General features: G+C 69.3%; 49 protein-coding genes (2 of these 49 only partly in view). 15 read left to right on the top strand and 34 right to left on the bottom strand.

All coding sequences use genetic code 11. The features are described from left to right. Positions 1 to 363, top strand: partial view of an adenosine deaminase gene (add, locus tag ACFYY2_RS03910; protein ID WP_388736616.1) — the final stretch only. Its footprint begins 630 nt before the window's first position; only the last 363 of its 993 coding nucleotides appear in the window; its start codon lies beyond the left edge, outside the window; it ends in the stop codon at positions 361 to 363. Positions 364 to 673: 310 nt separating this feature from the next. On the opposite strand, the gene ACFYY2_RS03905 is transcribed toward add, so the two are convergent. Further along, on the bottom strand, positions 674 to 1,972 hold the full coding sequence (locus ACFYY2_RS03905; protein WP_388736614.1) for a hypothetical protein: 1,299 nt from the start codon (positions 1,970 to 1,972) through the stop codon (positions 674 to 676). Between the two features lie 399 nt (positions 1,973 to 2,371). On the opposite strand from ACFYY2_RS03905, the gene ACFYY2_RS03900 reads away from it, so the two are divergent. Then, positions 2,372 to 3,310, top strand: coding sequence for a helix-turn-helix domain-containing protein (locus tag ACFYY2_RS03900; RefSeq protein WP_388736611.1), 939 nt, complete (start codon positions 2,372 to 2,374; stop codon positions 3,308 to 3,310). 319 nt (positions 3,311 to 3,629) lie between these two features. Here the strand turns inward: ACFYY2_RS03900 and ACFYY2_RS03895 are convergent, their stop codons facing one another. Then, entirely contained in the window at positions 3,630 to 4,007 is a 378-nt protein-coding gene (locus ACFYY2_RS03895) for a hypothetical protein (RefSeq protein ID WP_388736608.1), read from the bottom strand. 500 nt (positions 4,008 to 4,507) lie between these two features. Between ACFYY2_RS03895 and ACFYY2_RS03890 the strand changes: the two genes are divergently transcribed. Both ACFYY2_RS03890 and ACFYY2_RS03885 read left to right on the top strand, forming a co-directional pair. Beyond that, the gene (locus ACFYY2_RS03890; RefSeq protein WP_388736606.1) at positions 4,508 to 4,879 is read left to right on the top strand and encodes a hypothetical protein; all 372 of its coding nucleotides are present in this window, start codon (positions 4,508 to 4,510) and stop codon (positions 4,877 to 4,879) included. A 534-nt stretch (positions 4,880 to 5,413) separates the two neighbouring features. After that, positions 5,414 to 5,659, top strand: a complete 246-nt coding sequence (locus tag ACFYY2_RS03885) for a hypothetical protein (protein WP_388736604.1) — start codon at positions 5,414 to 5,416, stop codon at positions 5,657 to 5,659. Here the strand turns inward: ACFYY2_RS03885 and ACFYY2_RS03880 are convergent. Then, positions 5,645 to 6,229: a DinB family protein gene (locus ACFYY2_RS03880; protein ID WP_388736602.1), complete on the bottom strand. Its 585-nt coding sequence runs from the start codon at positions 6,227 to 6,229 to the stop codon at positions 5,645 to 5,647. The genes ACFYY2_RS03885 and ACFYY2_RS03880 overlap by 15 nt on opposite strands. Positions 6,230 to 6,695: 466 nt before the next feature. Between ACFYY2_RS03880 and ACFYY2_RS03875 the strand changes: the two genes are divergently transcribed. The 3 genes from ACFYY2_RS03875 to ACFYY2_RS03865 all read left to right on the top strand — a co-directional run bounded on the left by ACFYY2_RS03875 (position 6,696) and on the right by ACFYY2_RS03865 (position 8,484). Continuing rightward, positions 6,696 to 7,019, top strand: a complete 324-nt coding sequence (locus ACFYY2_RS03875; RefSeq protein WP_388736599.1) for a peptidase inhibitor family I36 protein — start codon at positions 6,696 to 6,698, stop codon at positions 7,017 to 7,019. After that, the gene (locus ACFYY2_RS03870) at positions 7,013 to 7,912 is read left to right on the top strand and encodes a hypothetical protein (RefSeq protein ID WP_388736596.1); all 900 of its coding nucleotides are present in this window, start codon (positions 7,013 to 7,015) and stop codon (positions 7,910 to 7,912) included. Before ACFYY2_RS03875 ends, ACFYY2_RS03870 begins: the two co-directional genes overlap by 7 nt. A 125-nt stretch (positions 7,913 to 8,037) precedes the next feature. After that, positions 8,038 to 8,484 carry a hypothetical protein gene (locus tag ACFYY2_RS03865; protein WP_388736593.1) on the top strand — a complete coding sequence of 149 codons (447 nt, stop codon included), beginning with the start codon at positions 8,038 to 8,040 and terminating at the stop codon, positions 8,482 to 8,484. A gap of 204 nt (positions 8,485 to 8,688) precedes the next feature. Here ACFYY2_RS03865 and ACFYY2_RS03860 read toward each other — a convergent pair whose 3' ends face one another. After that, the gene (locus ACFYY2_RS03860; protein ID WP_388736591.1) at positions 8,689 to 9,006 is read right to left on the bottom strand and encodes a hypothetical protein; all 318 of its coding nucleotides are present in this window, start codon (positions 9,004 to 9,006) and stop codon (positions 8,689 to 8,691) included. A 10-nt stretch (positions 9,007 to 9,016) separates the two neighbouring features. On the opposite strand from ACFYY2_RS03860, the gene ACFYY2_RS03855 reads away from it, so the two are divergent. Further along, positions 9,017 to 9,394, top strand: a complete 378-nt coding sequence (locus ACFYY2_RS03855; RefSeq protein WP_388736588.1) for a DUF4232 domain-containing protein — start codon at positions 9,017 to 9,019, stop codon at positions 9,392 to 9,394. A 323-nt stretch (positions 9,395 to 9,717) separates the two neighbouring features. Here the strand turns inward: ACFYY2_RS03855 and ACFYY2_RS03850 are convergent, their stop codons facing one another. The 4 genes from ACFYY2_RS03850 to ACFYY2_RS03835 form a co-directional block, all read right to left on the bottom strand. After that, entirely contained in the window at positions 9,718 to 11,670 is a 1,953-nt protein-coding gene (locus ACFYY2_RS03850) for an APC family permease (protein WP_388736585.1), read from the bottom strand. Positions 11,671 to 12,257: 587 nt separating this feature from the next. Next, positions 12,258 to 12,839, bottom strand: coding sequence for a TetR/AcrR family transcriptional regulator (locus tag ACFYY2_RS03845; RefSeq protein ID WP_388736829.1), 582 nt, complete (start codon positions 12,837 to 12,839; stop codon positions 12,258 to 12,260). 22 nt (positions 12,840 to 12,861) lie between these two features. Then, on the bottom strand, positions 12,862 to 13,695 hold the full coding sequence (locus ACFYY2_RS03840) for an alpha/beta fold hydrolase (RefSeq protein ID WP_388736582.1): 834 nt from the start codon (positions 13,693 to 13,695) through the stop codon (positions 12,862 to 12,864). A gap of 603 nt (positions 13,696 to 14,298) precedes the next feature. Continuing rightward, on the bottom strand, positions 14,299 to 15,288 hold the full coding sequence (locus tag ACFYY2_RS03835; RefSeq protein WP_388736580.1) for an LD-carboxypeptidase: 990 nt from the start codon (positions 15,286 to 15,288) through the stop codon (positions 14,299 to 14,301). A gap of 502 nt (positions 15,289 to 15,790) precedes the next feature. Between ACFYY2_RS03835 and ACFYY2_RS03830 the strand changes: the two genes are divergently transcribed. Next, positions 15,791 to 16,618 carry an SDR family oxidoreductase gene (locus ACFYY2_RS03830; protein ID WP_388736826.1) on the top strand — a complete coding sequence of 276 codons (828 nt, stop codon included), beginning with the start codon at positions 15,791 to 15,793 and terminating at the stop codon, positions 16,616 to 16,618. A gap of 258 nt (positions 16,619 to 16,876) precedes the next feature. Here the strand turns inward: ACFYY2_RS03830 and ACFYY2_RS03825 are convergent, their stop codons facing one another. The 3 genes from ACFYY2_RS03825 to ACFYY2_RS03815 form a co-directional block, all read right to left on the bottom strand. Continuing rightward, positions 16,877 to 18,157, bottom strand: a complete 1,281-nt coding sequence (locus tag ACFYY2_RS03825; protein WP_388736824.1) for an alkaline phosphatase — start codon at positions 18,155 to 18,157, stop codon at positions 16,877 to 16,879. Positions 18,158 to 18,476: 319 nt separating this feature from the next. After that, complete coding sequence (locus ACFYY2_RS03820; protein WP_388736578.1) at positions 18,477 to 19,781, bottom strand: YhgE/Pip domain-containing protein; 1,305 nt, start codon at positions 19,779 to 19,781, stop codon at positions 18,477 to 18,479. A 219-nt stretch (positions 19,782 to 20,000) separates the two neighbouring features. Beyond that, the gene (locus tag ACFYY2_RS03815) at positions 20,001 to 20,474 is read right to left on the bottom strand and encodes a MerR family transcriptional regulator (RefSeq protein ID WP_388736575.1); all 474 of its coding nucleotides are present in this window, start codon (positions 20,472 to 20,474) and stop codon (positions 20,001 to 20,003) included. Positions 20,475 to 21,123: 649 nt separating this feature from the next. Between ACFYY2_RS03815 and ACFYY2_RS03810 the strand changes: the two genes are divergently transcribed. Next, positions 21,124 to 21,879, top strand: a complete 756-nt coding sequence (locus ACFYY2_RS03810; protein ID WP_388736573.1) for an SDR family NAD(P)-dependent oxidoreductase — start codon at positions 21,124 to 21,126, stop codon at positions 21,877 to 21,879. A 110-nt stretch (positions 21,880 to 21,989) separates the two neighbouring features. Here the strand turns inward: ACFYY2_RS03810 and zwf are convergent, their stop codons facing one another. From zwf to ACFYY2_RS03780, 6 genes are all read right to left on the bottom strand, one after another. Next, complete coding sequence (gene zwf, locus ACFYY2_RS03805; protein ID WP_388736571.1) at positions 21,990 to 23,387, bottom strand: glucose-6-phosphate dehydrogenase; 1,398 nt, start codon at positions 23,385 to 23,387, stop codon at positions 21,990 to 21,992. A 369-nt stretch (positions 23,388 to 23,756) separates the two neighbouring features. After that, entirely contained in the window at positions 23,757 to 24,614 is an 858-nt protein-coding gene (locus tag ACFYY2_RS03800; RefSeq protein WP_388736568.1) for an MBL fold metallo-hydrolase, read from the bottom strand. Between the two features lie 438 nt (positions 24,615 to 25,052). Further along, entirely contained in the window at positions 25,053 to 25,694 is a 642-nt protein-coding gene (locus ACFYY2_RS03795) for a pyridoxamine 5'-phosphate oxidase family protein (protein ID WP_388736566.1), read from the bottom strand. Continuing rightward, complete coding sequence (locus ACFYY2_RS03790; protein ID WP_388736563.1) at positions 25,691 to 26,875, bottom strand: globin domain-containing protein; 1,185 nt, start codon at positions 26,873 to 26,875, stop codon at positions 25,691 to 25,693. The genes ACFYY2_RS03795 and ACFYY2_RS03790 overlap by 4 nt, the downstream gene beginning before the upstream one ends. Before the next feature lie 701 nt (positions 26,876 to 27,576). Further along, positions 27,577 to 28,701 (bottom strand): MFS transporter, encoded by a 1,125-nt coding sequence (locus tag ACFYY2_RS03785; protein ID WP_388736560.1) that lies wholly within the window; start codon positions 28,699 to 28,701, stop codon positions 27,577 to 27,579. 121 nt (positions 28,702 to 28,822) lie between these two features. Further along, entirely contained in the window at positions 28,823 to 30,094 is a 1,272-nt protein-coding gene (locus ACFYY2_RS03780) for an ATP-grasp domain-containing protein (protein WP_388736557.1), read from the bottom strand. 618 nt (positions 30,095 to 30,712) lie between these two features. On the opposite strand from ACFYY2_RS03780, the gene ACFYY2_RS03775 reads away from it, so the two are divergent. Then, complete coding sequence (locus ACFYY2_RS03775; protein WP_388736555.1) at positions 30,713 to 31,399, top strand: LuxR C-terminal-related transcriptional regulator; 687 nt, start codon at positions 30,713 to 30,715, stop codon at positions 31,397 to 31,399. Positions 31,400 to 31,485: 86 nt separating this feature from the next. Here the strand turns inward: ACFYY2_RS03775 and folE are convergent, their stop codons facing one another. The 10 genes from folE to ACFYY2_RS03725 form a co-directional block, all read right to left on the bottom strand. Beyond that, positions 31,486 to 32,070 (bottom strand): GTP cyclohydrolase I, encoded by a 585-nt coding sequence (gene folE, locus ACFYY2_RS03770; RefSeq protein ID WP_388736552.1) that lies wholly within the window; start codon positions 32,068 to 32,070, stop codon positions 31,486 to 31,488. Between the two features lies 1 nt (position 32,071). After that, positions 32,072 to 32,680 (bottom strand): radical SAM protein, encoded by a 609-nt coding sequence (locus ACFYY2_RS03765; RefSeq protein WP_388736822.1) that lies wholly within the window; start codon positions 32,678 to 32,680, stop codon positions 32,072 to 32,074. Between the two features lie 178 nt (positions 32,681 to 32,858). Beyond that, positions 32,859 to 33,221: a 6-carboxytetrahydropterin synthase QueD gene (gene queD, locus ACFYY2_RS03760; protein WP_388736550.1), complete on the bottom strand. Its 363-nt coding sequence runs from the start codon at positions 33,219 to 33,221 to the stop codon at positions 32,859 to 32,861. A 54-nt stretch (positions 33,222 to 33,275) separates the two neighbouring features. Further along, on the bottom strand, positions 33,276 to 34,277 hold the full coding sequence (locus ACFYY2_RS03755; RefSeq protein WP_388736547.1) for an isopenicillin N synthase family dioxygenase: 1,002 nt from the start codon (positions 34,275 to 34,277) through the stop codon (positions 33,276 to 33,278). A gap of 28 nt (positions 34,278 to 34,305) precedes the next feature. Continuing rightward, positions 34,306 to 35,568 (bottom strand): diaminobutyrate--2-oxoglutarate transaminase, encoded by a 1,263-nt coding sequence (gene ectB / locus ACFYY2_RS03750; RefSeq protein WP_388736543.1) that lies wholly within the window; start codon positions 35,566 to 35,568, stop codon positions 34,306 to 34,308. 1 nt (position 35,569) lies between these two features. Further along, entirely contained in the window at positions 35,570 to 36,289 is a 720-nt protein-coding gene (locus ACFYY2_RS03745; protein WP_388736540.1) for a 7-cyano-7-deazaguanine synthase, read from the bottom strand. A 640-nt stretch (positions 36,290 to 36,929) separates the two neighbouring features. Beyond that, positions 36,930 to 37,952, bottom strand: coding sequence for a LacI family DNA-binding transcriptional regulator (locus tag ACFYY2_RS03740; RefSeq protein ID WP_388736538.1), 1,023 nt, complete (start codon positions 37,950 to 37,952; stop codon positions 36,930 to 36,932). 46 nt (positions 37,953 to 37,998) lie between these two features. Beyond that, positions 37,999 to 38,898, bottom strand: coding sequence for an ATP-binding cassette domain-containing protein (locus tag ACFYY2_RS03735; RefSeq protein ID WP_388736536.1), 900 nt, complete (start codon positions 38,896 to 38,898; stop codon positions 37,999 to 38,001). Next, complete coding sequence (locus ACFYY2_RS03730; RefSeq protein WP_388736533.1) at positions 38,895 to 39,890, bottom strand: ABC transporter permease; 996 nt, start codon at positions 39,888 to 39,890, stop codon at positions 38,895 to 38,897. Before ACFYY2_RS03730 ends, ACFYY2_RS03735 begins: the two co-directional genes overlap by 4 nt. A gap of 6 nt (positions 39,891 to 39,896) precedes the next feature. Further along, entirely contained in the window at positions 39,897 to 40,898 is a 1,002-nt protein-coding gene (locus ACFYY2_RS03725) for a sugar ABC transporter substrate-binding protein (protein WP_388736530.1), read from the bottom strand. A 270-nt stretch (positions 40,899 to 41,168) separates the two neighbouring features. On the opposite strand from ACFYY2_RS03725, the gene ACFYY2_RS03720 reads away from it, so the two are divergent. From ACFYY2_RS03720 to ACFYY2_RS03710, 3 genes are all read left to right on the top strand, one after another. Continuing rightward, positions 41,169 to 42,179, top strand: a complete 1,011-nt coding sequence (locus ACFYY2_RS03720) for a carbohydrate kinase (protein ID WP_388736528.1) — start codon at positions 41,169 to 41,171, stop codon at positions 42,177 to 42,179. Positions 42,180 to 42,334: 155 nt separating this feature from the next. Continuing rightward, the gene (locus tag ACFYY2_RS03715; RefSeq protein WP_388736525.1) at positions 42,335 to 44,728 is read left to right on the top strand and encodes a glycoside hydrolase family 32 protein; all 2,394 of its coding nucleotides are present in this window, start codon (positions 42,335 to 42,337) and stop codon (positions 44,726 to 44,728) included. 153 nt (positions 44,729 to 44,881) lie between these two features. Beyond that, positions 44,882 to 45,406, top strand: a complete 525-nt coding sequence (locus ACFYY2_RS03710) for an O-acetyl-ADP-ribose deacetylase (protein WP_388736522.1) — start codon at positions 44,882 to 44,884, stop codon at positions 45,404 to 45,406. Between the two features lie 411 nt (positions 45,407 to 45,817). Here the strand turns inward: ACFYY2_RS03710 and ACFYY2_RS03705 are convergent, their stop codons facing one another. Next, on the bottom strand, positions 45,818 to 46,366 hold the full coding sequence (locus ACFYY2_RS03705; protein WP_388736519.1) for a hypothetical protein: 549 nt from the start codon (positions 46,364 to 46,366) through the stop codon (positions 45,818 to 45,820). A 453-nt stretch (positions 46,367 to 46,819) separates the two neighbouring features. Here ACFYY2_RS03705 and ACFYY2_RS03700 point away from each other — a divergent pair, with 453 nt between their 5' ends. Further along, a complete protein-coding gene (locus ACFYY2_RS03700; protein WP_388736516.1) occupies positions 46,820 to 47,542 on the top strand; it encodes a dienelactone hydrolase family protein in 723 nt (240 codons plus the stop codon). A gap of 214 nt (positions 47,543 to 47,756) precedes the next feature. Here ACFYY2_RS03700 and ACFYY2_RS03695 read toward each other — a convergent pair whose 3' ends face one another. The 6 genes from ACFYY2_RS03695 to ACFYY2_RS03670 form a co-directional block, all read right to left on the bottom strand. Further along, complete coding sequence (locus tag ACFYY2_RS03695; protein ID WP_388736514.1) at positions 47,757 to 48,857, bottom strand: mandelate racemase/muconate lactonizing enzyme family protein; 1,101 nt, start codon at positions 48,855 to 48,857, stop codon at positions 47,757 to 47,759. A gap of 54 nt (positions 48,858 to 48,911) precedes the next feature. Beyond that, entirely contained in the window at positions 48,912 to 49,331 is a 420-nt protein-coding gene (locus ACFYY2_RS03690; protein ID WP_388736512.1) for a cupin domain-containing protein, read from the bottom strand. Positions 49,332 to 49,703: 372 nt separating this feature from the next. Further along, entirely contained in the window at positions 49,704 to 53,108 is a 3,405-nt protein-coding gene (locus ACFYY2_RS03685) for a S8 family serine peptidase (protein WP_388736509.1), read from the bottom strand. Positions 53,109 to 54,125: 1,017 nt separating this feature from the next. After that, entirely contained in the window at positions 54,126 to 55,010 is an 885-nt protein-coding gene (locus tag ACFYY2_RS03680; RefSeq protein WP_388736506.1) for a hypothetical protein, read from the bottom strand. After that, the gene (locus ACFYY2_RS03675) at positions 55,007 to 57,118 is read right to left on the bottom strand and encodes a PEP/pyruvate-binding domain-containing protein (RefSeq protein ID WP_388736503.1); all 2,112 of its coding nucleotides are present in this window, start codon (positions 57,116 to 57,118) and stop codon (positions 55,007 to 55,009) included. Before ACFYY2_RS03675 ends, ACFYY2_RS03680 begins: the two co-directional genes overlap by 4 nt. A gap of 321 nt (positions 57,119 to 57,439) precedes the next feature. Beyond that, positions 57,440 to 57,671, bottom strand: partial view of a hypothetical protein gene (locus ACFYY2_RS03670; protein WP_388736500.1) — the 3' end only. Its footprint extends 530 nt past the window's final position; only the last 232 of its 762 coding nucleotides appear in the window; its start codon lies beyond the right edge, outside the window; its stop codon occupies positions 57,440 to 57,442.

Raw genomic sequence — 57,671 nt, 5'->3', positions numbered from 1 at the left:
GGCCACGGGGCACACATCGTGGACGACCCCGCCGTCACGCGGTGGGTCGCCGAGCAGGGCCTGGTCGTCGAGATCTGCCCCACGTCCAACTGGTACACAGGCGCGATCAGCGCTGTCGGCCGGCATCCGGCCCGGCGCTTCATCGACGCGGGCATTCCACTCGTGCTCGGGGACGACAACCCGGAACAGACCGGCTCTCCTCTCAGCGCCGAAGCCGAACTGCTCACGGGCCCCCTCCGCTTCACCACCCATGAACGCGCCGCCCTCGACGCCACCAGCCTCGCGGCCGCCTTCATGGACGACTCCGTACGTCGCGACCTGCTCGCCCGGCTGCGCGGCGGCGAGCCCCAGCCCAGCATCTGAATCCACCGACAGCCGCCCGCGTCACGCCCCTCGGCAACGCGAGCCCTGTCTCCCCCGCCGTCGGAATCTGAGTCCGACGGCGACACGAGGCCTGTCCCGCCTGCAGAGCGGACCACCAGGACCTTCGAACCGCAAGGCTCCGGTCGTGGCGGTGAGCCACGGTCGGTCGTGGCGGTGGAGCCGACCATGGTGCGGAGTGCCACTCAGACCGCAGCGGATCACCGCGGCATTCGGCGTTGGCCACTTCTGCCCGGCTCCCCGGGACGGGTTCGGAGCATCCGCTCGGGCGGGCGCCCCGAACCCGGTTTGGTCAGTTGACCGTCAGGGCGGCCTTGTTGTTCGTGAGGTCGGGGTCGAAGTCGAAGGGGAAAGCGCCGAATTCGCCGTACGCGGGGTGGATGCTCACGGCACCACTCGCCCCAGGCACCACAGTGTCGATGCGCACGGAAAAGGTGAACGTGCGCCGGGTGTCCTCCAGGACCCAGTACCGAAGTTCGCAGTCGTAGCGCGGGGCACCCGTCTGATTCGGATAGTAGCCACCGCCCAGGGTGCGCGGATAGCAACCGGAAGGCACTCCGGTGACCTTGCTGCCCTCGGGGACGATCAGCCGGACCTCGGCGACGGGATCGCCCGAACCGAGATTGCCGAGCCAGGCCGGCCCGTTGTTCTTGAACGTCAGCTCAGCCGTGGCCGTCTCCCCCGCTGCGCCTGAAATGGCGCCGCCGGTCACGGAGAAGTCCGCGGTGCTCTTCGCACGGACCTGGAGGACCGCGTAGTCGTTCTGGGAATCGATGTCCTGGGCACCGTCGCCCGGTTCGACGTCGATGTCGAGCCGCTCGCTCAGCGCGTGTGGGGCCAGACGTACCGTCAGTGGCTCGGGCAGCTCGAAGGAGTCGCCCGGGGCCAGCACCTCGTCGAACGTGCAGACTGCATGGTTCGACGGTGCGTACTCATCGCCGTCCGTCGTGGTGTAGGTGCAGTCTTCGTACCGGGTCAGATCTGTCAGGCCGTACGAGGCGATCAGCGTGACCGCGACTCCATGCGCGCTCTCGTTGCCGTTGTTGGTCACCGTGAAGGGGACTGTCCGCTCGTCGCCCGGCAGGCCGTCCTCGATGCCGGCGGCGGGGGCGATGGCCAGGTCGGGCCCTGTACCGACGGTGAGCGTGGTGTCGAAGCTCCTGTGCGGCGCGGTGAGAGTTCCGCCGGGGCCGCCGGTGGCCGTGGCCTCGTAGGTGATCCTGCCCTGGGCGCCCACTTCTGCGCCGTCGGCCGCGCGTACCGTCAAGAACACCTGGTCCTCGTAGTCGCGCCCGATCGTGGGCACCACGGGAATGTCGCACACGGCGACCGAACCGCTCGGCTTGCAGATGTCGGGCCAGGTGACTTCGGCGACTCCGACAAGGCCTGAGACGTCGACGACGAGCCTGCCGTCGGTCACGGTGAAGTTGTCATTGTCGTGGTAGATCCCGACGCCGAGCGTGCGCGACTGCGGCTGACCGCCGGAGGCGCCGATCGGCAGAGTCTGCTCGTACGGCTCGTTGATCCACAACTGGTCGGTCTGCGCTGGGTCGGCGGCGGCGAACGCGGGTGTGGCAAGGCTGGCGATCAACAGGCCGGCAACCGCTGCCACCGCAACGCGGGATCTGAAACGTAACGGGTGCCCAGCAGAGAACAGTGTCATTTCTACCCCCAAGTGTGTACCGCGGCTGACGCACCAACAGTCCTGGCGCGCCGGAAGGATGATCACATGGCATTGAGCCCGCCGCGCCCTGATTTTCGGCCCTGCTGCGCACCGTCGCTGGGTGTCTGGTCGTGGAGTACCCGCGCTTCGGCGGCGCATATCGCCAGCAGGCCGGCAGGTGTCTTCAACGGCGGTATGTGTCGAGGTGTCGGGTTGGTCTATGGCGGTGCGCTGAGTTTCTGGGGCTTGCCCCCTGGGACCTGGTGTTGCGTTTCATGTCGGGGGCGCCACAAGATGATGTCCATGGAGAATCGGGATGGGCCGGCCTTGAACGAGATCCTCGATCCTGCCGACTTCATCGAATCGATGCGACGCATGAAGCGGCAGTCCGGTTTGACCTACCGTGACTTGGAAGAGCGGGCTTCTCAACTGGGTGACGTGTTGCCCCGCAGCACCCTTGCCGACGTACTGCGGCGAACGACCCTTCCTCCCCCTGGTCTGCTGTCCGCTTTCGTCCGCGCCTGTGGACAGGGCCAGGACACGGCTGACTGGCTTACAGCCCGAAATCGAATAGCGGCGCGGCCTGATTCCGATCCGCAACCGGGACCCCGACCTGGACTGGTACAGACGACAGCGGTGATCCCTGAGCCGGGAACCGGAGTCGGCGGAGGAAGCGCGGGGGCGCGGGTACACCGCAACAGGCTCTCCACCCTTGTCTGCGGAGGGGTGGTGGGTGTCCTGCTCGTGGGTGGGCTGATCTGGTGGCTGCTGGACAGGTCCGGCACTCCCATTCCACCCTCCGCAGCTTCCGGATACGCGGCCGGAGGCTGGGTGACCATCAGCTCTGCCGCCATGCCTGATCTCTGCGTGACCGACGGGCGCGACCGCACCGGCGGTTACGCCAGCGCCGTCGCAGTCGCGCTGCCCTGCGCCGACGCCGGAGTACCACGCACCTACTTGGAGCCCGTAGGAGAAGGCTTGTTCCGCATCCAGTGGCATCACCCCGTTGAAGGCAAGGGATGCCTGACGGTCATGAGCAGCGGCACGGGGAAGGGCATGATCGAACCTCGTGAGGACTGTGCCCAGGGCACTCTGTTCCGCCTGCAGCCCACCAGTACCGCCGGGCGTGAAAGTGTCCGGCTCCGCTCCGCGACGAGCCCCCTCTGCGTCGGCTTTGCCGGCAACGGCACCACTGAGGGTGCGGAGGCCAGGGAAGAACACTGCACGAACTCCTCGGACCAACAGTTCCTCGTCCGGGCGAACTGAGCCGACGGGACAGCATCCTGACTGTCGCACCCCCCACGAGACAGGCCTACCCGGCCATGAAGGGGCTGGGCTCATCCTCGTGGACTCCGTACCCACTGCCACATCATCTGACCGGGAATACTCCTGCCTCGGTCCGATCCAGGAGTGGGACAACCAGAACATCATCGGGGCCGTCCACGGCAGCCTCCCCGGCCGGCGAGGTCGGGGTTCCGCCCGTGAGCGCGGTGCACGCCGGTGCCCCGGAGGGCACCGGCCCGGTCGTCACCGGCGTTGGGTCGACTGGCTTCGGATCAAGGGTCGCGGATCAGCAGGTCTCGGATCAGGGCCCGCCCCAGATCTTGTGCCAGCCGGCGCACGTCTCGGTCACGCCCCCCTCGGTCCTGCACTCCATCACCTCGACCCACGAGGTGGTGGAGTCGAAGTTCCAGGTCCGCTGGTCCTCCGCCATGTAGGTGGCGACGCTCAGGTTCTCGGTACGGCTTCCTCCCCAGCCCTCCTGATAGGTGGCGCGGACGAAAACTCGCGCACCCTTGCTGTCCTTCGCCGAGTCCCGGAGGTTGGTGGTGACGTAGATGCGGCTGCTGGCGGACGCCTGCGACACCGTGCCCCACGCGTGAGCACCGGCGATGTCGGCCTGTGTGTACTGAGCGTTCCAGCCTACCGAGGCGGCGTTGGCCGTTCCGGTGGTGAATCCCATGGCAAGCGCGGCTCCGGCGGTAATCGTGCCCGCGGAGCGTAGGAGGACGCGCAACCGGTTCATTTCTTCTCCCATGAAGCGACAGAGGCGATCCCCGTGCCGGTCGGACGGGGCGGGCGGACCCATACGAGCCGAAGATCCGCCGACCACAAGGTCCCCGAGCCGCCACCTGTCTGCCAAGGGGAAGCGGATGTCCCGGACAGTCGGGGCTTGTCCGACCTGGTCAATGCCCTGTCCGGGACAGGCTGCGCGGACACCGCCGGGATTCCGTGGACGTTCGGCAGAGACACCGGCGCATAGAGCTTCGACGGTCGGTTCGGCACCACGACCGGCGTCCTACCTCACGAACATCAAGTCACGTGAGACAGCCCCTAACGACGTCGTGCGCGATTGAGGTCCTGCGTTCGTGGCGGAGGATGGGCCCTATGCATCCTCTTTTCGATCACCCCGAAGTCCGTCGGGTATCGCTAGGCGAGTACCCCTTGTGGGACGAGGCTCTCGTGGTCCTCAACCAGGACTTGGCCGTGACACATCCTGAGCAGGGAGCTCTGCAACTGCTGGCCCAGCCTTCCTACGCGGCGGGCGAGCCGGAGTATGTCTACGTCGCCTTGGCCAACGGCGAGTGGCACGGTAGTCATCTGTACCCAAAGACGGCGGAAGACTCTGCTCATGCCTTGGCGATCGTCGCGGACGCCGCGCAGGAAACCGTCGCTGAGCGTCTGTGGCAGGCGTGGCCCCTGTGTGTCGAACACAACCTGGGCATGCATACGCGCGATGTGGAGGGGCTGCTCTCCTGGTGGTGCGCCGGGGGGCGGCCGGAGGGCGGGCCGGGCCACATCTGTACGGCCGTGGGGGCACTCGACGCCTTCTGAGCGCCATGACGTGAAGGGGGGCTGTCGGGTTGGATGTTGATGTGTCGCAATACTTTAGTCGCACGGCCTTGTCCCATCCCGTCTTCACCGGCCTTCACCTCCGTCGACTCGGCGCGATGGAAAGCGAGTTGGCTCATGCGTGGATGGCCTCTGAGGAGGGCCGACTTCACTACCGCAGGGGTCGCGGCCGTCTGCGGCAGCCGGGGCCGGCCGAACCATCAGTTGGTGTTCACCGACCGGATCATCGTCACCCTGGCCGTTCTGCGGTTACAGCTTCCTCATGCAGCTCTGGCTGCGCTCTACAGCGTGTACCGCTCCACGATCACCCGCGCCCGTCCATGAGATCCGTCCGCTGTTGGCCGCCCGGAGCTTCGCTGTGCCAGGACGCCTCGACCTGCGGCTTCGCACCTTGGAGGAGGTTTTCGCCTACGCGGCGGCCGAAGGCGTGGAACTGAGGTTGGACGGCATCGATGTGCGGGGGTGCGCCGCCCCGGGGCGAACAGGCCAGGGCGGCGCGCGTTCGCCCCGGGGAGGATGCGGCTGAACACCAGGAAGGCCACCGTCGTCACCAACGAGCAGGGCCGCACCCTTTGGGCGGGCGCGTTCCGGCCCGGCCGCATGCGCGACCAGACGGCTGTGAAGACCGCGGGCATCCGGGACTTGTTCGAGCGATACCCCGCGGTCAAGGCTGAAGTCGATGCCGGCTACCGGGGACTGGCCAAGCAGTTTTCCGACCGCGCCCCGGCCGCAATCGCGCACAACGTCCTAAGCCTTGATTGACGCCGCCGACCGGGCGGCCTGCTCGATCTGCGCGCAGTAGGCGGCACGGGCTTCCTCGTCTATCGGCTTCTCGTGTTCGGGGCGCAACCCGGTCCGGCCGTCGAGGCCCTCGCGCAGGATGTCCGCGTGCCCGGCATGCCGAATGGACTCGCCGAGGACATGGACCATGACGGCGAACAGGTTGGTGTCGGCATACGGCTCCGTCCACCACGGCACGTGGCCGGGGGCGTCGAGGGGAAGCTCGTTGATCGTCGCGTCCGAGTGTTCCCACGTGCGCCGGTAGAACCCGATGATCTGATCGCGGGTCTCGTCCGCGGTCGCCCACAGATCGCTGCCGCTGGAGTCCTGCCACCGGGGCAGCGGTTCCGGGGAAGGGCGGTCGAAGACCTCGCCGAAGTACCTGGCCTCGATGCCGGCCACATGTTTGACCAGGCCGAGGAGGCTGGTCCCGGTCGCTGTCAGGGGCCGGCGGGCGTCGTATTCGGACACCCCGTCGAGTTTCCAGAGCAGTGCCTCGCGGTCTCGCCTCAGTCGCCCGTGCAGGTTCTCTTTCGCGAATTCATCGATCATGCGGCATGAGCCTGCCATGGGCTGCGTATGACCTCAAGATCCCGCATGCGGTCCGCGACGACGGGGAGGCCGAGGGCCTGGCCGCGGTCGGCCTCCCGACCGTCCACGTGGACGACGACGGCGTCTCCCGGGCGCCCCGGACTCGGCCACACCGCTTGTCGAACAATGGCTCGTTTCTCGAAAAAATGATGACTGACTTTGTCGTACATGAGGCTCGATGTTTACTGACAACCTTGGCGGTCGGCCCTCCAGGTGCAACAGATCTCACACGGCCGCTGCGTCGGCCTGCGGGAACATGGTCAACTGCACACGCGTGGGGGGAAGACCTACTGAGGCACCGCGCAGAACAGTTCGCGACAACCTTGATCGCCGTTCCATTCCCTCAGTGGCCGATTCGTAGCGGCCACCAACCGGAGGACAGAGGATGAAACGAATACTTCCAAGAGCCGGTGTCGTCCTTGGCGCTGTGGCCTTGGCAGCCACCGCACTGGTGACGGCCACTCCTGCCAACGCGGCGTACTCCGACTGTCCGGCCGGGGCACTCTGCGCGTATCTGGGCACAGACGGCGCGGGTGATCCCGGGACAGTTTACGGCGACAACACCAACCTGCTGCAGTACAACAAGTTCAACAACGCCGAGTCCCTGTACAACAACGGCAACAACTGCGACGTACGCGTCTACTCCGGTCTGAACTACACGGGTTCGGTCGCCACGGCCTACCGGGGCTGGACCTACTCCCCGCTGTACAGCCCGTGGAAGGACAACGTCGCATCCAACCGCTGGTGCTGAGCCGATACCGCAGGCGGCTCCCCTACCTGGCGCTGATCACCGCGCTGACCGCGGCCGGTTGCTCCTCATCCGAGGAGCCCGGCCGCGAGACCGCGGCCCTCGACGTCCGTCCGCTTTCGGGAGCCACCGCGCTCAGCCACGCCGACTCCACACGCCTGCACGACCAGGAGGAGCGTGCCGTCACCGCCTGCATGTCTGCCCGCGGACAGGAATACGCAGCACAGCCCGCGATCGCCTCTGCCCGAGCGACGGAGACGAACCCGTACGGACTTCTCACCCCGCAGCGGGCGGCCGCAGACGGATACGGGATCGTCGGCGAACACCTCCACCTGCGGTCCACACCACGGCCTGCCGATGAGCCACGTTCGAAGGCCTGGCAGCACGCTCTGACCGGAACCGCGGAGCACCAGGTCACGGTGGAGCTTCCAGGTGGGACCAACCTCCAGTACTCCACGGACGGCTGCATCACCCAAGCTCACGCGAAGGTCTACGGGCCGCACTGGAATACCGTCGAGCCATTGACCATGAAACTGGCTCAAACGGTACTCGCCACCGTAGAGGAGTCGCCGGTCTACCGCGCAGCGATCCGTGACTGGGCCACCTGCATGAAGAAGTCGGGGAATTCCGCAGCGAACCTCCAAGCCGCCCGCGCGCCGCTCAACGCCCGACTCGAGGCCGCTGCGGAGGACGAAAAGCTCCTGCGGAAGCTGGGCCGTGAGGAGATCGCGACCGCGAAAGCCGACGCTCAGTGCCAGGAGGACACCGGGCTGGCCAAGACAATCGCGGACATCCAACGGAAGGTCGAGCGGAAGCTCCTGACCACGGAGGATCGGGAGGCGATCGCACAATATCGGCAGGCTCAGGAATCGGCGCTCAACGACGCGGCGGAGTAGCCGCCGCGGAAACCGATGGGTGGGCCGGCCGATGCTGGAACGCCACGTGCGGCAGGGACGGACCGGGCTGACGTCGTGCCGTCCACGGCTTGTGGCGCAGTGTCGCTCGTTGGGACCATCGCCACATGTTCGAGATACTCCCCGAGGCCGGTCTCCGGCTCCCCGGCCGGGCCGGCACCCTCCGCTTCGGCATGGACGAGCGCACCGCTCAGTGGGCCGTCGCGACCGTCGCGGACGTTCGCGAGGGTTGGGTCTGCGGCGCTCGCTGGGCATTCAGCGCGCAGTACCGGGGGCTCACGCTCGACGTGTACGGCGACGCCACGGACCGCTCCGGCCGGCACGAGGAAAGCCCTGGCCTGGCCGGCATCGGTCTCACCCGCGCCCCCTTCACACTCACGGGGCCGTCCGCATGCCCAGTCGTCCTGCGCGGCATCAACCTCTTCGGCTACCCGACCGCCGAGGTTTCGGATGCCCTCGGTGGCGGCCTGCCCGCGACTCTCCGGCTCAGCGGCGACGGTCTCTACCTCACCGCCGTGTCGGTCCACGCGGAACCCGTACCTGTCGAGAGTTGATCACGACGGCAAGCGTGACGGACGGGCCCGGGCACACCGTCGACGTCCTCGCGCGCCGCCTGTTCACAGGCGAAAGGCCGGGTGCGTGCCGCAGGTCCCGCGCACGTGCCTCGTACAACGCACACGACACACACGACACACGGGTGTGGGCACTGGATGAGTGATTCAAGCGGTGCCGAATGGGAAGCTGCGCCTTATGCCAGATCACGCACGCCGCTCCGCGCCCTCGTCCCTCCGCAGCCCGCGCTCCCTCTCCCTCTCCGCGAAGAAGCACAGAGCCGCGCGGACCATGGTCGCTTGCGCCGCGGTCGCCTTGTTGACCACTGCCGTAGCAGGCTGCTCGGACGACGGCGACGGCGGGGCTTCCCCCGCCTCCAGTGCCCCCGCTTCGCCCTCGGTGACCGAGAGCCCCGTCTCTTCGCCACCCGCCACGCCGACCGCCACCACGGCGTCTCCCGCCGAGTCGAGCCCGGCGTCCACGCGGTCACCGAGCGGCGGGGTGGCGGCAGCCGGCCGTTGCACCGCCGACGACTTGAAGCCGCGGCTGGGCCCCGCCGACGCGGGGGCGGGCAACATCCGCTTCGACCTCCAGCTCATCAACGAGGGCAAGGCCTCCTGCACGCTGCAGGGCTTCCCGGGCGTCTCACTCCTCCGGGGCGACGGCAGCACGATCGGCGTGCCCGCCACTCGCGAGGGAGGCCAGGGCACTGCGGTGAAACTGGCACCCGGCGAAAGCGCGCACGCCACACTGCGCACCGTCAACAAGGACGTCGAGGGCCCGGACTGCTGGTCGGCTCCCACGTTGCTGAAGGTGTACCCGCCGGGACTCAAGGACGCCCTCACCCTTCGTTCGTCCACACCGGTCGTCTGCGGTGACACGTTCACCGTCACGGCGCTCCGCTCCCAGTAGTCCGTCCGTGTGACACCCGTCGGCCCGGACCGACGGGTGTCACGCACCTCTCCGGCCATCGGGGTTCTGTCGGGCCAGGGTCTGTCCTCGAAGTGATCTGGTGTTGTGGATCACGGTGGGGTTTGCGCGGCCACGAACTGTCCGATGCTGAACGGGACCTGATACACCCGTTGCTACCGCGGCCCGCGATGGGGCGGCCACGCCTGGAAAACGGCATGGCTTCGAACGGGATCGTGGCCAACCGGCACATCTCGCAGTGCCGAGCCGGCCGACGAGCGCGGATGCGGGTGAACAGCTCTCGGGAGGACCCGCGCGGCCCCGCCTCAGTCCATGTCGGGCCAGCGATCCGCCTCCAGGGCTCGCATGGCGTGCGATGCGTTGAACGGCAGGATCGTGACCGCAACATGCGGCAGTTGCTCGAGCGTCTTCGCCATCTGCTCGCCGGTGCCCCGGTGGAGCAGTTTGCCGAGGGCGCTGGCGTACATCCGACGGGGCACGAGCACCGTCAGGGAGGTGTTCCCGTCCTGTGTCGTCCGGACCGCCAGTTCCCGCATCGCGTGACGCAGTCGGCGGTCGGGGCAGGCCACCAGGTCCAGGTCGACCGATGTCGCGGACGTCGACGCCCAGAGGGCGCACAGTCGGCGTGCGTGTGCCTCGTCGATGGCGAAGTGCACTGCCCGGACGGTGTCGGGCCGCAGCTCGTGGGCGTACCGCAAGGCTTTCAGCGTGGCCAGGTCCAGCGTCTCGACAAGGACGAACACCTGGTGGCGACGCGTACGCGGTCGGTCCGCGCCCGTGGGCAGCCGTTCCAGGGCTGCGGCCTCTCTCCGGTACTCGCGGTTGATCCGGATCAGCACCCAGACCCCGAGCGGGAAGATCACGACGACCAGCCAGGCGCCTTCGGTGAACTTCGTGACCGCGAAAATCAGCACGACGGCGGCGGAGACGATCGCCGCGAGCGCGTTGACCGCGATCTTCACCCGGCGCAGGGGCTCACGCCTGCGCAGGTGGTATGCGGTGAGGCCGGCGCCTGCCATGGTGAAGGCGGTGAACACGCCGATCGCGTAGAGGGCCACGAGTTTGTCCACGTTGGCTTCCGTGGCGAGCAGGATGGCGAGTGAGAGAACGCAGAGGGCGACGATGCCGTTGGAGAAGGCCAGCCGGTGCCCGCGCCGGGTGAGCACCCGGGGCAGGAACCGGTCCTGTGCGACGAAGCTGGCCAGGAACGGAAACCCGGTGAAGGGTGTGTTGGCACCGGTGTAGAGGACAAGTGCGGTGGCCAGCTGGACGAAGACCAGCCCGATCGTCCCCGCGGTTCCGTCACCGAACGCGAGCTTCGCTTCCTGCGCGATGACGGTCGGGGTCCCGTCCGTGTACGGGACGGCGTGGGTGAAGTGGGCGAGGGTGGACACGCCCAGGACCAGGACGGCGAGCACGCAGCTCATGGTGATGAGGGTGTGCCGGGCGTTTCGGCCCTGCGGTTCGCGGAAGGCGGAGATGCCGTTGGAGATCGCTTCGAGCCCGGTGAGCGACGAGCCGCCGTTCGCGAAGGAACGCAGCACGATGAACAGCGACGCACCGTAGAGCCAGCCGTCGCTGGGAGCCCCGAGCGGGACGACACCAGGAGCGTCCAGATCGGCGCGCGGCAGCTCGCTCGTCAGCCCGCGCACCGCCGCGACGAGGAAGACCAGGCCCATCGCGGTGATGAAAAGGTAGGCGGGAAGCGCGAACATCCGGCCGGCCTCGCGGACACCACGGAGATTCCCGTACCCCAGCAGTACGATCACCAGTACGGAGACCGGCAGCTGAAGATGGTCCAGCCCCGTCCAGTCGTCGCCGACCAGGTGGGCCAGCGAGATCAGCGCGTTCGTGCCGGCGGATACCTGGACGGCGACGGTGACGACGTAGTCGACCAACAGCGCCACCGCGGCCACCTGCGCGACGCGGGGCCCGAAGTTCTCCCGGGCCACCACGTAGGAACCGCCGGCCCGGGTGTAGATGGTGACGACGTCGCTGTAGCAGAGTGTCAGGAGCAGCAACACCAGCAGGATCGCACCCGTCACCGGCACGACCAGTGTGAAGGCGGCCGCTCCGACCACCGGCACGAGGACCCGGAGCATCTCCTCGGAGCCGTAGGCCGAAGAACTGATGCAGTCGGAGGCGAGCACACCGAGCGCCGTCCGGTTGCTCAGTTTCTCCTCACTGACACGTTCCGTGGTGAGCGGCTTGCCGAGGAGCCGCCGCTTGACGCGGTACATCGGCCGATCAAGGGTCATGCGACCATCAGAACGGGCGGCTGGTCAACGACTGTGCAGGCACCACCGGCAGACACCCACAGATACTCGACAGGCCCCTGTCTTCTTACAGTGCCACTCGGCACCACGTCGGCGCAGTACTCCGGGGCAACTACGTCGGGGCAACTTCTCCAGGCGATCCTGTGAGCGACAACGCAGCGCAAGGGTCCGGTTTCGTGGCACTGGTCGAGCACGGGTCCGAGGGGATGCGTCCACGTCGGTGGCGAAGTCCGTGGCGGCGCTCCTCTGCGTGTTGCGCTGCTCACGGAGGCGGGATGCGCCGGACACCTTCAACCGGATGATTGCCACGAAGGGGATCCTGGGCTTTACGTGGGCTGACCTGCGTGATCAGCTTCGCATGAGTCAGATGGAAGTGGCCTCCGGGGAGGGGCGTTCTCTGGCCGGGCAGGCCCAGACGTACTGTTCAAGCCTGCCGGGGTGACTTGAACAGTACGTCTGGGCCTGCCCGGCGGGCCGCCGTAGCCGGGCACGGCGGCCGGTGACCAGCCGCGTGCGCGACCGATTGATACGACGCCAAACGGCACGTCAGCGAAGCGACCGATACGTGTCTACCTGCGGTGATCGCCGGCGTCCACGACGGCGGTGGAATCCTTGGCCGCGGTGGCGCGGAGGCCGGAGTCGACCAGGTCGATGAGGTACTCGAAGCTTTCGCCTACGTCGGTGGACAACTGGAATCCGCCGGAGGCCTGCAGGTGGGCGAAGCCGTGGAAGACACTGCGCACCGCCCTCAGGGCATGGGTCATGTGCTGTGGGCCGATGTCGTAGCCCCGCAGTACCGCTTCGAAGGGCCCGATTCCCCGCAGGGAGGCCAGCATGATCGGGTCGTCGGGGCCGGTCGGTGTGAGGCCGAGAGTGGCGGCGTAGCGGCCGGGATGGGTGAGTACGAGGTCGCGGAGTGCGCCGGCTGCGGCAGCCAGCGCGTCACGGCCGGCACGGCCCTGAATGGCCGTGCCGATCGCCTCGGCAGCCTGGTCGAAGGCGAGCGCCGCGATTCGCCGATGGAGGTCGTCCTGGCTGGTGATGTGCTTGTAGAGCGACGGTGCTCGCACCCCGAGCCGCTCGGCCAGCCGGCCCATGGTCAGTTCGCTGAAGCCGATCTCGTCGGCGAGTTCGGCGGCGGCGGCGACGATCGTGGCCGCGTCCAGACCTGCCCTAGGCACGGACGCCGGCCAGGAAGGTCAGGATCGCGGCAAGGGTCTGCTGAGGGAACTGGACGTGCGGGTAGTGACCGGCCCCTTCGATCATCTCCAGGCTGCCCAGACCGGTCGGCAGGTCGGCGACGATCGCCTCGCCCTCGGCCTGCGGCGAGGCCCAGTCGGGGTCGAGCGTGCCCTGCACGATCAGGACCGGGCAGCTGACGTTGCCCAGTTGCTCGCCGGCGTCAGCGGGGGAGGTCTTGCCCATCGCCTGCACGGCCTTCATGCGGCCGGACTCCTCCAGCATGGCGGTGATCTCCCCCATGCGCGTGTTCCAGTCCGTGGGCTTGGGGCCGGGGTAGGCGATGTCCAGGTACTTGGCCCACTGCCGGGTGCTGCCGAGGACTGTGGTGCCCATGAGATGCGTCATGCCACGGCGATAACCGGCTATCCGCATGTCACCGAGCCGGACCTGCTGCTTGCGAGTGAAGGGCGCGAGCTCGACCAGCGCGGTGACGAGCTTCGGGGCCTTGGCCGCAGCGATCGTGACCGCACCGCCGGCGATCGAGTGGCCGACGAGCACAGCCGGCCCGCCGAGGTGCTCGACCAGGGCGATCAGGTCCCCCGCGAGGTCGGTGCGGGTGTAGGAAGCCCATCCGACGCTGGACTCACCGTGGCCGCGCAGGTCCACGGTGACGACACGATATCCGGCCTCCACCAGGGCCGGGGTGAAGAACCGGTAGGCCTCACGACTGTCACCCATCCCGTGGGCGAGCACCACCAGCGGGCCTGCGACGCCGCTCACCTCGTACGCGATGGTCCCACCGTTGACGTTCAAGAACTCGGTCACGACTACCTCCATGCGGCCCACCGGCCCCGACAGCTAACGCCATTTCCTTAAAGCTATCAGCATTAGCCAAAGAGTCAATCCCCTTAGCCAAGCAGCGCCGAGGCAGCACGATCGGCCGCGGCAGCAGCCGAAGTTGCAGGGGTGGCAGGTGGCTTCAGGACATCCGCATGGGGGCTCCACCGGAGTCGCGCGATCGTCCACCGACCTCACCAGGGCAATGCCGTCGTGTTCAGGCTCACGACCGTGGACACGCTCGGCCGCCGCAGCAACGGTGAGGGTTGGGCGCATTGCAGGGACGGCTCGGAAGGGGCAGGGCCAGGCGCGTACGACACCTCAGACACCGAAGGCTCGTCAGGCACGTCAGACAGGCGCGGACGACGCTGCCGTTCTCGCGACGGTGGACGACCGGGCAGCGTCAGATCCTCAGCGGCCGCGACGCGGGCAGCCCGGCTTCCGTCCCGGCGGTGGCGTTGCAGGTGTTCGAGCAGTCATAGTCCGCGCCGCATCCGGTGAGAGGAGGAAGCGGTGAGCCACACGGGAACCAGTGGCCCGGAAGGAGAAGCAAATTGGGCAAGGGCGGCGAGATCGCGGGATCCGCCAGGATCAGCCCTCCGCGACCGCCGGCTCGAGCAGGGACAGTGTGCGGCTGTCGGCGTCCAGGTCTGCACGGATGCCGAGGGGCAGCGGCAGGTTCGGCGCGGTATGGCCGAAGTCGACCTGGGCCAGCACAGGAATCTCACGCCGAGGCAGGACGTCGAGCACCACATCGCGGATACCTGCGCGGTCTCGGCCGTCATCGTACGGCGCGACTTCTGTCGGGATGCCGACCACCATGCCCGCGATCCGGTCGAGCACGCCGCACAGACGCAACGTATGCAGGTCGCCCCAGATCCGCTTGACCGACCGGTGATCTTCCTCCCAGAACAGTACGGCACCGTCGAATCGTTCCATCGGCAGCGCGAACGGTGTCGCCTGCAGTTGGACCAGCCGGTTCAGCAGGCCGCCCACCAGCGGTCCTTGCACGCGGCCCGGCCGCCAGGATTCCCAAGTACCCATCGCTGGCAGCGAGCCCAGGGCCTCGGCCTCGGTGAGAACACGGGTGTAGAGGTCGACGAGCTGGGAGCGACGGGCCGCGTCACCGACCGTGTACCAGCCACCGCCGAAACCATGGGTGGCAATGTCGGAGTGAAGGCCGACGAGGCCGGTTCTTGAGTGCAGCGCCATGTGCAGCAGCGAGATGTCGCTGTAGCCGAGGATGGGCTTCGGGTCGGCCCGGATCGCGTCCAGATCGATCAAGTCGAGATAGCCGATGGTCGACTGTCCACCGGTGTGCGCGACGATGGCCCGCACCTCCGGGTCCCTGAGCAGACCGTTGAGTTCGGAAGCTTGCTCCTCGGGAGTGCCCGACGCCCACCACCGACTCCGGGCCGGGTTGACCATCGGGCTGACCCGGACGCGGAAACCCATCCGCTCCAACATCGCCACACCGCGAGCGAGCAGTGGCTCCTCACCCGGCTGAAGGCGGCCCGAGGGTGCGGAGACCACCACGAGATCGCCCGAACGCAGCGCGCGGGGCCGAAGGATCACAGACATGGGACCTCCTTGTTGATCAACAACGGAGAGCAGCAGGGCCGGCGGCTGCCGTATTGCCCCACCACCAACGACTGGCCCCCTTACCCCACCACAGCTCCGTGGCTCGCCGTCGAACGTTCAGGTGATCGCCAGTGGCACGGCATCCAGTCCCAGCCTGCGGAACGGCGAAGCGCTCGGTCGCGGTGGCCTGTCTGTGATCGGTCGGGCAAAGGCAACGACTCCTGCTCCGGCAGCGCCGCATCACACCCCGGACTGCCCGACACGGTTTTCGCCCATGGCTCGTGAAGGGGCAGGCTGCGACGGGTGGTCGACCAGCGATTCGCCCGGCTGGACGGTTCAGGGGACTCGCACCCGCTACGAACGACGCATCGACCTGCCTCAGAATCTGCTCGAACTGGTCGGCGACCTCATATGTCTTGGTCACCCCGCGAACCTCAGCCTGAGCGTCCTGGGGATCGCCACCCGGGTCGAGATTCCGAAACCGTCAGTAGGGTGTGGCGTTATGACCGTTCTGATCGTTGGTGGGTCCGGGTTCCTCGGTGCCGAGCTGGGCCGGCAAGCGGCACTGGCCACCCATCCCACGGCCATGACGTATGCGACAAGACCCGGGAGCACCGCAGGAGTCGTGTGGCACTCCCTGGACCTGCGGGATCAAGGGAATGTGGACGCGATCCTGGCCGAGCTTCGGCCGAGTGCCGTGGTCAACGCGTCGAGTGGCGGACCGGATTGGGCGGTCACGGCCGAGGGTGCCGTCCGGTTGGCCATGGCTGCGGCGAAGTCCGGAAGCCGTCTTGTCCACGTATCGTCCGACGCAGTGTTCTCCGGGTTGCGGGTCCACTACGACGAGACCTGCCTGCCTGATCCGGTCACGCCGTACGGAGCGGCCAAGGCCGCGGCGGAAACCGGGGTTCTTCTCGTGCATCCGTCCGCCGTGGTCGCCCGGACCTCGCTGATCATCGGGGACGGGCAGTCCGCTCACGAGCGTGCTGTACACGAGCTGGCCAACGGCGTTCGAGACGGGGTGCTGTTCACCGACGACATCCGTTGCCCGGTGCATGTGGCCGATCTGGCAGCTGCTCTGCTGGAACTGGCGCACGGCGATGAGCACGGCATCCGTCATCTCGGTGGAAGCGAGGCACTGAGCCGTCACGAACTCGGCATCCTCATCGCCAGACGTGACGGACTCGACGAAAGGAGTCTGCCCACGGGCCTGCGGGCGCGCAGCGCTCACCCGGGGGCTCTCGACGTACGCCTCGACAGCCGTGCGACCCAGCGCGGACTGCGCACCACGCTGCGGGGGGCCAGCCGGTTCCTGGCCCCGACGTTTTGAATGGCCGGGCGGCAAGGCCACTTGTAATCCCTGGCGCAGCCGGAGGCCGCCGTGTTCGGTTCGCACCCAGCTCGTGCATGCCCGCACACGAACCCCGTGCTCGCGCGACACCGTTCACGAACCCCGGGACGTCCAGCCGTGCGAGGCGATCCTCCCGCCCGGCGCCAACGGCCCTCGCACCCCCCACACATCGCGGGGGCTGCGAGGGCCGGTGGAGCCCGGGGTTCTCCCGGGTTCCCGTCGCCTGTCGGCGCGCGGTCAGCGGCGCGGTGCCAGCACCTGCTTGAGCACGTCGTAGACGTAGGTGTTCTCGTGCTTGCCGGTGAACTGGTCGGAGAGCGGACCGCTCGCCGTCACCGGGACGTCGACGCTGGTGTGCCCCGAAGTCGTCCAGTCGATGGCGAACTTGCGGTCGGTGCCCCGGACGGAGAACGGACCGTCCTCCGCCGAGATGCCGTCACCGGACTCGTCGGCGGCGTCGACCTCCTCGACCGCGAGACCTCCGGTCTCGTGGTCACCGGTGACGACCAGCAGGGTGTCGGGGTGCGTCGCGATGTACGCGCGGGCGACCGCGACGGCCTTTTCCAGCTGCTGCATCGACTGGAGGACGCGCGTGCCGTTGTTGGAGTGCGCGAACTCGTCGGTCCCTTCTTCCTCGACCATGAGGAAGAAGCCCTTCTTGTTCTTGTCCAGGCTGGTCAGGGCCTTGGAGGTCATGGTTCCGAGGTCCACCACCGGGCTGTAGACGTCGCCCTGGCCCTCGGGACGCTGCTGGAACATCTCCTCGTTGCTGAACAGACCGAGGATCTTGCCGTTCTTGGCCTTGCTCAGCCCGCTCGCACTGTTGACGTACGAGTAACCGGCCTTCTTGGCCTTCTTGATCAGATCGCCCTTGGTGCCCTTGCTCGCCTCGGACGGGTCCTCGGCCGGGTTGTCCTTGAAGGCGCCCGGCGTACCGGCGGGCAGCCACCAGTCCTCGCCGCCGCCCAGGATGACGTCGGGCTTGCTGACATCCAGGTACTGGCGGGCGATCTCGTCCTGCTTCCCGCGGTCCGCGGTGTTGGCGAAGAACGCCGCCGGAGACGCGTCGGTGACCTGGGCGGTGGTGACCAGCCCGGTCGCCTTGCCGGCGGCCTTGGCCTGCTGGCCCAGGGTCGACAGCGGGTTGCCGTCGACGTCGACGCTGATCGCACCGTTGTAGGTCTTCTCGCCCGTGGCCCACGTGGTGGCCGCGGCGGCGGAGTCCGTCACGACCGACTTCGGGTCCCGGGGCGACGTGGTCAGCTGACCGGACGCCGTGAGGCGGTCCATCCCCAGCCGGCCGTCCAGACCCGCCAGGTTGAGGCGGGCGGCCTCGCGCATCGCGGCACCCATACCGTCACCATTGATGAAGATGACGTTCTTCGCGGTCGGGGCCTTGCCCTTCGCCGCGGACTGCGGAGCAGCAGCCGACGCGCCCAGCGTCGGGTTGAGCACCGTCGTCGCCACAGCGGCCACCACGGCCGCGGCAACGGGCGCACCCCATCGCGCACTACGCATGCGTCTGTTCACAACAGCTCCTCACGAATAAAAAAGCTTGCACAGACAAACGTAGGCGGGGGTGCGGTACCCGCCGTGAACGAAAGATGACCGGCACGGAAAAATGCGGCGGCAGTCTGACAGAACGGACTCGTGTCGGCACTCCCGCACCACAGGTTCAGGGTGAGCGTCCCGGACCCGTACGAGGAGAAAGCACAGCGTAGGGCGCGCGGCACGCCGCTTGCGTCCGGATCACGCTCCCTGCGTCCGGATCCGGGCCGGGCACGGTTTGACCCGCTGAAGATCCGGCGGGCAGGGCTCGTCACCCCAGCCCGTATGGCTACGGTGACTGACGCGGTGTCGAGGTGGGCTGGGGCGCGGCGCGCTCAAGGCCTTTGCGGTCGTAGTAGAAGGTCATGGCGAATCCGAACAGCAGGGCGAGCGCGATGCCGATCGCGATCATGCCCCAGCCGCGGTTGAGTCCGGCGTCGCTCCGGGCGTCGAAGTAGAGGATGGCCCGCACGCCGTCGCTCAGTTGCCGCATCGGTTCGAACAGAGCCAGGAACCGATAGAAATCGGGCACGGCTTCGAGCGGGATCGTCGCCCCCGAGGACGGCAGGGCCAGGGCGACGAAGACGAACATGGACACCACTTGCCCGATCCCGCCGAAGGCCGCGTTGATGGCCTGGACGCCCAGGCCGACGGCAAGGCTCGCGCAGAACGAGAAGATCCACAGCAAGGGCAGATGTGTGGCGTCCATGCCCAGGATCGCAATCGACGCGATCATCAGCAGGCTCGTGGTGAGCACCGTGATTCCGGCGGTCATGAACATTTTCAGCAGCAGTGTCTGCCTGCGGCTGATCGGCACCGTGGGATTCCGGGTGTACCAGGGACCGATTTCGCTGTCGGTGTAGCCCAGGCCCGCGTCGACTCCGCTGTTGATGATGTTTCCGCCGACGAATGCGGTGAGCACCAGGAGCAGGGTGTAGTAGAAGGCGGTCAGGCCGAGGCCGCTGTGCTCGCCGATGGGGTGGCCGACGCGCGTGGTCACGGTGATCGGGTCGCCCAGGAGCGCACGCGCTGTGGGGGCGGCCCCGTTGGCGGCCGCCTGGGTCGTGAGCCGGCGGCCGATTGCCAGGGAGGCCTGGCGAGCGGCGCCTTGGGAGATCTGGCCGGCCAGGGAGGAGCCGAAGCTCCCCAGCCCGGGGTTGGTCAGGATGGTGAGGACGGGCCGAGCCGTGGCCCTGGGGGTCGTCAGCGCCCCGACCGAGACCGTGAAATCAGGTGGGATGACCAGGGCGCCGTAGATCTTGCCGGACGCCAGTTGGTCCTCCATCTGTGCCTGGTTGAGGTGACGCCATCTGACGGTGTCAGCCGGGGTCGCCGCGACGATCGACCGGCTCAACTGTTCGCCCAGGGGCTGCCGCTGCCCCTTCAAGGGCGGGCCCTGGTCCGTGTTGACCAGGGCGACCGGCAAATGGTGCAGGTTTCCGTTCGGATTGAGGATGCCGCCCACGTAGAGGAGGGTCAGGAACAGGGCCACCAGCGCGGACGTGATCGTCGGCACCAGCCAGATCTTTCCGTGACGCACCACGACGGAGGCGCGGGCGAGTGGCGGCTTCCCGCCGGGCTCGGCTGCGTTCATGGCACTCCATCAGAGACATGGCTCCGCACTGTCCGGACCCGGTCGTGGCGGTCGTGGCCGCCCCCCTCACTCTCAGGTGACGATAGATCCTCTCGCCGGGGCCCCCTTGCACGACACGTCCGCGATTCCTGGGGCTGTCCGAAGCCATGACGGCAGGCTGCCCCGGTGCCGAACGTGTGCCGACGCGGGCACTGTGCGGATGGAGACGGAGTGTGCGCCCTACGACCACTTCGATTCCGCCTGTCGGCCGCTCGACATGCTCTCGCTGTCGCGCCGCAACCTGCCCAGCGCGCCGACGACGGCACCCGGCGTGGCGGCGGCCCTGTCCTCACAGGCACGCAGATAGGCCGCTATCGCCTGCCGGTTTCGCTGGAGGACATCGATGCGCCGCTCGATGCTGATGAGCTGGCGGCGCAGCCCTTCCAGGTCCTTTGCCTCCCGGCACGTCCGTTCTCCGGGCGCTCCCTCCTCCTCGTCCGCCGCGTCGAGGCAGGGCAGGACCTCACGGATCATTTCCGTGGTGAGGCCGGCCTGGAGGAGTTCACGGATCTGCAGTACACGGTCGACGGCAGGCTCGCCGTAGGATCGGTATCCGTTGGGGCTCCGAAACGGGTGCAGAATGCCGACCTCTTCGTAGTATCGAAGCAGCCGGGTCGATACGCCGGTCCTCGCAGCCAGGTCTCCAATCTTCATTCCGCTCTCCTCTGTACGGTACTCAGGTGCGCAATGACCTCAAGGATCGATTTCTCTGAAAAGCGCCCCAGCGGTCTGACCGGCAGGCGGTTTCCTGCGACCATGCTCCCGGATGTCGGATGTATTGTGCCGACGGTCGCCTGCGGCCGGCCGTCGTGAGAGTTTCCACGGGTAACACGTGCTCCCTTTTCCACCGCCGCCTCCCATTGTCGTCACTGTCCCCCGCGACCTGTTGCCGCAGCAGGTTCGGAACGATGAAAAGGATAAACCTTCTCACTAATGTGAAGGTCAAGCGTCGGTCACGCGCCTGCATCGGCCGACGTGCCCCGGTAGCTCGGCCCGGGCGCCCAGACCACGGGCCGCTCGGCACCCTTCGTTTCCGTCGGTCCTCAGACACTCGCGCGGCAGGCGGCGGTGAGGCCGAGCACGGGAAGGCTTCCGACCCTGGGTTCCCTGCCCTGGGCAGGGGCGCGGAGCCTCTGTGGGCAGATACCCGCCCTCGTGGAGCACACCCTCCTCAACGAGTGATTAACGGTTGGGTCTCACGACGCGGCCGTCTGTCCACCGCGACGGGTGTTTGACATTGACACTAATGTCAGTGTCTAGCCTCGGCCGAGGTGGAAGTCACCAATAGCCGAGGAGTATCACCATGACGAAGTCCCTTGAAGGAAAGACCGCGCTTGTCACCGGAGGATCACGGGGTATCGGCGCAGAGATCGCCCGCGAATTGGCAGGCGAGGGTGCGAACGTTGTCATCACCTATCGGAATTCGCGCGACCAGGCGGACGGCGTGGTCGCCGAACTGGCCGCACTCGGAGTGAAGGCTCTCGCCGTCCAGGCCGACCAGTCGGTGCCTCATGAGGCGTCGACCGCCGTGGAGCAGGCAGCCGAGTTCCTGGGCGGTTCGATCGACGTGCTGGTGAACTCCGCCGGCGTGGCCGTCATGGGTACGGTCGACCAGGTTGACCTCGAACTCCTCGCAGGCGTCCAGCAGATGATGGCAACCAACGTGATGGGGACCATCGTCACGACGCACGCCGCGACCCGGTACTTGCCCGATGGAGGGCGCGTCATCCTGGTGGGAAGCATCGTCGCCGAGCGCATCGCCGCCCCCGGCGTCGCCGAGTACGCGGCGAGCAAGGCGGCCATCGATCAACTCGCCCGTGGCTGGGCACGTGACCTCGGCCCGCGCGGCATCACCGTCAACGTCGTCAGGCCCGGCGCCGTCGACACGGACATGAACCCCGCGGAGGGTCCCTTCGCAGCCGCCCAGGTCGCTGGGACGCCCCTTGGACGCTTCGGGAGGACTGATGACATCGCCAAGGCGGTGATCTTCCTCGCGGGCGAGAACGCCTCGTTCATCACGGGCGCCTTGCTGACGGTCGACGGCGGCTTCAGCGTCTGAGCGAGCTTCCGTGCCCCCGCCCTCGCGTCCGTTGCGGCGAGGGCGGGCAGGGCCTTCCGGCCGCTCCGTGACGAGGTCGCGACCTCGAGCGTTTCGGCGGACCGGGTGCGTCACGGGCCCTGCCACGGCGTCTGCCACGGCAGGACTCCCTCGACCAACCGGTCGGCCGAGGGCGGCCCCCACGACCCCTGCTCGTATTGCTCGCATGCGGGCGGCCGGTCGAGAAGCGGCTGCAGGATGCGCCAGGTTTCCTCGACGGCGTCCTCACGGGTGAACAGCGAACGGTCGCCCCTCAAGGCGTCATGCAGAAGCCTTTCGTACGGAGTGGGTGGCCGGCCCAGTTCCGCTGCGAACGGCAGGTCGAGGTGGACCTCGCGCGTGCCGGTCCCCTCCGCGCTTTTGGACAGCACGCTGATGCGCAGACCGGGGTCCGGATCGACCCGCAGCACTACCTGATTGGGCGCTGCACGAGACGCGCCGGCGAAGACGGGCACGTCGACGTGATGCTTGAAGATCACCCGTATCTCGGTGGCCAGGCACGCCAACTTCTTGCCCGCTCGGATCACGAACGGCACGCCTGCCCATCGACTGCTCTGCGACTCGAGACGCAGGGCGACGAAGGTCTCGGTGGTCGACCCGCTGCGCACACCTGCGACCCGACCGTATCCGCGGTACTGGCCTCGGACGCACCGGGACGGGTCGACGTCGGCCAGGGAACGGAAGAACGCCGCTCGCTGGTCCCACACCGCATCCGGGCCGACATGCCCGGGGGGCTCCATGGCGACGAGGCCGATCACCTGCATCAAGTGGTTCTGCACGACATCGCGGAGCGCGCCCACCGCGTCGTAGAAACCCCCGCGGTCCTCCACCCCGAAATCCTCGGCCATCGTGACTTCGACTGCTTCGATGTGGTCGCGGTTCCAGACGGGCTCGAAGAATGTGTTGGCGAAACGCAGACAGGCGATGTCGAGCACAGGTTGCTTGCCAAGGAAGTGATCGATGCGGAGAATTTGCTCCTCCTGCAGGATCTGATGGAGTTCGACGTTCAGATCCCGGGCGGAGGCAAGGTCATGACCGAAGGGTTTTTCGATCAGAACCCTGCATTGTCCGGTAAGGCCTTCGTCACCGAGGCCCGCGACCACACCGGCGAAGAGATCCGGCGGGATTTCGAGGTAGAACAACGGCCGATCCGTACCCTCCAACCGTTCGGCGAGCCTGCGGTAGGTGTCGGGGTCCTCGAAGTCACCCTGCAGATAGGAGATGCGCTCTGTGAGCCGCCTCAGCGCACCCTCGTCGACATCGTCCCCCTTGGTTCTCACCGCTTGCTCGATCATGTTCGTGATCTGCTCGTCGGAGTAGTCCTCGTGGGCGACTCCGACGACCGGACATTCGAGGTATCCCTCGGCTTCCAGAAGGTACAACGAGCGAAGCGTCATTTTGCGCGCGAGGTCCCCGGTTATCCCGAAGATCACCAGGACATCTGCCTCTTGGGCTGAAGGGCCGCTCATTCCGTAGCCTTTCTGCCGTGCCGCACCTGAGGGCGGGAATCGATGTGCCGGCAGCTTTGCTCCCACTGGCTCGGCAATTGTGGCGCAGCGGTTTCCCTCCGTATGTCCACCGATGGCTACCGTCGAGTAGCGAACGATGTCATATGCAGCGACGCAGAGGGCGGGATCACTTGCACACTCTCTTCGCACATGTGCCACGTGTGCATGCGCTTCTCTCCCCCTCCGACAAACACTACGAGTCTTCCGGGAAGCACACCACCGGGCGAATGCCTCGGCCGGACCCGAACCTCCGACGTGGTTCCCGCACGCTCGCATTGACCCTTTGCCCGGACTCCGGCCGTGAGGAGGGAGCCGGCAGGGCGACGCCGGTCATCTGACGCCCTTGGCTCTCTTCGCACCGGCCCACAGTGAACCGGGGTTGGCCCAGTCAGGGTAAAGAGAGAGCATCGCCGCGTACAGCTCGGTGGGGGTGTCCGTCTCGATGGCGAGTCGGTCGAAGTCGGCCAGGTACTGCTTGGTCTCGGCGAGAATGCCGGAGTCGTCGGCCAGCTCGGGGTTCTTGTGCCCCGCGACGACGTGAGCCGGGGCGAGTGCGGCGAGCCTGTCGGTGGCGCGCATCCATTCCTCTCGTGAGGAGGTGGTGGTCTCGCCCGTGAACGGGTGGATGCCGTTGTACGCGACGTCCCCGGCCGCGACGAGCCGAAGATCCGGCACCCACAGCGCCGTGCTTCCCTCCGTGTCGGTGAAGCCGGTCTCGATCACCTGGAACGTGTGTCCCTCGACGGTGAAAGTGGCGTCATCGAGCGAATCGGGGAAGACCTGCTTCTGCGGCACCTGGCCGGGGAAGCGCGCGCTCCAGAAGGTGTCGATGCGGGGCGGCGTACCTTCGGACCTCGCCTTGGCCACGGTCGCCGACCCGGCCACCGCTCTCGCTTCGGGGAACGCGCCGAGGAGCTGCTTGACGCCGAACGTGTGGTCGCCGTGGCCGTGAGTGATGAAGACATGGGCCAGGTTCCGGTCGTGGCGCTGCACCCACTCCGCAAGCCGCTGGTTCTGCTCGATCGTGAGGAAGGTATCGATCAGAACCGCGTCACGCTCGCCGAGGACCAGCGTTGCCGTGTTGGACACCCACTGCAGCTCGCCACCGTCGAGGGGCAGATCGCGGACCAGCCCAGGGCGGCGCAGACACAGGGTCTCGTACCGCAGCGATGGCACGACGACAGCCATGGCATGCTCCCTTCCCGGGGCCGCGCCGGTGGGCTCCAGGCGCGACGGTGCCACGGCGGCACCACCCGCCCACTGACCGGCCGCGATGCTCCCGGACCCGGTCCGATCCTGCGCACCTGTCCACGATATGGGTGGATTCCGGATCGTGCACTGGGTGGGCGCGTGTGCAACTCCCCTACTCACAGCACCGGGTGCCGCAGTTCCTGGACCTCATTGTCGGCTGACCGGTCGCAGGTCCACCGGCCTGTCACGTGGCTGATCACCGAACCCCGGGGCAGCCGAGGGAGATGTGGAGATGTTCCAGCCCGTCGAGATATGTGTTTCGCGGAGGGCGCGACCTGTGCATCGGCCGAAGGGAAGCGGCACGGGCCGGTGTGGAACGAGTACGGACGGACACCCCCCCGGCCATCCGACGACCGGCGCACCAGGCCGCGGGCGTCAGCGGCTTGCGGGGCCCGGACCCGTCATCGGGCCGGATGACACGGACGCCTGAGCCGGTTCGGGGAAGTAGTCGGCATCTCGCGGGCGGGTACGCGCGAGTCCCAGGGGCCGGGGGGCGGGCTCGAGGTGGGGTATGTGCTTGGAGCAGTGCACGTACGCCTCGTGGAGGCCGATGCGCGTCCACAGCACGGGGTGTCGTCCCGGGGCGGGGTCGACGGGCGTCCAGGGGTGCGCGGCGCGCAGTTCCTGGTCGGTGAGGAGCTGAGCGGAGCCGTTCACGTGCAGTCCGATGTGGTCCCGGGTGAAGTCCATGAAGAGCAGACCGATGTGCGGGTTCTCGGTGATGTTGCCCGCGCTGGCCAGAACGCCGTTCCCGCGGTACTCGGGGTAGGCCAGGGTCCGGTCGTCCAGCACGGTGACGAATCCGGGAGGCCCCGCACGGAAGGTGGCGTCGCAGTGCCCGCGGGAGTCGGCGGTGGAGAGGAAGACCATCGACTGCCGCTGTATGAACTCACGCATGGCAGTGGTGAGGTGCGGATGGACCTGCCGGTCGTAGAAGGCGTCGGCGCGCTCGCCGGTGCCCAGATGGCTCTGCAGCAGGCGCTCTCCCCGCGAGGGGGTCATGTCGGGGCGGGTCACAGCTGGTCTGTCTCCTGTCCGCGTCGGTGCTCTGAGAGGGGGGTGGTGAGGACGGGCGTGTCGAGCGGGTCGTGGTGGATGTGGCGACGCCGGATTCCCTGGTGCAGGAGGGTGTTCACGCCCGTGGTCACCATGTCGGGCGGACCGCACAGGAAGGCTTCGTGCCGGTCCCAGGGGCCGAATTCGCGCAGCACCTGCGGAAGGGTGCCTCTCTGCCCGGGAATGTGCTCGTGGGAGACAGCCGCTCGGACGGAGAGCCAGTGGTGGCGTTGGGACATGCGCAGCATGTCGTCGAGGCCGTAGAGCTCATCGGCGGTGCGCGCCCCGACGAACAGGTCGACGTAGCGGTCCATTCCCGATGCGCTCGCCTGCTCGAGCAGTGCGCGGATCGGTGCGAGGCCGGTTCCGCCGGCCACCAGCAGCAGGTCGCGGTCGCCCGCCGCCGCGAGGGTCATCTCGCCCAGGGGCGGTCCGAGCCGTACCCGGTGTCCGGGGACGGCGTGGTGAACCAGCGCGTTGCTGACCTGGCCGTGGTGCACGGCCCGGACGTGGAAGGTGAGCGTGTGGTCGGGGCGAGGCGGGTGTGCCGGGGAATAGTGCCGCCAGGTGCGGGGGTACCACGGGGTCTCCATGCTCACGTACTGCCCGGCGACGTAGTGGTAGGGCAGGTCGGGCTGCACGGTGATCTCGGCGATGCCGTGGCCGCGGTAGTCGTTGCGGATGATCTGCGCGTCCCAGGAAGCCGGGCGCAGGCGGGTGTCGTCGGCGGCGGCCGCGATCATCACTTCGGCGGCGATGGTGTAGGCGCGGGTCCACGCGGCGGCGACTTCCGAGTTCCACGCTGTTCCCGCGTAACGGGTCAGGGCGGCCACCAGGCACTCACCGACTGCCGGGTAGTGGGCTTCCAGGGCTCCGAACTTGCGGTGGTCGCGGCCCAGTCGGGAACAGAACCGCACGAGGTTGTCGATGTCGTCGACGAGATCGATGATGCGCAGCAGTCCGCGCAGCAGCCGGTCGCGCTGTACGTCCATGTTCTGCGGGAACAGCCCGCGCACGTCGGGGTACCGGGCGAAGAGAATGGCGTAGAAGTAGACGGTCATCTCTGCGGCCTGCGGTGCCACCACCGCCAGACTCGTACGAACCAGGGAGATCTCCCGGTCTGTCAGCGGGCCGGACGTCACGGACGCCCCCCGAAGGCTGCCGGGCGGAGGTGTGTCCTCGCTCGTCGAGCGCGAAGAACGTGGGGGGAGGCGGGTCTCGCGCCGGGCGAGGGGGTCACCGGGCGTACCGCATGTGCTGACACGTAGAGGTTCGCAATCTTGGAAGGACGTTCTATGTCGCTCGGGTTCGGAACAGCAGGGGTGTGATCGACGGAGGAGTCATTGTGCACGTGAAGCGGCACGAGTGAACTCGCTCGGAAGTCACCATGCGCGTTCCCGAATCGACATGAAAAGCCTCATAACGCCGACGTGCCTCGACCACGACACACGCGGGAAGTCTCGCGAAAAGGCCCACCACCAGGCTTTTTGCCGGTGCGACACGTCTCGGGGCGAGGCAGAGCTGTGCGGAGGCAAGCACAATGGGGAGGTTCGGTATGCAAATCCCGGTGCTTGCGTGAACGGACTTCGGAGACTGCGCTGCCGGCCGCTGCTTCGCCGCGCGGGTCCTGGTTTCCCACGGGGCAACGGATTCAGCGGCACCTCGCCGCGGGCTCACCTGCCCCGAGCGGGCCGGCGAGCGTCACGTGCGGGCCCATGAGATCGCGGCGAGACCTCGGACACGGTGTTCCGGTCGACCGAGGGGAGAGCACCGGCCCTGTCGGAACCGGAGGGTTCGACAGGGCCGGCGCTCTCCCCTCGGTCTCAGCGTCCGCTGCTCAGGATCACTCGCCGATGCGCGGCCTGGTCCTCATCGACCGGGCCGCGAGGCCCGCCGCCGCCACGGCTGCCGCCGGGGCGGAGAGCAGGAGCGCGGAGGCCCCGAACGCGTCGCCGAGCGCGGCACCTCCGAAGGAGCCGGCGGCGAAGCCGACCGTGGTCATGCTGTTGGCCCAGCCCTGGACCTCATGGTCGGTGCCGGGGGGCGTCGCCGATCCGAGCACGGTGAAGAAGCTCGCGAAGACGGACCCGGTCGCGAGGCCCGCCGGGACACAGACGAGGGCCACCGTGAGCGGCCCGAGATGCATGGCTGCACCGATTCCGCCCGTCCCGGCGGCGAGCAGGACGAGCAGGACGGGCAGGCGGGTCGCACCGGTCCCCCGGAGTCTGCCGAGTGCCAGCGTGCCGATGATGCTGCCCACCGAGAGCTCGGCCAGGAACCAGCCGCTGGCGAAGGCCGTGTGCTGCTGCTGCGCGTAGACGGGCAGCGACACCTCGGTGGTGGCCAGCGCCGCACAGAAGAGGAACTGTGCGGCGAACAACGGGATCAACGGACCGCGCAGGGTCCCCCGGGAACGCTCCGGAAGCGTTGCGGTCGAAGCGGACGTCCGGTCGGGCAGCTCGGCCAGCAGGACGACCGCGAGCGTCATCAGTACGGCGTTCAGGGCCAGCGGCAGCACGGGCGCGAAGGAGGTGCTGAGCCAGCCGGCCAGGACGGGACCGGTGATCAGCGACAGGTCCATCAGCGCCGATTCCAGGGCGTTGGCGGAGGCCCGCCCCAGGTCGCGGTCCACCGCGGTCCAGTGGGACCGCAGGAGAATGCTGGCCGGAGGGAAGAACGAGCCCATCAGCAGCGCCGCGGCCAGCAGCAGCGGGAGCGGGGCGGTGATGGCGGCGAAGGCGCTGATCCCGGCGATTCCGGTCACGTAGCCGGCCAGACAGATCCGCAGTACCGCACGCGCTCCGCGCCGTGCCACCAGCCGGCCCCGGACCGGACTGCTCACCGCGTTGGCGAGGAGCATGGCGGCGACCACGGCACCGGCCTGGCCGTAGGAGTAGCGGGGCGAGACGAGCAGCAGCACGCTGACCGGGAACATGCTGATGGGCCACTTGGACACGAGGCTGGCCACGGCCAGCCTCCTGGCACCGGGTGCGGCCAGTACGTCCGTGTAGGCCGTGAGGGGGCCGTCGCGCCGTCGCGGAGGGGAATCCCCGGTCGCCGCCTGCCCGGGAGACTGTGGCTCCGGCATGTCAGAGGGCTGCCGTGGTGGGTTCGGACCCGCTCGGGGGAAGGTCCGGCCGGGTCTCCACCCGCACCAGGGACCTGATGGCGGCCAGGGTGGCGAGGACGGCCTCGGAGTCGGGTCCATGGACCGCGGCGCTGAAGGGAATGCTGACGTTGTCGAGGGTGGCCGGGACGTGCTCGCCGGGCGCATAGCCGATCTCGGCGCTGTCGACACCGGGGAGGGCAGCCGCCTCCTGGGCCCCGTGCACGGCGACGAGGGTGCCCGGGCCCTGCTCGTTGTGCACCACGGCCGAGCCGAAGCGCACCGGGAAGTCGACCGGCCGGTCGATCAGTTCCGGGCGCCGCCCCAGATAGCAGGCGATGGTGTCGTGGAAGGGGCGCAGCCCCGCGTGCGCCGCCCACAGGTCGACGGCAGGGCCGCCGGAGAGCCGGGCGCCCACCTCGATCAGATAGACGCCGTCGGCGGTGCACTTGACCTCGGTGTGGCTGGGGCCCCGCTGGATGCCGAACGCGGTCAGCACGCTGCGCGTGTATGCCTCCACCCGGGCGCGGTCGGCGTGGTCGGGGCCGGCCTGGACTATGTCCCAGAGGGGGAAGTCGTAGTCGGAGTCGTCCGGGCGGAGGTACTCCCACATGTCGACGAACCGGTGTTCACCGTCCGCGCTGAAGAAGTTGACCGCGAACTCGCGTCCTCGCACGTAGCGTTCGACGAGCCATTCGCGCACGGGCTCGCGGTAGACGTCGTGGGTGACCGGCGGCCCCTGTCCCTCCAGGTCGGCCGCGGTGGAGTAGACGCGTACCCCCTGGGACCCGGCGCCCAACGTGGGTTTGACGATGACCGGGAATCCCACCTCGTGGGCCGCCCCTGCTATGTCGTCGGCCGAGTGGACGAGTCGGAACTCCGGGATCCGGACGCCCGCCTCGGCGGCATGCGCCCGCATCACCGCCTTGTCACGCCGCGCCCGGGCGAGGGTGTGATCGTTGCCCGGCAGACCGAGCCGGTGCGCCAGTACGTCGGTGAGGTGCACCCCGGCCTCCAGGCAGGGAACCACCGCCCGCGCGTCGATGCCCGCCGCGGTGACGAGGCGCTCGGCCTCCTGCGGGTCGGACGTGTAGAAGGACAGGTCGTCGTCGTCGGCGTGCCCGTCCAGGGAGGCGAGGTAGTCGTGGGTGTACACGGACACGACGGAGTAGCCGAGTTCGCGGGCAGCGGCCTTGAAAGGCCTCCCCTGCCGCACCGGATCCACGAGGATGACCGCGGGTGGGCTGGTGGTCATGGGCCGTCTCTCCTTGGTGTTGGCCTGCTGTCGTGCCGCAGGCCGGCTCGCACTGTCCTCATTGTTCAGGCTGGCCGGGCGGCGGGGACATGTACCGCAAGACCGTCCCGACGGACGGCGGGGCGGCCGAGGGGGCAGATGGTCCGACCGGCCGTCGCTGTCTCGTCCAGCGATCACGGGCGGGCGGACACATGGTCGTGAGGTGTCTCGATTCCGACGGTAAGCTGCGCGGAGAGCGGTGATGACAACGGTGTCCACCCAGCGGCCGGTTGATGCCGAGAGCAGGGGACCGTGACACCCGTGCGCGGGTCGACCACGGATTGATGGCTGGTCAGCCTCGAATTCACGAGATGTAAGGTTTCTCCGCACCTGCTGCCTTCGCATGCCGCTCTGATCACAGGCTCGATCGGAGCGCCGCGCTCCCTCCGTACACGATCAAGATCAAACATTCTCGGCCAAGTCCATATGTTTCGCGTCAACATGACGGGGTGCCGCGAGCGCCCTTGACGGCGGCGTGACCACCGGGACTTACGATCTCCGGTCAGTACGGGGGCTTCACTGCATACTTGCCAGCAAAGGACGAATATGTCTCGGCCTCACCCCATCCTGTGCACCGATGTGTCCGTCCGTGCTGAGCACCAGGAGCCGGTCGACCTCGCGGCACACCTGCCGACACCTCCCATCTCCGTCGTGCTGTACGGCGGAGACCTCCTCACCCGCGCAGGTGTGGTGGCACACATAGGGCATCAACGCGGCATCGCCCTGCTGCTGGACAGGGATCGTGCGGCCGACGGCCCCAGGAACGGCGTCGCCCTGGTACTGGACGACCAACTGGACGCCCAGTCGGTCACCAGACTGCGCAAGGTGGCTTCGGACCACGCCAAGCGTGTGGTGCTGGTGGTCAGCGAGCTCGATGAGGATCGCTTGAACATAGTTGTCGAGGCAGGTATCTCCTCGGTCGTCTGGCGTCACCAGGCCACGCCCGCCGGGCTGGTGAAAGCCATTCAGGCCACGGCCCGGAACGAGGGGAACATGCCGGGGGATCTGCTGCGCAGGCTTCTCACCCATCTCGAACGCCAGGCGCAGGGAACGGCCTTGAGCACCGTGGCGACAGGCCGGCCCACCGTGCGCGAACTGAACGTACTGGAACTGGTCGCGCACGGACTGGCCACCAAGGAGATCGCGGAACAGCTCGGCTACTCCGAGCGCACCATCAAGGGCATCCTGCACGACACGATGACGCGCCTGCACCTGCGCAATCGCGCGCACGCCGTGGCGTACGTCATCCGGGAGGGCTACATGTGACGGCGGAAGGCGACATGGGACGGCCGGAAACCGCGGCCTGCGACTCACCCGGGGGTTCGTCACAGGCCGCTGCGGCGGCTACCGCCTCACGAGCGCAGCAAGGCGAACAGCTCGCCGCGCAAGGTGCTGTCCTCGCCGAACGCTCCGAGGTACGCGGTCGAGGTCATCTCCGCGCTGGCCTTGATGCCTCGCATCGTCATGCAGAGGTGCTCCCCCTTGGCGATCACCGCGACGTCCTGGGCCCCGGTGATGTCCGCCACCTCCTGGGCTATGTCGGCGACCAGCCGCTCCTGCACCTGGAGACGGTGGGCGTGACGGTGAGCCACCCGGGCGAACTTCGACAGGCCCAGAAGCCGGCCGGAGGGCCGGTAGGCGATGTCGATGGAGCAGTTGAACGGCAGAAGGTGGTGTTCGCACAGCGACCACACCCGGATGTCCGAGACCACCACCATCTGACTGGTGGTCGTGGTCTCGAAGAGGGTGTCGATGGTGCCGGGGTCATAGTCGATGAACTCGCGCCACCAGCGCGCGAAGCGCTCGGGCGTCTGCCGCAGTCCGTCCCGGCTGGGGTCCTCGCCGATCTCCTTGAGCAGGCGCTGCGCCAGGTCCACGAGCGGGTCGGCCCCGCTCTCCTCGGCTCCGGCCCGCGGTGCGACGGTGTTCATGGTCATTTCAGACACCTCTCTCGTGTCCCCAGACCAGCGTGTGCAGGCGGGTGGTCACGTTCCATCCCCGGTCGATGACCGAGGAGACGATTTGCTGCATGTGTGTGTGGAGTTCGTCGGGGCTCTGGCCCTCGGGCATGATCCACACGGATTCGATGCCGAAGTCCGCCACGAGCGCGGCCACCTCGTCCAGGTCCGCGGTGGTGCGGCACACGAACTTGAAGGCGGCGCCGGGCGTGACGGCGAATCGTCTCAGGGCTTGCGGGACGATGCGCCGCTCGGCGGGGTCGCCGGAGTGCGACAGCTTCGGCGAGACGTTGAAGCGGACGCCGGGCCGGACCAGCCGGCCGTCGGGGACGCGTGTCCCGTTGGTCTCGAACTCCACCTCGATACCGGCGTCCAGCAGGATGTCGACCAGAGGCAGCAGGCGCACCTGCTGGCTCAGCGGTTCCCCTCCGGAGATCACGATGAGGTCGACACCGAGCGCCATCAGCTCCTCGGCCACCGAGGCGACCGACCGCCGGTGCAGTTCGGTCTTGGGGTCGTAGCGAACCCCGCTGTCGCTGATGCCTTCCCAGTCCCAGGTGTAGGGAGTGTCACACCAGCGGCAGGACAGGTTGCAACCGCCGAGGCGCAGGAATCCGCACCTCCGGCCGAGCGACCGTCCTTCTCCTTGGACGGCCTAAAGTGGGGCCGAAGATCTCATTGACGACGAGTTCCGGTTCCACAGGGCACCACCTCCTCTTCATGTCGGGCGTGACCCGGTTGTGATCGGTGCTGGGGACGGTCCGGAATCAGGGCCGGTACTCCGCCCACGTCTTGGGCGTCTCCGAGACGCGGACCGAGGTGAGCTCGGGAAAGTCCTTCTCCCACTGCCCGAACATCCAGACGGCGAGGTTCTCCGCGGTCGGGTTCTCGTCGAACACGTCATTGAGGTGACGGTGGTCGAGGGTCTCGTCGAGCCACTTCTTGAACACCGAGAGTTCGCCGTAGTCACGGACGAAGCCGGTGCTCGTCAGCTCGGTGCGCTCGGCACTCAGCTCGAGTTCCACCGCGTAGTTGTGTCCGTGCAGACGTGCGCACTGGTGGCTCTCCGGCAGGCCCTCGAGCCGGTGGCTGGCGGAGAAGTCGAATCGCTTGGTGATGTGCAAGGTCATGACGCGGCTGAAGCCTCTCTTCGACGGGAATGCGTGTGTGTTGGCCTGAGGGGGTCAGGCCGGGAACTGCGTGGCGTCCAGGTGCACGCCCAGCTTCTCCAGCACCGACCGTCGTGCGAGGACGGGTTCCATCCCGGCTCCCCCGCCGACGGGCGGGGCCAGGGGTTCGACGAGCGTGTCGGGGTCGGACTCGAAGAAGAACACGAGGGACAGCAGTTCCTCGTCGGGTGCACTGGGGCTGGGAGCCAGGACCCGGTGGCGCAGCGCGCGCCAGCGCCCGTCCGTCCACCGTTCCATGAGGTCTCCGAGGTTCACCACCAGCGCGTCGGGGCGGTAGGGCGGTGCGAACCAGCCCTCGGCCTCGTTCCACGCCTGCAGTCCGCCCACGCCCTGCTGCCGGCTGAGAATGGTGAAGGTGCCGAGATCGGTGTGCGGGCCGTTGCGCATCTGCCCGTTCGCCACCGTGCCCACTTCGTTGAGCGACGGGTACCAGCTCACGTTCTGGGTCCAGGTCGCCCGGGCGGCCCGCCGGGTGAAGAAGTCCTCGGGCAGGCCGAGCACCTGGGCGAACAGCTCGTTGAGGGAGTGGGCCACGCGGCACATGTGATCGGTGTACGTCTCGACGGCCCGGCGCAGCCCGGGAAGCACCGGGTCGGGCCAGCGGTTGGGCGGGTAGCAGTAGCGGTCGGTCACCTCGTCACCCGTCCGATGGGCGGGTCCGGCGTAGAAGGACTCGTGAAGGTCGGGTGCCGTCGCGGGTTCCGCGCCGTCCTCGCGGGGAACCCCCACACCTCCGCCGGGATGCCTCTCCAGCCAACCGCTCTCGTACGACGCGCCGATGGCGTACGGGCTCTTGGCGTCGTGGGGGAGGGCGAAGAACTCCCTCCCCCGGGCGCGCAGATCATCCATCGCGGCACCCGGGACTCCGTGTCCCTCCAGGAGGAACATGCCGGTCTCGCGCAACGCCCGGTCCAGCGCCACCGCGGTGTGCTGCCGCTGCTCGGGGGAGGCGGCCTGCCAGGCCCCGAGGTCGACGGTGGGGATGGCGTCATCCATGGATGGTTCCTTTCGTGTGGTGCGTGGTTCAGGAGTTCAGGACCGCGTCGACCGCCGAGGCGAGGATGTCGAGGCCCAGGTCCAGCTCGCTCTCGGTGACGGTGAGCGGGGGCAGGAGTTTGACGACGGAGCCGTCCGCACCGGACGTCTCGACCAGGAGTCCCCGGCGGAAGGCGGCTGCGGACACCTGGGAGGCCAGGTCGCCGCCCGCGGCCCCGGGGACTTCCCGGAACCCGATCCCCATCGCGAGACCCCGCCCGGCGACGGTGAGCCCGGCGGCGCTGTGGCTGTCGGCGATCTGCCCCAGGGCGGAGGCGACCCGTTCGCCGGACCGGCGCACGGCCTTCTCCAGGTCGTCGTCGGACCAGTAGGCCCGCAGGGCAGCGGCGCCGGTCACGAACGCCGGGCCCACGCCGCGGAACGTGCCGTTGTGCTCGCCCGGCTGCCAGACGTCGAGTTCGGGGCGGATCAGCGTCAGCGCCAGCGGAAGGCCGTAGCCGCCGATGGACTTCGACAGGCACACCAGGTCCGGGACGATCCCGGCGTCCTCGAAGCTGAAGAAGGGCCCGGTGCGGCCGCAGCCCATCTGCACGTCGTCCACGATGAGCAGCACCCCGTGCCGTCGGCAGAGCTCGGCGAGGGCGCGCAGCCACTCGTCCGAGGCCGCGCGCACCCCGCCCTCCCCCTGGACCGTCTCGACGATCACGGCGGCGGGCTTGTCCAGTCCGCTTCCGGGGTCGTCGATCATGCGGCCGAGCAACTGCAGTGAGTCGACCCCGTAGCCGTCGTACGGCAGGGGAACGGTGTGCGTGAGCGGGATTCCGGCTGCGGCGCGCTTGGCCGCGTTGCCGCTGACGGCCAGGGCGCCCAGCGTCATGCCGTGGAACGAGTTCGTGAAGCTGACCACGGTGGTGCGGCCGGTGACGCGGCGGGCGAGTTTCAGCGCGGCCTCGACGGCGTTCGCCCCTCCCGGGCCGGGGAAGACGACCCGGTAGTCGAGGTCACGGGGAGCGAGGACCGTCTCCCGCAGCGCCTCCAGGAACTGCCGCCGGGCCACGGTGAACATGTCCAGGGAGTGCGCGACCCCGTCGCGGCGCAGGTAGTCCATCAGCGCACGCTTCAGGACGGGCGGGTTGTGGCCGTAGTTCAGCGCCCCGGCACCGGCGAAGAAGTCCAGGTAACGGCGGCCGTCCTCGTCGTGGAGCCAGCTTCCCCGGGCCTGGTCGAAGACCACGGGCCAGGCCCGGCTGTAGCTGCGGACCTCGGACTCCAGCTCCTCGAACACGTCCACTTCAGGCCCCTTCGGTGGCGACCGCCGGGGCGGCGTAGACGGTGGGATCGTCGACGCCGGCGGCGACGAACGCCCCGCGGCGCTCGGTGCAGGAGGCACAGCGCCCGCAGTGGAACTCCTCACCGCGGAAGCACGTCCAGGTGTCCTCGAACGGCACCGAGAGCCGGTCTCCGAGGGCGATGACCTCGCGCTTGCGCAGCTGGGCGAGGGGGGCGAGGAGGTCGAGGTCCGGGTGGGCGTGGCCGCGTGTCGCGATGCGTTCCATCGCGAGGAAGGCGTCCAGGAACTCCATCGACGTGTCCGACGGGCCGATGTCCTCCGCCATGATCCCGAAGGCCACGGCCTCGGCACGTTCCACGACGGCCAGGGCGAACGCCGTCGAGAGCAGCAGGGCGTTGCGGTTGGGGACGATGTTCGGGCGGCCGGGCACCGCGACGCCGTCGTCGGCCGTCCCGGTGCTCGCGATGCCCTCGGTCGGGACCTCGACGGACGTGTCGGTGAGGGAGGACCCGCGCAGTACCCCTCGCGCCCCGGCGAGGTCGGCTTCCTCGTACGGGACGTCGAGGCGCTTGGCCGCCAGGCGGGCGCAGTCCAGTTCACGGCGGTGGCGCTGGCCGTAGTCGATGCCCAGCAGGTGCAGATCGTGGCCCTGGGCCTGAAGGTGATACGCCATGGTGACGGAGTCGATTCCGCCGGACACCACCGCAATGATCTTCGACACTCGCCGTCCTCGCTTAGTCGGTGCACTCGGAGGGCCGACGACTCGGTCTCGTCGGCGCCGTGGTCCATCCTGGGGTGGGACGGGGGCGGCGACCATGTCCGGCGGTACAGGCACTCGACGCCCTCGTTCCGTCCGGGCGTGCAGCGCGGCCTGCCGGTCGGACGGTGTCGTCGGCCCGGCGGACACGGCCTCAGGACCGGGAGTGCGAAATGGGCGGCGGCTGGGGCCGGGGGGACAGGCGGACTCCCCGTCGAGCGTCTGTGCATGCCCGGTGAGCGAGTGGAGTTGTCGGGCCATGGGCCCAGGGCCGTAGGCGGCTTCGGCATCCCGCCCCGCACGGCGAGGCCCTCGACTTGTGCCGGATCCCGCTTTGCAGCGCTCTCCGGCACGAGTCGAGGGCCTCGTACGCGTGTCCCGGCGGACGGGTCCGAGGACCCGTGGGAGCCGGTCTCCTCACGCGGCGTGCGGCGTCCGGGCCCCGAGGAGCACGTTCCGCGCTCGCGGGATGTCCTCCCCGTCGGTCTGCCCCGACTGACTCACCCGAGTTCTCACCCGGTGCGTTCCGCGAGACGGACGGTGTTCCAAGGCGGAGCGGCGCGGCGGCGCCCGCCTGCGGCCGAGCGCGTCCCTGTTGTCCGCGTTATCCGCGCGAGGGCGGAAGCTCGCCGGAACCGCGGTGCACCAGACGGGTGTCGACCATGATCGTGCGGGCCCTGGAGCGGTCGCCGTCGAGGCGCTCGATCGCGACGGCACCCGCCACCTCCCCCATCTCCGCGGGGTTCTGCGCCACGACCGTGAGCCCGGGTTCGAGGATGGACGCCATGGGGACGTCGTCGAAGGCGACGACGGCGACGTCCCTCCGGCGAGCGCGGGCGAGCTCCGTCAAAACTCCGATCGACATGACGTTGTTGCCCGACAGCAGGGCCGTCGGTGGGTCGGGCAGCGCGAGCAGCCGTGCTGTCGCCCGGGCGGCACCCTCCGGGTCGTGGGCGTCGGCGACCAGGGCACGGTCGTAGGGCAGGCCCGCGTCGGCGAGCGCCGCACGGTATCCGGCGACGCGCTCGCGACGCGTGTACAGCCGGGCCGGCAGGTCGCCGATGAACCCGATCCGCCGGTGCCCGCCGGCGATCAGGTGGGCGGCCCCTTCCCGCGTGCCGGAACGGTTGGAGCTGACCACCGTGTCGGCCGTCAGGCCGCTGCCCGGCCGGTCGAGGAAGATGACCGGCATGCCCGCCGACCGCTGCGCCTTGAGGTGGGCGTGGTCGGCGCCCACCGCGGGCGCCACCATGAGGACGCTGACCCGTCGGGCCAGGAACGTGCGGATGAGTGTGTGCTCCCGCTCGGGGTCGTCGGCGGAGGACCCCATCAGCAGCGTCAGCCCTCGGCCGCGCACGGCCTCCTCGATGCCCCCCGCCACGGCCCCGAAGAACGGGTTTCCGAGATCCGGCACCACCAGTCCTACGGTGGTGTCGGGACCTCCGACACGGATGCTCCTGGCCATCAGGTTGGGCTGGAAGCCGAGCCTCGCCACGGCCGCGAGCACCCGCTTCCTGGTCTCCGGGGAGCTGGGACCGTCCTCGTTGAGGACCCGTGAGACCGTCTTGGCACTGACACCCACCTCGCGGGCCACGTCGGCGAGTGTCGGTCTGCGGGCCGATGCCATAAACCACCTTTTCCACGGAGTAGTCCCCTCGGGTGCCGGGGCGGATTCAGCTCCCGCGCACCCCGGCTGCGGAGGCCGCGTCGCTGTCCGCCACGACCGTACCCCCGTCCGGACGCACGGTGAGTGCCCCGGTCATGATGGCCACCACTTCGGCCATGGAGTAGTCGGACGGCTTTATCACGGCCTCGCGCCGGCCGAGCCGGTGTACGTGGATCCGGTCGGCGATCTCGAAGACGTGCGGCATGTTGTGGCTGATGAGGATCACGGGGATGCCCTTGTCGCGTACCCGGCGGATGAGGTCGAGTACCTGGCCCGACTCCTTCACGCCCAGTGCGGCCGTGGGCTCGTCCATCACGACGACGCTGCGCGCCCAGGCGGCCGCCCGGGCCACCGCCACCGCCTGGCGCTGGCCGCCGGACAGGGTCTCGACCGACTGGCTCAGCAGACCGACCCCGACCTTGAGTTCGGCCAGGTGCGCGGCCGCCTCCCTGCGCATCGCCTTCTTGTCGAGCATGCGCAGGACCGAGCCGAGCGGTCCCTGCCGGCGGATCTCGCGGCCGAGGAACATGTTCGAGGTGATGTCCATGGACGCGGCGACGGCGAGATCCTGGTAGACGGTCTCGATGCCGTTGGCCCGCGCTTCCTGCGGACCGGAGAACCGGATCGGCTTGCCGTGCAGCCTGATCTCCCCGGCGTCCGGCACCAGCGCGCCGGTCAGGGCCTTGATCAGACTCGTCTTTCCGGCGCCGTTGTCACCGATGACGGCCAGTACCTCACCGGGCAGGAGTTCGAAGTCCGCCTCGTCGATCGCGGTGACGTGCCCGTAGCGCTTGACCAGCCCGCGCGCGCTCAGCACGGGGACGGTCGCCGTCGGGGACCCGGCCCCGGCGGGTGCGGCGCCGGGCTCGCCCGCACTCGGGTTCCGGGGGGAGGCGGGGCCGGTCATCGGGTCCCCTTTCGTGAGAGCTGGTCGACGGTGACCGCCAGGATCACGAGGACGCCTGTGACCAGCGTCTGGTAGACGGACGAAACCCCCATCAGCTGGAGGCCGTTGCGGAAGATGCCCACGATGAGTACGCCGACGAAGGTGCCGAGCACGGTCCCGCGCCCGCCGAACAGGCTGGTACCGCCGAGGACGACCGCGGTGATGCTGTCGAGGTTGTCCGTCTGGCCGGCCTGCGGGTCGCCGACCCCGGTCCGCGACACCAGCAGCAGGGCCGCGATGCCGTAGACGAGTCCGGCGATCGTGTAGACGCCGACCGTGAGCCGGTTGACGCGGATGCCGCTGAGCCGGGCGCTCTCGGAGCTGTTGCCGAGTGCGTAGACGTGCCGGCCCCAGGCGGTGCTGCTCAGGGCGTAGGCGAAGCCGAGGAAGAGGGCGATGGTGACCAGTGACCCGTAGGTGACGTCGGTCCGGCCGAGGGGGAAGGTGCGGCCCAGGAAGGTGAGGGGTTCCGGCAGGCCGGTGACCGTCTCCTCGGCGGAGTAGATGTGGGTCAGGGCGAAGGCCACGTTGAGCATGCCGAGCGTCACGATGAACGGCGGCAGCGGGACGGCCCGCACGAGCAACCCGTTGGCCAGACCGAACGCACCGCAGGCCAGGATCCCGAGGGCGATGGCGAGCAGCGGGGGCAGGGGCCCTTCTACTGCCATCTTGGCGATGAGGATGCCGCCGAACGCCATGACCGCGCCGCAGGAGAGATCGATTCCGGCGGTGAGGATGATCAGCGTCTGGCCGATGGCGAGCGTTCCGACGACCATGACCTGCTGGAGGACCAGCGAGAAGTTGCCGCCGGACAGGAACTGTTCGGTGCTGAAGGAGAAGAAGACCGAGGCGAGGATCAGGGCCGCGAGCGGTCCTGCGGCGGGGGCGGTGAGGAGCCGGCGCAGCGCTGCCGGATCCTTGGCGCGGACGGCGAGAGAGGTGGTTGCGGTCACTGCGTCTCAGCCCCAGCAGTTCTCTCGGCCGAAGCCGGAGTCCTTGGACTCCGAGCCGGCCTGCGGCTTGTCGGTGATGAGCTGGACGCCCGTGTCGGTGTAACCGGACGCCTTGTCACCGGACTTCGCGAAGGAGACGATCGCCTTCACGCCGTCCTCCGCCATCTTCAGGGGGTACTGCTGCGAAGTCGCGGCGATCTTGCCGTCCTTGACCGCCTGCACGCCGGTGCAGCCGCCGTCGATGGCGACGATCATCACGTCCTTCTCGCGGCCCTTGGCCTTGATGGCGGTGTACGCGCCGAGTGCGGCGGGTTCGTTGATCGCGTACACCAGGTTGATGTCGGGGGCCTTCTGCAGGCAGTTCTCCATGGCGGTCTGGCCCTTGGCCTGGTCGCCGCCGGTGTCCTGGGAGCAGACGATCGACGGATCGGAGGCGGCTACGCCGAAGCCCTTGGTGAAGCCCTCGTGGCGCTGGACGCCGACCGACACACCGGGCGCGAGGTCGAGTGTGGCGATCTTCGCGGGCTTGCCGCCCATCGCGGCCTTCGCGTAGGCGCCGATCAGTTCGCCGGCCTTCACGTTGTCCGTCGCGAACAGGGCGTCCACGGCGGACTGCGGCTCGGGAGGCGTGTCGAGAGCGATGACCATGACGCCCTTGGCGCGCGCCTTCTCGATGGCGGGGACGATGGCCTTGGAGTCGTTGGGCGTGATCAGCACTCCCTTGACCCCGGAAGCGACCATGTTCTCCAGCGCGGTGACCTGGCTGGTGTTGTCTCCGTCGAACTTGCCCGCAGCAGTGGACAGTTCGACATTCGACTCCTTTGCGGCCCGCTCGGCGCCCTGCCTCACCTTGACGAAGTAGGGATTGGTGTCGGTCTTGGTGATCAGACCGACCTTGACCTTGCCCCCGGACTGGGAGCCACCGCCGGAGCCGGACCCGCACGCGGTCAGGGACAGCGCGAGGCCTACGGCACCTATGGCGAGGACGGGGCGGGCTCTACGGGACATGTGCGACTCCTGGGGAAGCGGTGGGCGTGAACGTCGGAGCGGACCCGCGGCACGGATGCATGCCGTCGGCGGGGTGATGCCATCGTTGACACATGTCATCGTTGACACCGCATGCGGAGGATGATGGACTCCCCGTCCGTCAACGTCAATGCCCTTGTCCGGAAAGCCCGTCGGTCGCACGACGAGCCGGTCGCCCAGGCCCCCTCCGCCAGTCCGGTGCGGTGGACTCGGCGCGCCTTCTTTCCGCGTCCCCGCCTGGAGGGTCACCGCATGCAGCCGCCACGTCAGGTCACCGTGCTGGGAGAGTGCGTCGCCGACGCCTTCGCCGGCCCCTCGTCCGAGTTCCCGCGCACCGGCGAGGGCCCGTCGCCCGAGGGCCGGAGTCTGTCGCTGCGCGTCCTGCCGGGCGGAGGCCCGGCCAACACCGCTGTCGGCCTGGCCCGGCTCGGCACCCCGACCCGGCTCCTGGCGCGGCTGTCGGGCGACGTGTTCGGCCGCCTCTTCCGGGCCCATCTGCTGGAGTCCGGGGTCGACCTGTCCGATGCCCCGGAGGCGGCCGAGCCCAGCACACTGGCGGTCGCCGACGTCGACTCGGGGGGCCAGGCCTCGTACTCGTTCCACGCCGAGGGCACCGCCGACTGGCAGTGGACGCGCGAGGAGTTGAGCCGCGCCGACCTGCTGACCTCGCCCTGCGTCCACACGGGTTCGCTCGCCCTGGTCCGCGAACCGGGCGGGGCCCTGGTGGAGGAGCTGCTGGCCGAGGCCCGGCCGCACGCCACCGTCAGCGTGGATCCCAACATCAGGCCCGCCCTGGTCGACCCGCAGGTCTATCGCGAGCGGCTGCCGCAGTGGTGTGCGGTGGCGGACATCCTCCGGCTGAGCGAGGACGACCTCGACGTTGTGGCACCGGGCACCACGGTGGAGGCGTCCTGCGACGAGTTCCATGCCGAGGGTGCGCGGCTGGTCGTTGTCACCCGTGGCGCGCACGGCGCGGTCGCCTCCCTGGACGGGCGACGGGTCACCGTGCCCGGTGTGCCCACCCGGGTCGTCGACACCGTCGGCGCGGGCGATGCCTTCACCGCGGGTCTGCTCCACCGTCTCGGCACACGGGGGCTGTTGGGCGGCCGGCTCGACGGCCTCGACATGTCCGACGTGGCGGACGCGTGCGCGTACGCGGCGCGCGTGGCCGCGCTGACCTGCGCAGTCGTGGGGCCGAACCCGCCGTGGGAACGGCAGTTGGGGTCTGCCTACGGAGCTCCGGACATCGCCGTCGCCCCGTGAACGGCGGGAGCTGTTCCCGTTCGAGGCGTTGACGGGTCCGCCACGGAGGCCCATCATCTGACATCGGTCTGAAGTCAGCGATGACATATGTCAACGATGACACCCATCCCCATGCGCGCAGAGAGTGGGTTCACATGCGCCGAAAAGTCAGGGCGATGCTCGTTGCCCTGGTCGCGAGCCTGGCCTTCGTGGTCCCGGGCACACCCGCGGTCGCCGGGACCGTGTCCGACTACTCCGAGTTCCCGTACCCGCCCACCACCTACAGTGAGCCCTACCGGGGCCAGTTCCACTTCAGCTCGCAGTCGGGCTGGATGAACGACCCGAACGGGCTGGTGTACGCGAACGGGCTGTACCACTTCTACTACCAGCACAATCCGCACGGCCTGGCCTGGGACACCATGCACTGGGGCCATGCGACCAGCCCGGACCTGGTGCACTGGACGCAGAAGCCGATCGCCCTCGAACCGGGCGTGCACCCCGGCACACTGTTCTCGGGCGGAGGGGTCGTCGACAAGGACAACACCTCCGGCCTGAAGACCGGCGCCCTCGACCCGATCGTGGTCTTCGCCAACACCAACGGCGTCAGCGTCTACTACAGCAACGACAACGGTCAGACCTTCCAGGCCTATGACAAGGGCCGCAAGCAGATCGAGATCCCGAACGAGAGCCGTGACCCCAAGGTCTTCTGGGACGCGGCGCGCGGTCGTTGGGCCATGGTCGTCTGGTCCGACCAGGGAGGCAACGGGGTGAACATCTACACCTCGAAGAACCTGCTGGACTGGACGTTCGCCAGCCGTTACTCGGCCCCCTGGCTCTTCGAGTGCCCGGACATGTTCCAGCTCCCGCTGGACGGCAGAACCGGTCAGCAGCGCTGGATCCTGACCTCCGCCTCCAGCCAGTACGTCGTCGGCACGTTCGACGGCACCGCCTTCCGAACCGACTGGACGGGTCCCCAGCAGATGGACCTGGGCACCACGCACGCGGGCGGCAGCTTCTACGCAGCACAGACCTTCAACGACGTCCCCGACGGCCGTACCGTGCAGATGGCCTGGCAGGGCGGGAACCGCGGAAGCACCTGGACGGGCAACGCGACCTTCCCGGCGGCGCTCGACCTGGTCAGCACCCCGGAGGGCCCCCGGATCACCCGTACGCCGGTCGCCGAACTCGCCTCGCTGGCCTCGGAGACCAAGGCCTGGAAGAACCAGACGGTCAACGCCTCCAAGGGCGAGAACCTCTTCGCGGGGATCAAGGCCGACACCTACGAGATCACCGCGCAGTTCGACGTCAAGGGCGCGAGTGCCACCAGGTTCGGATTCGACCTGCACACCAGGTCGGACGGTTCCGCGGACCGCAGCGTGGTCTACGACACCGCCGCGCAGACCCTGCAGGGCAAGCCGCTAAAGCCGAGGAACGGCAAGGTCGAGCTGCGACTGCTCGTCGACCGGGGGCAGCTGGAGATCTTCGCCGACGGCGGCAGGTACTCGCTCTCGGACAACGTCGACTTCGACTCCGCCGCGAACAGCCAGGGCATCCGGCTCTTCGCGGAGGGAGGCAGGGTGAAGCTGGACAGTGCGTCCTTCACCCGGCTCAACACCAGTTGGGGAACCTCACAGTCCACCCTGGCCGGCAACCTCAAGGGGCCGTGGCACTCGGCCGGGGGCTCATGGACCGACGTGAGCGGCGGAAAGCGCGTGTCGACCAGCGGCGACGGCTTCTACATCAGCGCGAGCAACGGGGCGGACGCCGTCTACCAGGGGGACGTCACCCTGGACACCGCACGCGCCGCGGGCCTGACGTTCCGGGCCGGTGCCTCGGGCGCCGGCTACACGGCGAACATCGACACCAGCGGTGTGGTCAAGCTCTGGCGTCCGGGCAAGGACATCGCGACGCACTCAACGCCCATCACCGCGGGCCGCACCTACCATCTGAAGGTGCAGACGGACGGACCCCGCATCCGGGTATGGCTCGACAACGGCAGCGAGCCGGTCATCGACGCGACCGACACCGCGTACACGAGCGGCCTGTTCGGTGTGAACGCCTACGACGGCACGGCGACGGTGCAGAACCTCAACACCGGCACCGCCGGATTCACCGCGTTCCCCTCCGGACGGTGGACACCGCGCGGAGGCACCTGGACGGTCACCCCTGCGGGACTGCGGGGGAACTCCGCACAGGACGGCTTCTACCTCAGCGACCGTTCGGGCAAGGACTTCACCTACGAGGGCGACCTGTCGGTGACCAACGGCACCGCCACCGGGCTGACCTTCCGGGCGGGCGCCGACGGGGTCGGCTACACGGCGAACATCGACACCAACGGGACCGTCAAACTGTGGCGCCCCGGCCGGGACATCGCCTCGCACACCACGCCGATCGTCGAGGGCCGGACGTACCACCTGAAGGTGCGGGCCGATGGCTCCCGTCTCCGCGTCTGGCTGGGTGAGGGCACGGATCCCGTGATCGACGCGAACGACACCGCATACGCGGAAGGGCTGTTCGGCGTGAACAGCTTCGCGGCGCACACCCTTGCACAGAATCTGAAGGTGAGTTGACGTGCGGAGGCCTCCGGGAACCGGCGCTTTCGGGCCCGCTCGCCGGAGGCCTCCCTGGTCGCGACCGGTGGAATCGGCGTCGGCCACCAAGGTGGCCCGGTAGCCGAGTGTCCAATGTGTCGCCCCTACACCTTCACGGGGCAGGATTGCCTCATGAGGACACAAGCGACCATCACCCTCGTGCGCGGGGACATCACCGAGCAGCACGCCGACGTCCTGGTCAACGCCGCCAACTCCTCGCTCCTCGGCGGTGGTGGGGTGGACGGCGCGATCCACCGGCGTGGTGGGCCCGAGATCCTCGCGGCCTGCCGCGCCCTGCGGGCCTCGCACTACGGAAAGGGACTGGCGACCGGGCAGGCGGTGGCGACCACGGCCGGCCGGCTGAACGCGGAGCACGTCGTCCACACGGTAGGCCCGGTCTGGTCACCCACGGAGGACCGTTCCGCGCTGCTGGCATCGTGCTATCGGGAGTCCCTGCGGGCGGCTTCGGAACTCGGCGCCCGGACGGTCGCCTTCCCGGCGATCTCGACGGGCGTCTACGGCTGGCCCCTCGACGACGGAGCCCGGATCGCCGTACGCACGGTCCGCGAGACCGCGTTCCCCCCGATCTCGGAGGTCCGGTTCGTGCTCTTCGACGAAGAGGCGTACGCCCGCTTCGACGAGGCACTCAACGCTTAGGACCTCAGGAGGAGATGAGTTCCTGTTGTGCTGGCCTTGTGTTCGGCTGGTGGTTGATCAGCAGTCGATGGTGCGGGCGAGGACCAGTTCGGCAAGACAACAGCATGCGGCCCTGGCCGTCACTGAACGTCTTCGTCTTGATCGTGTTCCGTCTGCGCTTGCCCGAGACGAACGTCCGCCGACCGGGCCGCCCCGCCTGCGGACGGCGGACCTGAGTCTCCGCTCGTCCAGCCGCAGCTCGATCTCCACGTTGAAGAACTCGTGCAGGACCACGTGCGGCAGCCCGTGCCGCAGTGGGAACAGGCTGCACGGGCCCAGGTCGGCTTCACAACTCACCCAGCCCATGCGGCCCGTCTCATGTCACGGTCCACAGTTCCGCATCGCCGACCCGCGGTGACAGTGTCGGCCCCGTCAGCTGTCCATCGGCAGCAGTTTCTTTATCGCCGCGACGGCGGTCTGCGGTTCGTCGGCGTGGAAGCGGACCGTACGAACCTTCGCGCGCCGCCCCAACGGGCTGACAGCGGTGACTGGTTGGGTCAGCTCAATAGTGATTGAGGTCTGGGAGGCGATGGCTACGTCCAGCACGCTGTCCTCGGACTTGTTCGCGTCCGGGAAGCGGAGGTCGTAACGGGCGGACGCGATCCGCTCCAGGGGTATCCGCAGATCGAGCCGTGCACCGCGCCGCACCCGCAGCTCGCCCGGCCCCACGACGTGTGGGCGTGTGACAGCGGCGGCGTGCAGCCCCAGGACCAGAAACACCGAGTAGAGGTCGAGAATCAGCATGACCAGGTGGGCGACCGGATACGCGGCGAGCATGAAGGACACCCCGACTGTCTCGACCACGAACACGAAGACCAGCCCGTACGCCGTTGGCGCCTGAGCACGCGCGTACCCGACAGCGATGTCCGCGTCCCCGACCCCGTGCAAGCGCCGACCCACCCACAGCCCGAGGCTCGCCATCCACCGCCCCTCGTGTGCCGCTAGCCGCCGCATCTGTGTGATGAGTGCCCCGATCCCCATGTGCCTCAGTGAATCAGAGGGGCCTTACAAAATCTCCCCAGGTCGCTAGGACCTGTCGGCGGTCGTCCGGCGGGACACCCCGATCGCGGTCATCGATGACCCTGCCGTCCGCCTTTCCCCGAGCCGGGGGCAGGCAGGCGCGGGGACCACTCCCCCGGGCCGGGCCATCGCAGCCGGACCGTCCGTCGGGAGCCGCCCGCTCTGCTCCGCTCGGGCGGCGAAACCCTGTTGGCGGACGACGGCGGACGTTGCTAACCTCCCGGAGGCCGTGCGTGAGGACAAGGAGGTGGTACCCGTGGACGCAGTTTCGACGTGGGTGCTCCCCTCCGGGGTCACGGTCGGGCGATAGATCGTCCGGGAGCGCCGCTCTGAGCACTCCCGAAAGGCACGCTCGTGCACTTCACCTCTGAACGACGCCTCGACGACGGCGTCCTGGAACGCGACTTCACCCTCGGCGAGATCCCCGGCACCCTCTGGACACCCGGATCCACGCCGGCTCCGCTGGTCCTGATGGCCCACAACAACGGCCTCCCCAAGGCGGACCCCCGGCTGGTGGCCCGAGCCCGGTACACCGCGGCACGCGGCTTCGCGGTGGCCACCATCGACGCCGCCGGGTGCGGCGAGCGTCCCCGCACCGCCGCCGACGAGCAGGCCCGCGCCGATCTCCGGCGGGCGATGCGGGCCGGAGAACCGGTCGACGAGATCTTCGAGTCCCTCATCGGCCCGCTGGTCGAGAACGCGGTCCCCGAGTGGCGGGCCACACTGGACGCCCTCCTCGAACTGCCCGGGATCAGCGGCCCGGTCGGCTACTCCGGCGGGTGGACCGCCCTCGGCATCCGTCTGGCGGTGCTGGAGCCGCGCATCGCGGCCGCCGGTCTCTTCGCCGGAGGGTACGTGCCACGCGCCCAGCGGGAGGAGGCCCGGCAGGTCACCGTCCCGCTGTTGTTCCTGCTGCAGTGGGACGACGAGGGGAACCCCCGGCAGCGGGCTCTTGACCTGTTCGACGCCTTCGGCAGCGAGGAGAAGACGCTGCACGCCAATCCGGGAGGACACACGGGCACCCCGTGGTTCGAGCTGGAGGACGGGTGCCGGTTCCTGGAACGGCACCTGAAGTGAGTCCGGGCCGTCCGGTCGGCACCGGACGGTAGGCGGTCGCCGGTCCCTGCCCCCACCTGTGACGGGGCGGGACCTCGTCGACGGCGGGGGCCGGCGGCTGGACGGCCTGCCCGACCGCGCCGGTACCGGGCGTTCGCCAGTACCGGCCGGTCGGGCGGGCGCCCGGTCGCCCGCACCGGCGCGCGGCACACGAGCACGGCGCTGCGCGGGCCGCTCATCGGATCCGGTAGGTGCTGATCACGTCGGGGTCGGGGTCCAGACCGAGCCCCGGGCCCTGCGGCACACGTACCCGGCCGTCCCGCACGGTCAGCGCGCCTCCGTAGATCTGCGCCTCGAGGTCGAAGTACCGCCACTCGATCATCGTCTCGCCCGTGGCCAGTACGGCGGCGGCGTGCAGGGCGCCCAGCAGGCCGGGTCCGTCGTAGAAGGTGTGCGGCATCACCGGCGTGTTGTGGAGGGCGGCGACCGTGAAGACCTTGCACAGCTCGGTGACACCGCCGGCCTTGGCCGGACTCGGCTGGACGAAGTCGACGGCCGAGGAGTCCAGGAGGCGCTGGAACCCGAGCAGCGTCGACACGTTCTCCCCCGCCGCGACGGGTACGCCGGCGCCGCGCACCTGCGCGAGGCCGGCGAAGTTCTCCGGGGGCCAGACCGGTTCCTCCAGCCACGTGAGCGCCAACGGCCGCAGCGTCCCCGCGATCGCCGAGGCCTGGTGCGGGGTCCAGGCGCAGTTCACGTCGACCATGAGGGCCACGTCGGGACCGGCTTCGTCGCGTGCGGCGCTGATCTCCCGGAACTCCTTCTCGTGCAGTTTGACCCCGACGAAGCCGCTGTCGGCCGCCCGCCGCACCGCGGCGCGCACGAGATCGGGATCGGCGTAGGCGTCGAGACTCGCGTAGCAGGGCAGATCAGCGTGTCTGCCGCCGCCCAGCAGTTGGTGGACGGGCGCGTCGGCGGCCTTCCCGGCGATGTCCCACAGCGCGATGTCCACCGCGGAGAGACCGTGCATCAGGGGCCCGGACCGTCCGAAGACGTGGAGCTTGCGCTGCACCTCGTGCATGAGGGGCACGATGCGCAGGGGGTCCCGGCCCAGGCACGCCGGCGCGATGGCCCCGTCGATGGCCTCGCGGGTGATCGGAGCACCTGTGAAGCCGAAGGACTCGCCCCAGCCCACCGTGCCCTCGTCGGTCGTCACCCGGACGAGGAGCGAGTCCACCGCTTTGAGGCCCTTCGGCCCCCAGACGGCTTCCGCGGACTCGGTGCCCGGCGCGAACGGGATGCGCAGGGGGAACGTGGTGATGTCGCTGATGATCACGTCTGCTCCAGAGCCCGCCGCTCCGCGCGCAACCACCGGCGGGGCGGCGGGGGTTCAGCTGTTGCGCGGATCGTTTCGAGGGTCGAGGTACTCCAGGGTGATCGGACCGAGAGCGGTCACCTGCGTGACGTACTCACCCGACTTCGCCCAGTGGAAATGAGGGGTTCCGCCCGGGAGCACCACGACGGAGCCCGGTGGATGCGCCCGCAGTAGGTCCTCGTCGAACGTCTCGCCGTGTCCGATGTAGAAGACGCCGGAGATGACCGTGTAGATCCGGTCCTCCTCGTGGCGGTGCGGCATCAGTTTCTGACCGCCCGGCAGCTTGACCCGGACCACGTACGGGCCGGGCTTCGTCGGATCACCTACGATGACGGCCAGACGTGCCGCGGGCGGGAAAGCCGGAAACTGCTTCCAGACGATGTCCTCCGCCTCGATCGACCTGAAGACGTCCTGGTCTGGCTGGTGGGTGCGCATCTTCGCCGCCCTCCCTGGCGCGAGGGGTCGTTCGGACTCTTCTCACTCATTCCACAGTGCGCTCTCACACCCGCCCTCGCCACGTGAGCCGGGGTGCGAAGGCCCGTCGGCATCGGCCCGGGGGGTGGTTCCGGTGGTCCGGGACCGGATCCTGGCGCATCCGTCCGGACGACGGCCGACCCGCGACAGGTGAGCGTGGTCCTCGGTGCGAAACCGCACCGGAGCAGCGCCGCACCGGTTCGGTCCCCCACCGTCGCGGCGCCGGACCGGACAAGCCGACGAGGACCGCCCCCGCTCGCGGGAACGATCCTCGTCAGGTGTCAGCCCCGGGGTGCGTACGGCCGGTCGCGCCGTCGCACCCGCGGCTGTGCGTCAGCGTTTCCGGGTCACCTGGAAGGAGCGGATCACCGTTTGGTCGACCTTGTTGCCCGCCGCGTCGGAGGCGGTGAGACGGATCGAGGCGTGGCCGCCGGCCGCGGGCAGCGGCAGGGCCACGATGCCGATGTCGCCCAGGCGCCTGACCTTGGCGGTCTTCCAGGTCCTGCCGTCGTCGAACGACACCTTGAAGCCGAGCGAAGTGGTGATCGCGGCGGAGCCCCGCTCGGCGGCCACGATGAACCGCTGCGTACGTCCCCCTTGGACCGCACCGGTGGTGCCGACCGGCCCGTTGAGGCGCACGTTCATCAGCGGCAGGTCTGCGGGGCCGGAACCCGACGGGCGACCGGAGGTGAAGGTCCAGGTCGCCGATGCCCGGCTGCCCAGGGTGGACCAGCCGACCTGGCGGGTACCGGTCGACGTCAGGGTGTAGGTGCCCTTCTCGTACGGAACGGCGGCCTGCAGACGGCCCAGGGTGTTCGCGGACGCCGTCTTCACCCCGTTGCGGTACAGGGTCGACGAGCCTGTGGTGCCCCTCGCCTCGCCCGAGTGCGTGGCGGTGTCCTCGGCCGCCGAGGAGAACAGTCCGGGCGTGAGGAAGAGCGTGTCCTCTGCGCGCAGGGCCTCCACCGAGCGTGCACGCAGGGGGGCCTGGTTCCAGCGGCGGCTGTGAACCCCGCCGGGCCGGAATCGCGTGGTGCCGGCGAACTGGACCTCGTCGAAGCCGGCGGTGCCCTGGGCCCGCATGCCGAGCGAGCGGTCCCAGACGATCGCCGCGTCGTCACTGTAGTAGCGGGTCTGCTTGCCGGGGAGCGGGATTACGTTGCCGTCGCCGAAGGTGACGGCGCCGTAGGCCGCGACCGGGGTGTCGATGCGGACACCGAGCGGCTTGCCGCCCTGGCCGGCGTAGGACTCTTCGACGCGGGCGAGTTCCGCGTCGTGCATCCTGCGGGTGAGGGTGGCGGGGATGCCGCCCTTCGTGTTGACCGCGAGGTTGTAGGCGTAGCTCCAGGCCGGCTTGGTCGCGGTCCCGGGGACCGTGCCGCTCCAGCGCTGGGTGGTCAGGAACCAGTACGGGTGGCTGGTGACCTTCGTCGTCGGAGTGGCGTAGATGCGGTCGCCGGGGAAGCCCATCACCAGCTTCTGGGTGCCGTAGCGCCCGTCCGCGCTGACGGATGTCGTGGTGGCGAAGATCCCCTCGTTCCTGGCACCGCCCTTGTCCACGGTGAGGTTGACCTCCTTCGCGGTCGTACCGTCGAGACGGAGGGATGTGTCGGAGGCGAGGCGGACGCCCGGCGAGGAGAAGAGGACCGAGGTGTGCGCAACCGGGTCGAACTTGTTCGCCGAGATGTCGTACTCACCCTCCGGCAGTTGCATCGACGCCTTTCCTTCGGCGTCGGTGGGGACGCTGTACTGCAGACCGGTGCGGGTGTCGAAGGCCGATACGGCGGTGTCGGCGCCCACGGGCTTGCCGTCGAGGCCGAGGACGGTGAGCGCCAGACCGTGGGTGAGCGGCTCGGCGTACACGCCGAAGGCGTCGCGGACCGTGGTGGCCCCGTCGTCGGTGGCGGCGACGATCGATCCGCCGTAGGCGCCCGCCATCCCTTCGTCGACGAGAGCCGTCAGCCTCACGGAGGCGGTGCCGTCGGCCGGGACGGTCACGGTGTCGGCCGACAGGGCGAAGGCGCGGGCGGGCGCGGCCTGGCCCCGAGGCCCGTACGCGTCGACGGACAGGCGCAGTGTGACGTCGGTGTCACCGTCGTTGGTGTAGGTGACGGTGCCGGTTCTCGTGACGTCCTGGTGCGGCCAGTCGGCCTTGCCGAGGCTGATGCTGCCCGAGGTGGCGCGCACGTGCTGCGTCGCGGCGCGGGCGACGTCGAGCCGGCCGCTGCCCTGGTCGTAGGCCGTCAGCCCGGGGAGTCCCTTGGCCGCGCTGGTGAGGGCGGCCTTGAAGTCGGCGGCCTTCCAGTCCGGGTGCTGCTGCGCGAGCAGGGCCACGGCCCCGGTCACGTGCGGGGTCGCCATGGATGTGCCGGAGGCGCTGACGTACGAGGCGCCGACGGGGTCTCCCATGGTGGTGCCCGCGGCACGGGCCGCGGTGATGTCCTGGCCGGGGGCGAGGATGTCCGGCTTCACGGCGAAGTCGCCGATCCGCGGGCCGCGGCTCGAGAAGTCGCTGAGGGCGTCCTGCTTGGTGGAACTGCCCACGGTGAGCGCGGAGTCGGCGATCCCGGGGCTGGCGACCGTCCCGCCGAAGTAGTCGGCGGCGGGTGCGCCTTCGTTGCCGGCCGCGATCACGAACAGGGTGCCGTGGTCGGCGGTCAGCCGGTCGACCGCCTCGGTGAGCGGGTCCGACTGGGCGTAAGGAGCGGATCCGAGGCTGAGGTTGACCGCTGTGGCGCCGCTCTCGGCCGCCCAGGTCATTCCGTTGATCACGGCGTCGTCGGCGCAGAATCCCTCGTCGTCGCAGACCTTGCCCACGAGCAACTGGGCGCCGGGGGCGACTCCCTTGTACGTGCCGCCCGAGGCGGCGCCGGTGCCCGCGATGATGGAGGCGGTGTGGGTGCCGTGGCCGTGGCCGTCCACCGCGGACCCTGAGCCGGTGAAGTCCCTGGCCCGGCCCGGGGCGGCCTTGTCCGCGAGATCCAGGTGCGTGGGGTCGTAGCCCGTGTCCAGGTCCGCGACGGTCACTCCCTTGCCGGTGATGTGCTCCCCGGCGGCGTCGACGCTGTCCCAGACCTTCGGCGCACCGATGATGGCGGTGCTCTCGGCGAGGGCGACGCGGCTGCGGCCGTTGAGCCACAGCTTGTTCAGCGGGCCGCGCAGTCCCTCCGCACCCGTGACGAACTTCCAGAACGAGGCGGCGTCCCGCTTGGCGGTGGTGAAACTGCCGCCGCCCAGGACGTCCAGGGTGCCGGTGATCCTCGCTCCGTGCCGCCGGATCGCGGCGCGGGCGGTGGCGGAGTCGCCGCCGCGGCCGGAGTAGAGCAGGGGCAGTGAGTCGTCAGCGGCGTCGTCATAGCCGGCGTCGAGCTGCTCGGTGACGTCGAACAGACGGGGATCGAGTCTCCCGGCCGTCAGCAGGGCCTGGGCGTCGGAAGGGACCACCGAGATGTGGTGGTCGGCTCCGTGCCACTGGTGCGACGTCTGGAAGCCGATGTGGGTGCGGCCGGGACCGCGCTCCACGCTCACCGCGGGAGCGCCGCTGGCGCCGCGGGTCACGGTGACCTTGTCACCGGTGATCAGGGTGAGGGTGTGGACGCCCCGGGCAGCGGGGGCGGTAGAGCCCGGGACGGCGACGGCCGGGGAGGAGCCGGGGGACGCCTCGGCCGCACCGGGCACCGCGCCCGCGACCAGGCCGGCCAGTGCGGGAAGCAGGGCCCATCTCGCTCTTTTACGCATGTATCAGTACCTTTTGGCCGCCCGGAGACCGGTGAGCGGACGGCGGACAAGTGGGGTGCGGGCGGCTGCCGGACACCCGGGGACGCGGCTTCGGCAGTCACACGGCGGACGCGGTCGGATACCCAGTCAGCCCGGGCTGCCGGCCGAGTCGTTGGTCACAGAGGTGAGAAAATCACACTTGATCAGAAAACGACATAGGAGAGCACGCTTCAGTGAGATATTTGCGCACTCAAATATTACGAATGCTGAAAGATGCCATGAATGGTGCATGACCCGCGAAGCGTCGGCCGGCCCGTGCGCGGGCACGCGGTCGACGGGGCGACAGAGGCCGAGGTGCTTCGCCGGGCCGCTGACGCGATCCCGCTCCCCCTCTGCTCCCGCACACCGATGAGAGCCGACCGATGAGAGCGGACCGAGGTGGGCCGAGCCGAGGCGGGCCGTATCGACGTGGGCCGAACCGAGGTGGGCCGAACCGAGGCGGGCCGTATCGACGTGGGCCGAACCGAGGTGGCGCGGCCGCGGACGCGGTGTCAAAGGAGCGCACCGACATTGCACGAAACCCACACGATGACTGATCATGTGTGTGCCTATGGAACACATCCTCACTGCGCACAGCAAGGATGTGGCCACCCGCATGCGCTCACGCACCTCACACCTCACCGTCGCCTTCCATGAGATGCCCGTCCGCACCCGGAGTCCGGAGCCGCATGCTCACAGCCGCGGGTCACCGCAGAGAGAGAAGTGTCTGTATGTCTTCGGAGTCCGAACTCGCACGTGCCCGTGAGTCGCTGGACGCGCATCGCGCCGTGTGCAAGCCCTGCCGTACCGAGGGGAGACCGTGCGCCGCGGCGAAGTTCCTCAGCCGCAGGCACAACGATCTGGTGAGAGCCATGCGCAGGTGAGCCGTGGGACTCCCGGCGATCCACGCGCGAGGCAGTGGTGACGGCGGCTCCGGCGGCCTGACCGCCCTGCCGGGCGGTGCCGTGTGAAGGCGGTGTCCGCCCGGCCGCACACAACTCACCGCAGCACGACCGCGGTCGTCCGGTTGGTGTTGGCGTCCTCGATGCACCCCCGCAGACGCATCACGTCGTGCGGGGGCAGCGCGGGGCGGATGACGGCGACGTAGACGCCGTCGTGCAGCCGCGTCAGCCGGGCGTCCTCGTTGAGCGCCGCCGTGGAACGACGGCAGGTCTCCCAGAGGTCGTTCGCGGCGAGCCGGGCGTCGCCGGTGTCCCGGTTCCCCCGGGTCTCCACCGCGAACGTCATGCTGGTGCTCGCCGCTCGCGGCGCCGCCTCGGGGCGGGTCTGCGTGGCATCCGCCAGCGCCGACCACAGGAGCGGGACGAGAAGCAGCGTTCCCACGACCGTCGCCACCGCGAGCGCGCGCCGCACCGGACGGACCGGTGTGACCGCGGGATGGTCTTCGAGTGAGTCCGCGTCGCCGACCGCGGGAACGGTCAGGGCGGTCAGACGCCCGGCCAGCCGCCGCTCCGCACCGCGCCCCGCGCTGGCGCCCGCGATCTTCTGCAGGAGTGTCGCGAGGCCGGACAGTGCCGCGCCGGCCACCATCAGCACCGGCACGAAGACGAAGGTGCGCTGGGTGCCGTCGAGTTCGGCCGGGTCCAGCCAGGCGAAGCGGCCCCGGGCCGGGGCCCTGGTCTGCTCCAGCCGGTTGCGCACGTCTTCCATCCGTGCGAAGGCCTGATCCATCCGGCTCTCCAGGCGGGCGAACCGGGTGAGGAGCAGGATGGTGGCCATGAGGACTTCGGTGATCAGGAAGAGCATGGCCGAGATCAGGGCCCGCTGCCATTCCCATCGGGTCAGGTAGAGGACGGTGTAGTAGCCGGCGTAGACACCGGCCAGTCCGCCGAAGGCGTATGCGGACAGCTTCAGTGCCTTCATGCTGCCGTCTCCTGTCGTGAAGCGGTCGGTGTGGCAGGCGTCCCGGGCAGGTCGTGCGGGGTCACGGCTCCCGTGCCGCCGTCGACGGCGAGGGCCGTGCCGAGGGGGAACCGTTCGATGGCCTCGGCGACGCCCACAGCGGTGGGCACGTGATGCTCACGGGCGAGAACGGCGAGGTGCGACAGCGGACTTCCCGTCTGCGCGACGAGCCCGGCCAGACCGGGCAGCAGGGATGCCAGCGCGGGGTCCAGGTGCTCCACGATCAGCACCGGGCGTTCGGGGCGCCCGCCCCGCCCGTCCCAGGCCGTTCCGACGCCGAAGCCTCCGCCCGCGCCCTGGCCCTGCCCCGGCACCGACGGGCCGGACGGCTTCTCCGCGACGGGGACCCCGTCGGCGAGGCGGAACACGGCGGGCAACGCACCGGACTCCGGGCGCGGGACCCTTTCGCCGAGGTCCGCGGGCAGTCCTTCGCCCCGGGCAGCCCGCACGAGTTCGTCCCAGCGCAGGAGTGCCAGGCGGGGCAGCGAGGCCTCACCCCGGTCGCCCTGGCCCGCCGACAGCCGGCGGGCCAGTTCAGCGAGCATCCGGACCTGCATCTCCTGCACCCAGCGGATACGCAACCGCAGCCCTTCGCGCACCGGGAGGGAGTCCACGCCCCGCGGCAGGAACGTGACGTTGCCCGCGTCGGGGAGCGGCGGCCGGCCGGAGAGCGTGGGTGGCAGCAGGGCGAGCAGTACGGGGTGGAGGGCGATGAGCTCCTCGTCGCCGAGCCCGCGGCCGCGGTCCTCGGCCAGCTCCGCCAGCGCCTCACCGGCAGCCGTCGCACCGCTCCCCGTGCCGAGCAGCGCGCCCGCCAGGGACTCCTGCGCGTGAAGCGCGGACAGCGCCTGCCGACCCCAGGCGACCCCGTCGAGCAAGCGGCCGCTGAGCATGTCAGCGGCGGGCGGGAAGCCCGCCAGGGCGCGGTCCACGTCCGCCATCAGGTCGACGGCCAGCAGCGGCAGGGCGGAGCGCAGCCTGCCCACCCGCCAGGCCGCCGCGGCCCGTCGTGCTCCGTTGGCGGTGTTGACCCGGTCGAGGAAGGGATGCGCGGGGGGTACGGTGCCCAGCAGGCGCAGGTCGGCCACGGCCCTCCCCCGTACGGTCGTCACCACGGGAAGCCGGCGCAGACGGCGGCGCGGCGCTGCCCCGGCGATGTCGAGGGCCACGGTCAGGCCGTGGGACATGGGTACGGCCCACAGGTCCTCCTCGAGCGGCTGGAGCACGCCCGGAAGGGTCTCGGCGACGGGGCCGGAGCCGAACAGCCGGGCGCCGCGCGGCGGCCGGGGGGCCATGGCCGTGATGGGGCGGGACTGGAAGAGCCACAGCCTGCCTTCGCCGTCGAAGCCGAACTCCATGTCCTGCGGGCCGCCGAAGACGCGTTCGGTCGACTTGGCCAGGCTCACGAGCTGGTGACGCCGCGTCCGTGTGAGCACGCGGTCGCCACGCCGTCCGGCGGGGTCGCCGCCCACCGTCCGTGCCAGGCGCGTCAGTTGGTAGCGCACACCCGGTGTGCTGCCGTCGACGAGCTGATCGGGGCCGCCCCGGACCGCGCTCACCAGGATGCGGTCGGTACGGCCCTCGACCGGATCCGCGCCGAACATCACCCCGCCGACGGCCGACTTGAGCATCGGCTGGACCAGGACCGCCATGCCGTCGGCGGGCACGTCCTGTGCGGCCGGACGCAGCGGCCTGACCCGTCGGGCGGAAGCCAGCACCGTCCTCACGGCCGAGACGAAGGAGTCCCAGCCCTGTACGTCCAGCACGGAGTCGAAGCGTCCCGCCATGGAGGAGTTCTCAGTGTCCTCGTAGAGGGACGAGGAGCGCACGACCAGCGGCTCCCGGCCCTCCCCGCCGGCCAGGGTCCGCCAGGCGCCGCGCAACGCCTCCTGCCCGGTGAGGGCGCCGGGGGCACGTTCGGCGGGCACCAGGACGAATCCCGGCAGCACGGGCAGCCCGGCTACGGCGGCACGGGCCAGGTGCGCGGCCTTGGCCCCGGTGATGGCCGTGTCCACGGCCGACGGGGTCCCGAGGGGCACCACGGCCCATTCCGTGGGCTCGAATCTCATGGCTGTCTCTCTCTGTGTGCGTGAAATCGGGGGCTTCCGGCGGGCGCGGACGGTGCGGGAAGCGGGAGGTCGGGACGTGGAACCGGTCAGCCTGGCGCCCGGCGTCGGGCGCGGCTCCTCAGGACGAAGCGGGGCGGGGCCGGGCATGGCGGCCGGGCGACGACGCCGGCCGGTGCGTGCACCCGTGCTGCCGTGGAGGCGGCCCGAACCGTGTGCGTACGTCGTGCTGTTCGGTCCGAGCGCGGCGACCGGCGCCTTCCCGGGGCCGATGGTGCGGGAAAGGCGATGTCCTGGGCGCGGTCCCCCTGCTCGCGGCGACCGTCAGCCGGCCTGCCGCGGCCGCACGGGCCCCTGGGCGGGAGCCCGGAAGGGGGCGCGGGGCAGGAGGGAGACCGTTCCGGACTGCGGATCCCGGGAGTCGGCGGGCGCCCTCCACCTCGCTCGCTGCGCCGGGACGCGGCCCGCGACGAACCAGGCGAGCAGGGGCGCCCCGGCCGCGAACAGACCGGCGAGCGCGGGGTCGGCGGAGGTCAGGGTCGAGGTGACCACGATG

It is taken from the genome of Streptomyces sp. NPDC001822 (genome assembly GCF_042892135.1).
Lineage (GTDB): Bacteria > Actinomycetota > Actinomycetes > Streptomycetales > Streptomycetaceae > Streptomyces.
Note: the sequence above shows the minus strand (reverse complement) of the source record. Positions and strands in the feature narration are given on the sequence as shown.

What these genes read in the sequence shown, in the direction of transcription:
- ACFYY2_RS03895 (WP_388736608.1), bottom strand. Translation starts at nt 4,007, where the DNA reads ATGGGATTCACCACCGGAACGGCCAACGCCGCCTCGGTAGGCTGGAAC.
- ACFYY2_RS03885 (WP_388736604.1), top strand. Translation starts at nt 5,414, where the DNA reads ATGCGGCTGAACACCAGGAAGGCCACCGTCGTCACCAACGAGCAGGGC.
- ACFYY2_RS03880 (WP_388736602.1), bottom strand. Translation starts at nt 6,229, where the DNA reads ATGATCGATGAATTCGCGAAAGAGAACCTGCACGGGCGACTGAGGCGA.
- ACFYY2_RS03865 (WP_388736593.1), top strand. Translation starts at nt 8,038, where the DNA reads ATGTTCGAGATACTCCCCGAGGCCGGTCTCCGGCTCCCCGGCCGGGCC.
- ACFYY2_RS03850 (WP_388736585.1), bottom strand. Translation starts at nt 11,670, where the DNA reads ATGACCCTTGATCGGCCGATGTACCGCGTCAAGCGGCGGCTCCTCGGC.
- ACFYY2_RS03835 (WP_388736580.1), bottom strand. Translation starts at nt 15,288, where the DNA reads ATGTCTGTGATCCTTCGGCCCCGCGCGCTGCGTTCGGGCGATCTCGTG.
- ACFYY2_RS03830 (WP_388736826.1), top strand. Translation starts at nt 15,791, where the DNA reads ATGACCGTTCTGATCGTTGGTGGGTCCGGGTTCCTCGGTGCCGAGCTG.
- ACFYY2_RS03825 (WP_388736824.1), bottom strand. Translation starts at nt 18,157, where the DNA reads ATGCGTAGTGCGCGATGGGGTGCGCCCGTTGCCGCGGCCGTGGTGGCC.
- ACFYY2_RS03820 (WP_388736578.1), bottom strand. Translation starts at nt 19,781, where the DNA reads ATGAACGCAGCCGAGCCCGGCGGGAAGCCGCCACTCGCCCGCGCCTCC.
- ACFYY2_RS03815 (WP_388736575.1), bottom strand. Translation starts at nt 20,474, where the DNA reads ATGAAGATTGGAGACCTGGCTGCGAGGACCGGCGTATCGACCCGGCTG.
- ACFYY2_RS03810 (WP_388736573.1), top strand. Translation starts at nt 21,124, where the DNA reads ATGACGAAGTCCCTTGAAGGAAAGACCGCGCTTGTCACCGGAGGATCA.
- zwf (WP_388736571.1), bottom strand. Translation starts at nt 23,387, where the DNA reads ATGAGCGGCCCTTCAGCCCAAGAGGCAGATGTCCTGGTGATCTTCGGG.
- ACFYY2_RS03800 (WP_388736568.1), bottom strand. Translation starts at nt 24,614, where the DNA reads ATGGCTGTCGTCGTGCCATCGCTGCGGTACGAGACCCTGTGTCTGCGC.
- ACFYY2_RS03780 (WP_388736557.1), bottom strand. Translation starts at nt 30,094, where the DNA reads ATGACCACCAGCCCACCCGCGGTCATCCTCGTGGATCCGGTGCGGCAG.
- folE (WP_388736552.1), bottom strand. Translation starts at nt 32,070, where the DNA reads ATGACCATGAACACCGTCGCACCGCGGGCCGGAGCCGAGGAGAGCGGG.
- queD (WP_388736550.1), bottom strand. Translation starts at nt 33,221, where the DNA reads ATGACCTTGCACATCACCAAGCGATTCGACTTCTCCGCCAGCCACCGG.
- ACFYY2_RS03755 (WP_388736547.1), bottom strand. Translation starts at nt 34,277, where the DNA reads ATGGATGACGCCATCCCCACCGTCGACCTCGGGGCCTGGCAGGCCGCC.
- ACFYY2_RS03740 (WP_388736538.1), bottom strand. Translation starts at nt 37,952, where the DNA reads ATGGCATCGGCCCGCAGACCGACACTCGCCGACGTGGCCCGCGAGGTG.
- ACFYY2_RS03735 (WP_388736536.1), bottom strand. Translation starts at nt 38,898, where the DNA reads ATGACCGGCCCCGCCTCCCCCCGGAACCCGAGTGCGGGCGAGCCCGGC.
- ACFYY2_RS03725 (WP_388736530.1), bottom strand. Translation starts at nt 40,898, where the DNA reads ATGTCCCGTAGAGCCCGCCCCGTCCTCGCCATAGGTGCCGTAGGCCTC.
- ACFYY2_RS03720 (WP_388736528.1), top strand. Translation starts at nt 41,169, where the DNA reads ATGCAGCCGCCACGTCAGGTCACCGTGCTGGGAGAGTGCGTCGCCGAC.
- ACFYY2_RS03715 (WP_388736525.1), top strand. Translation starts at nt 42,335, where the DNA reads ATGCTCGTTGCCCTGGTCGCGAGCCTGGCCTTCGTGGTCCCGGGCACA.
- ACFYY2_RS03710 (WP_388736522.1), top strand. Translation starts at nt 44,882, where the DNA reads ATGAGGACACAAGCGACCATCACCCTCGTGCGCGGGGACATCACCGAG.
- ACFYY2_RS03705 (WP_388736519.1), bottom strand. Translation starts at nt 46,366, where the DNA reads ATGGCGAGCCTCGGGCTGTGGGTGGGTCGGCGCTTGCACGGGGTCGGG.
- ACFYY2_RS03690 (WP_388736512.1), bottom strand. Translation starts at nt 49,331, where the DNA reads ATGCGCACCCACCAGCCAGACCAGGACGTCTTCAGGTCGATCGAGGCG.
- ACFYY2_RS03685 (WP_388736509.1), bottom strand. Translation starts at nt 53,108, where the DNA reads ATGCGTAAAAGAGCGAGATGGGCCCTGCTTCCCGCACTGGCCGGCCTG.
- ACFYY2_RS03680 (WP_388736506.1), bottom strand. Translation starts at nt 55,010, where the DNA reads ATGAAGGCACTGAAGCTGTCCGCATACGCCTTCGGCGGACTGGCCGGT.
- ACFYY2_RS03675 (WP_388736503.1), bottom strand. Translation starts at nt 57,118, where the DNA reads ATGAGATTCGAGCCCACGGAATGGGCCGTGGTGCCCCTCGGGACCCCG.